The sequence below is a fragment of the Vibrio owensii CAIM 1854 = LMG 25443 genome, from assembly GCF_000817815.1.
GTDB lineage: Bacteria > Pseudomonadota > Gammaproteobacteria > Enterobacterales > Vibrionaceae > Vibrio > Vibrio owensii.
The window spans coordinates 1-57,671 of record NZ_JPRD01000020.1 but is presented as its reverse complement, the minus strand read 5'-3'; the positions used below and the strand labels follow the sequence as shown (position 1 = coordinate 57,671).

Below are 57,671 nucleotides of genomic sequence, written 5' to 3'. Positions count from 1 at the left end.
TTTCCTTGATCAATTTCAAGTTGCTTCCTTGGGATTCGATCGGGTTTGCAATGAATCAGGAAGATATTGCTCAAAAATTTGCTGCAAACGCTCCTTGGTAACCGGTTTGGCAACAAACTCATTCATGCCAACATCAAAACAACGCTGTTGATCTTCTTTAATCACATTGGCGCTTAAAGCAATGATCGGCACTTGCTGGCCCCACTCGCCCATCTTGCGAATGTTTTCAGTAGCAATAAACCCATCCATCACAGGCATTTGACAGTCCATCAATATCAAATCGAATTGATGTTCTTGGCACTGTTGGATCGCCTCTTCACCGTGTTCTGCCACATTCACCTGCATGCCGAGTTTTTCCAACATAATGCGCACGACTTTTTGGTTTACCGCGGTGTCTTCTACCACCAGAATCCAAGGTTTGCCCTCGTCTTTGGTTGGTTTAAGGCTTTTTGGCGCGCTGTCTTCACCGTTACGAAAATCAAGCACGTTCGGTGTACTTGGCGCAATTGGTGTATCACTGACGATATTGAGTGGAATAGTAAATTCAAAACAACTGCCAAGCCCAGGCTCACTGGTCAGACGGATCTCGCCGCCCATCACTTCGACCAAGCTGCTGCAAATCGCTAAGCCTAAACCAGTACCGCCGTATTTTCTCGTGGTGCTGCCGTCGGCTTGCTGAAACTTCTCAAACACCGCTTGCTGGTTTTCTTTCGCAATACCAATACCCGAATCGACCACACGGAAATGCACGCTGGCGACATCATCTTCTCGGTTCACTTGTGACACCATCAACTTAACATGGCCACGCTCGGTGAACTTGACGGCATTACTGAGTAAGTTACTCAGCACTTGTTTGAGCCTCCCCACATCACCTTCCACTTCTGAAGGGAGTTGAGCGTCGATATCGCAAACCAACTGTAAGCCTTTTTGCTGAGCTTTAACGGTGTGCAATCTGCCAACTTCATGCAGCAGATCGAGCAGATTATAAGTGGCCGTCTCAAGCTCAATTTTACCCGCTTCAATTTTAGAAAAGTCGAGAATGTCGTCGATGATGACCATCAGTGAGTTGGAAGAGCTGTTGATAATGGAAACAAAGTCTTTTTGCTGTTCATCTAGCTTGGTATCCCCAAGTAAGGAAGCAATGCCGATAATCCCATTCATCGGCGTACGAATTTCATGGCTCATGGTGGCAAGAAATTCACTCTTCTTACGATTTGCCACTTCGGCTTTGTCACGTGCTTCTTCGATTTCCAGCTGGTGCTCACTGACACGCTCAACGCTTCGGTTGTATTTGCGTTCTAATAAACTCACTTCATCGAAAAACCAACGCTTGGGGAGCTGCACTTTGCTCGGTACATGGCCGCCGCTAAAATCACTCACTGCACCTGAGAGCAATTGAAGTGGCTTGACCATCAAACGAAACGTCACCCAGAGAACACCGATGATGAGCAAGAAGATCTTGATCGCTTCCGCGATCACAAGAAAAAAGAAGGTTTGCCATAATCCTTGATAGATCGGGCTGAGATCCGATTGCACCGTAACTTCGGCAAGATCGTAGGTTTTAACTCCCATGTCGTATTGCAAGGGCCATTGACGCTCGATCCGATCTTCCGTCAAGGCCGAGCCTAATTCGAAGATCACTTCATCCGGAGTCGCGATTCTTAGGTAATCCACTGAGGGTAAGCGCATCGCTCCTTCTGCTTGGGTGTGCAGCAATTCTCTGTCTTCTACCCACAGACTGGCAGAAAAGCTAGAAAGGTAGCTGGTTTTCACCTGTTCAAGTTCTTTATCCAAGCGAGCAAGATCATCGTTGAAGTCACGATACAAACTGATGGAAGAAATGATCACAGTAAAGATTAAACTCAACGCAAAAATCGCCAGCATCAGCTGATTGCCGATACTAAATCGACGTTGAGTTCGCTCTTTTGTCTCCATATGAAATCGCTCCCTTAAACATGCGCTACTATAAATATAGTCACGTCACGACAATAATCGAGGTTAGGATGAAAGGACTCTTACGTACATTAGGCTTTAGTTTTATGGCCTTAAGCGCACACACCATGGCGAGCGAAGTAAACTACTACGTTATCTCTGAGCAAGCTCGACCATTCCAAATAGAACAACAAGGTGAACAACATTCCGGAATTGTGACTGACATCGTCAGTGCTATCTTTGCCGAATCCGATTATGAGGTGAAATACCACACTTACCCATTTAAGCGCATGATTTCAGTACTTGAAGCGGGCGGCGAGGAGAATTGGGTCACTTATGGCAGCCCGAATTGGGGTAAGGTGCAATCAGAAAACCTCTCTGAACAACCTATTTACACTGTAAAACACGTGCTGGTTTCGAGCAGTAAAGCGCCATTCAAATTTAGCGATATGCAGCACATGCAAGGTCGCTCTATCGTACTGTTGCTTGGCTTTGATTATCCGAACTTAAGTCCGTTCTTTGAAAACGGCACGGTCAATGAAATGCGCGTGAAAGACTACGACGCCGCTTACCGCGTTCTGCAACGCACTCCTGGTGATACCGCCTTTGTCGAGATGGAATCGCGTGTGGTGTACAACATCAAACGTTTAGAGCTGCCAATGGGAGACTTCCAGATCCAATCTTTCAGCTCTGTCATTCCAGATTACTCCATCTATCTGGCTTTCTCTCCTCAGATGAATCCGAAAGTGCAGAGCTTCATCAATAAACGCCTAGCGGAGCTCAAAAGTTCGGGGCAAATCGACAACATCATCAAAAAATACATCTAACCACTCATACCTAACCAATCATGAAAAAACCGCCAGCTTCAACAAGCTGGCGGTTTCATTTTTATTTCTTCTCTGTGATTAATCTGGTTCGAGCACTTAATCTTGTTCAACAAACTTAGGGTCGAACATGTGGCCGAGCTTATTGGCTTTGGTTTTTAGGTAGTGTTGGTTATTTGGGTTATTACCTTCTTGTAGTGGCACCCGCTCAACTACGTTAATGTTCACCTTCTTCAGCGCTGCAAGCTTGCGTGGGTTGTTGGTCATCAAACGCACTTGATCAATATTCAGGTGGTCGAGCATCCCCTTACAAAACGCGTAATCACGCATATCAGCAGCAAAACCCAGGCGCTCATTGGCTTCGACCGTGTCTGCACCTTCATCTTGTAAGTGATACGCACGAATCTTATTGATTAACCCAATTCCCCTGCCCTCTTGACGCAAGTAGAGCAGCACGCCACAGCCTTCTTCGACAATATTTTGCAATGCACGGTTAAGCTGGAAACCACAATCACAACGAGTACTGAACAGCGCATCACCGGTTAAACATTCTGAATGCAGACGAATCAGCGGCGCTTTACTGTTTGCAGGGTCACCATACACCAAAGCTAGGTGCTCTTTTCCCGTCGCGTTCTCGATAAAACCATGCATGATAAACGTGCCCCATTGGGTTGGTAGCTTGGCTTTATCGACAAAGCGCACCAAGTTATAAGGCTCGACGTGTTTTAGCTCAGCACGTACATTCATCAAAATCTCCCCTAAATGGTTTTCACCCGAGCCGTCACCACCATCGCCCCAAAAGGCATCTTTATGCGAATGTTCGGTCAAGCAGGCATTCCCCGTTTCCATCAGCTGTTGGGCTAGTAGCGGGTTTTGTAGAAACTTCTCACGGACGATAAACGCCATTACGGAGAGTTTGTCGTCGTCCCAATCTTCACGGACAAGATGTTGATATTTGCGGCTTAAAGCAAAGGCTTCGTCGGGGCTTTTTGCGGTGAGGATTTTATTTTGTAGTGCGCGGTCGCTGAATTTTTGAGCTTGGTAATAGTGTTCGCTGGTGGGCCAAGATTGGGTGGAAACTTTTATTTGCGCTTGGCAAAAGTTGGAGAGGAAACCGTGGGATTCATCGGGTTCATAGAAAAGGATCTGATCAACCATAATCGTACTCCTGACATTGCTGTTCAATAGTCAACAAAAAGCATATTGCTATTGATATAAGCTTTAGTAACGCAGGGAGAGAAAGTCAAATAACTGGTTGTAAATCATAAAAATGAAAAGGGCAGTCTTATGACCACCCCATGGTTTAATTCCGCAGTGCGAGAATTAGTGAATTAAGCCAAGTTCCCTTGCTTCTTCGATGCTCAAGCCGCTTTCACGGATTTCACGAAGAGCTTCAATACGACGTCTTGCTTCGGCAGATTTCACGGTTTTCTCAGGTCTCACAACGGTTTCTTCTTCAGGGAGTTCCCATTTGTGAGCGATGTTGCTCATCTCTTCATGGTCGATAGAATTAATGGACATATTTCCTCCGAACACACCATGTTTTCGATGGGTAATCTATAGCAAACCCCCAATGCAGAGGTAAGAAAAACTGTGAGGAAATGTGACCCCTTTCGACCTTTCACTAACTCGTTAATAGATTCATCATTTAGTTTTTGCAAAGCGCATTTTTAGCGATTAAATTTGAAGAATTCCCCCTACGAAAAGTGAGCTGATCCAGCTCTCATTTTTCCCTCGTAAATTCACACTTCCATAACGGAAAAAATTCTTTTTATTACACTCAACTTTCGAGTCACTTCACTGATTAGACGGTTTTGCCTTTCGCAAACCTTACACACCTGATAATGATAATAATTATCTTTTGTATTGGTAAGGTGTAATGATGAGTGAACTAAACCTGAATCAGGCATATCACTCTGATCCTGTCATTCAGATCAGAGAGTTATGTGTGGATTACATCACCGATAACGGCGACTTCAATGCTGTGAAATCGGTGAGCTTTGATATTGGTAAAGGCGAAATATTTGGCCTGGCGGGTGAATCAGGCTGTGGTAAAAGTACCATTGCTTTCTCTATCAACCGTCTGCACAAGCCGCCCGCGTTTATCTCTGGTGGGCAAATTCTATTTGAAGGCAAAGACATCCTTCGTCTGCCTGACAATGAACTAAATACGCTACGCTGGAGCGAGATTGCAATGGTGTTCCAAAGTGCCATGAACTCACTGAATCCTGTTCTCACCGTTCAGGAACAATTTGCTGACGTATTACGCCACCACAAAGGATTAACTAACGAACAAGCTAAAGACCGTGCGGAGAAGCTTCTCGATTTGGTCAACATACCGAGAAATCGTCTGGGAGAATACCCACATCAGTTCTCCGGCGGCATGCGTCAACGTTTAGTGATTGCGATTGCCCTATCCCTCAATCCCAAATTGATCATCATGGACGAGCCAACCACAGCACTCGATGTGGTGGTTCAACGTGAAATCTTGCAGCAAATCTATCAGTTACGTGACGAGTTTGGCTTCTCAGTACTCTTTATTACCCACGATTTAGCGCTCATGAGCCAATTGTGCGACCGCATTGCCATCATGCGCCACGGCAAGATTGTTGAAGTGAATAGCTCATACGAAATCCGCAATCATCCTCAACACGAATATACCCAAAAGCTTTGGGCTTCGTTCCCGAATATTCACGATGTACATAAACAGCCACAAACGGAAGGAGCACCAGCATGAGTGAACCGATCATCCAAATGAAAAACGTGATCAAGGAATTCAAAGTCGGTGGTGGCTTCGCCAAAGAAGAAACCTTCCTTGCGCTTCAGGGCGTTAGCTTTGATCTTTATGCAGGCAAAACCCTCGCGCTGGTGGGCGAATCAGGTTGCGGCAAGAGCACCTGCGCGCGATTAATTACCAAGGTCTATCCAGCCAGCGATGGTGAGATCCTTTTCAATGGCAAAAACATCAACGACATTACTGGTCGTGGTGAGATTCAGGATTACCGCAGTAAAGTCCAAATGGTGTTCCAAGACCCGTTTGGCTCTTTAAACCCAACCCATACTATTCGCCATCACTTAACTCGCCCACTGAAGATTCATAAGCAAGTGAAAAGTGACAAAGAAATCCCAGCCAAACTGCTAGAGCTGTTGGATTTGGTAGAGTTGCCAGAGGAAACGCTGAACAAGTTCCCTCACGAACTCAGTGGTGGCCAGCGTCAACGCGTTAATCTGGCGCGCGCTCTAGCGGTAGGCTCACAACTTATTCTTGCCGATGAACCGACGTCGATGCTGGATGTATCGATTCGCTTGGGCGTACTCAATCTGATGCAACGTATGAAGCAAGAACTGGGGATCGGGTTCCTATACATCACTCACGACCTTGCAACCGCGCATTACATCGCTGAAGAAACGGCTGTGATGTACAAAGGGCAGATCGTCGAATGGGGAGATACCCAAGCGATCTTAAAGAATCCACAGCACCCATACACTAAGTTATTGATCTCTGCGGTACCGGATCCTGATCTGCCATTTGGCAACCTAGTGGAAAGTGAACCAAACTATTCAGTAGATGCCGATGAGATCCGCAGTCGCAGCAGCGTTGTGGTCGAAGATTATGATCAAATCGGACCAAATCACTTTGTAAAACAATGGACTGAGGCAGCCTAATGGATTTGATGACCTGGCAAGATCAACTATCAGATTGGTACGACAATCGGAAGCATGATCAAGTAGAAAGCTTAGAAGCGATCTTATACCAAGCGCCTGTCGCTGTGTTTGGTCCAGAACTGACGGACGAACAGAGTAAAGCGATCGCTTGTTGGCTAGATGGCTGTTTAAGAGTCTTTCAACACGCTAGGCATCAAGACCATCAAAAAGCCTTCCAAATCCTGCAATACACTGGTGCGAAGCTCGAACAATCGGCTTGCCAACCGATGACCGATATTCTTATCAAGGATTGGTGTCTCAAACGCTTACAACATTTGACCGTTCTGGCGTTGGAGTTTTGTAATCAGCAACACGATCAAACTGAATGGCAGCAACAAGCGAGTAGCTTGATCGAGTCACACGTTGCGTTGATGCGATCGTTGAATTGGAATGAAACTAGGAAGCATGATCAAGGGTTACGTCATTAATCCGGAAAGATGATCAAGGTAACAGACTAGGATTTGTCAGTTTAAGCAGGTGCACAGGGCAGGAATTTTAGATAAAAAAAAGCGAGTTTCTTGAGGAGAAACTCGCGAAGTCTATTCAGAATGAATGTAACAATATGAGCCAATCTATTAATCATCAGAAAGGACAAAAGGTTGTCTATTCGGGATAAATCTTAGTCTGCCCTCGGAACCGCAATGTCAGTGATTTGTAAGAGTTAGGTCTGATTTCCATCAGTGCAATTCATTGTTACATTCTGAATCAATTCGTCACGCTTATCACTCGAAAAGCATCCACGTGATTCATATTAAATCGCCATTTCATCAAGTGCTCTGAATACCATCTCATCCATGTGACCTTCAAAAATCTGACGACACACTTTTCGACGAACAGCCAACCCAGCGATCAAGCGCTCGATGGTCAGATGTTTCACGTCATTTTGGCCGTTAAACAGTTCCACAGTCTTGCTCAATGTCTCGTATGGCAGTGGGGCGTCCCCTACTCGCAGGTAGTCAAGCTTGTCAATGAACTCAGAACACTCTTCTTTGATTGAGGCATAGGAATGCCCTGTCATCGCCGATAAAGCCGTTATACTACGTTCTAGGGCCTCTGGAGAGGTATATTTGGATAGAGTAATGGTTATCTCGTCTGCGTTGATCTCGACCAGGTGCTTTTTCTGTTTCACTCGACGGCCCAAATTGCCACGTGGAGACGGTGCTTTGCGCTGAATAGGCTCAAATTCGCCGTCTATGATGCCTGAGAGCTCGTCTAGCTGCTGCCTCGTAACCATCTCATTACGAAGTGGGTTTGGCAGCGTAGGCGCCATGTTGCGCTTTCCTGCGTTGGTCGTACGAGCGCGAGAGTAGCGCAATACCTCTTCGACATCGCATTTGATGTCGACTTGGTAGTCCATCACTTTACCATTTTCGATCATGGTCTCGATCGTTAAGTGATAACCCCATAAGTTCACAACAAAAAGATCTTCCGTCCCTTTGCCGTCAGACAAGCGCTTCAACTCACGGATCAGATCCATTGAGAAACGGCGCCATTCGATGTTTCGTGCCAGTTTTTGGTTCAATTCACTCAGCAACATGCAATCGGTGTGTTTGCGCACCATGCGGCTACGGAAGAACGAATACAGCTGGAACACCAAGGTGTGTTGTTTCAGAATCTCTGGCGGGAACAAGAAGAAATAATCACGCGTCAGCAGTTCTTCGTAGAACGAAGGTTCCCAGACTAGGATGTATAAGTTCGGCTTAATGCGAATCTCACCGTCAGCACCTTCTGTTGGCGCTTCTTCCGATGCGGTAATGGTTCTCGCAATGAAACGGAAACGATCACTCTTGAAGCCTTCTGGCATGTTTTCACTTAGCCAACGACCAGTTAGCTCGTGCAATTGGAAATCGGTAAATTCGATTCGATCAATACTGTCACGGATTGAATCACGTGCCGGGCCGCTGTCCTTCTTGCCACGCAATGACAGGATATCCGTGATGTACAACGGGGTTTTATTCGGCACATGCGCCGCATCCATGTGGTACTGATCTTTGTGATGATCATGGTATTGCACGGTCAGTGTAAACAGAGCAAACAGCGTCATCAGATCGTCCACTGTCATGATGTTTTTCGACGATCGTGTTTCAATCACAGCTTTGGTGCCAGAGATCGACACCATGGATTTTTGGTAGCTCTTACGAGTGCGTGGTGGCGCTAAAGCTTGGTCGATGATCCCTGCCCAGTTAGTTGGTGAAACGACAAATTGATCCGCTTCATCCTTCATCATCGGTGGGGTATTCAGACCATGTTCATTCAACAGGCGCTTGTTCACTTGGGTTTGTGCCAAGGCCTTAGAACGTTTTTGCTTTTCGCTCTGACGAACTTTTTCTGTGACTAAGCTGGTGGCCCCTAAGGCTGAGATTAACTGGTTAGGGTTAACGAACTTGTGCAACATGGTTTTACCAGCAAGGCCTTCTTCAAAGCGTACTGGTGTTTGAGTAAACAAACCAATGTTAACGGCAGCACGTAAGCGTTGTTGTAATGCGGCTCTGGTTAGTTGACCGTCGGTTGCTGCCACAATTTCTGTTGTGGAGACCAAACCGTCTTTGCTGCTGAATCCTCGTAAGGAGATCAGATTAAGCAACTCTAAGATGCTCTTGGTAACCCCTTTGAAGTGTTGGTATTGTTCTACCCAATCTGCAGAAGATTCGTGTACCTCAAAAAGGTGCCCATCCTTATGGCTTCTTGGCGCTTTAATCAGAATTTTTTCATCAGCCGTCATTTTAGATCCAGATCACACTAGCCGTAGTTTTGCTATGGTTCCGAAGAATAAAGAAAAACAGATCATAAATAAAGAAAAAATCTTTGTTTTTAAATAACTGATCTTTTTGATTAATCTGATCTTAATTGATTATATGATCTAATGATCTGGAGATTTTTGACGGCGTAAGTTTATGTTTTAAATGGATATTTTAAAACGGCAATTCGGAACTATGATCATGAATATTCCGAAACGATGATCAACAAAAGTCAGAAAGCATGATCACAAAGCGCCGTAAGCATGATCATTAAGTTTCTGAAAAGATGATCAAAAAGGTCGTGAAACGATGATCATGATGTTTGTACAACTTATCCACAGAAATAAAGGTACGCCTTGGAAAACTTTGTCTTCGTTTGCGGTAAAGCAGTGGGGTTTTACCTTTGGAACAATGATCAAGAGCGTCGTTTTTCATCGTTCTGTCGCTGCTTGTGAATACTATTTGCGCAAATGCTGAAACCTTGTCCAATTTTACATCGCACGCCTTGTTTCTCTGCATTCTCCCGAAACAAACGGAAGCATGATCATGATATCGCGTTCTACATTTTGTTTTCGGTTTATTTTCATCGTTCCACGTTTTTATCTTTGATTTGGCCTCTATCCCCCAGTCTATCTGCATTCATCCGTAAATTGGCCGTGAAAAAGCATGCTTCCGAGGCTGAAATTCACTTGATCATTTTTCCGATAAATTGATCGCATTGAAAAATCGATGTGCAATGTACTGGGACACATAATTTCCTTGATCATGCTTTCGTATTTGCTGCTCTCGACGGAAGAATGATCATGATGCTTCCTTGATCACTCTTCCGTTCAATATCGCTGTTTTACATGAATAAACATACTGGATGCATGATCAAGGTAGTCGCTTCTCGTGTTTTTAATTAAAAACGCTCATTCATCGTCAAACACTAGATTCATCTCACACTATCCGTAATTTAGCGTCTTTCTATAATCGTTCCGGAAAAACTGTAGATTTACATTGTAAATACGTGACAGTGTGACATTTTTATTCTTTCAAAGTTTGAATCACTTTATTGGCATAGATTTGATTAAATTTTGTGATGTTTTTAAGGTGAAATCATAAAACAGGCGTTTGTGAGTGTTTTTTATGTGATGGTTATTCAAAATGCTTGTTCACCTTTTTGTTGTTTTTGGATTGCAGTGCTGTACAATTAAATGCAGATATCCTTCCAACGGAATTTGGCATGAAAAGAGAAACAACGATTGAAAATCTCCAGGAATTAGCAGAACTGACGCAACAAGTTCAAGCTGACCGTATTGAGATTGTTTTGGAAGAGCGTAGTGACAACTACTTCCCACCAATGTCTAAGGCAATGATGGAAACCCGCTCAGGTTTGACTCGCCGTAAGCTGGACGATGCTATCGGTAAGATGGAAGCGGAAGGTCATCAATTTACAAAGAATAATGCCAACCATTATTCAATCACGCTTGAAGAAGCGCACATGCTAATGGATGCGGCAGAAGTGCCTAAATTCCATGAACGCAAAAAGAATTCTGAAAACAAACCGTGGATCATCAACGTACAAAACCAAAAGGGTGGTACGGGTAAATCGATGACTGCGGTTCACTTAGCGGCATGTCTGGCGCTAAACCTAGATAAACGCTACCGCATTTGTTTGATTGACCTTGACCCTCAAGGCTCTCTGCGTCTGTTCTTGAACCCACAAATCAGTGTGGCTGAGCACGACAACATCTATTCAGCGGTTGATATCATGCTTGGTAACGTGCCAGATGGCGTTGAAATCGATCGTGAGTTTCTACACAAGAACGTGCTGTTGCCAACGCAATACCCGAACTTGAAATCGATTTCTGCTTTCCCTGAAGACGCAATGTTCAACGCAGAAGCGTGGCAAACACTCTCTGAAGACCCATCACTAGACATCGTTCGTCTATTGAAAGAGCAGTTGATTGACAAGATCGCGAATGACTTCGACGTGATTATGATTGATACCGGTCCACACGTTGACCCGCTAGTATGGAACGCAATGTATGCATCAAACGCGCTATTGATTCCTTGTGCAGCGAAGCGTCTTGACTGGGCTTCAACAGTAAACTTCTTCCAACACCTTCCAACGGTGTACGAGATGTTCCCAGAAGATTGGAATGGTCTTGAGTTTGTTCGTTTGATGCCAACCATGTTTGAAGACGACAACAAGAAGCAAGTTTCTGTTCTAACTGAAATGAACTATCTTCTAGGTGACCAAGTTATGATGGCCACTATTCCTCGTAGTCGTGCATTCGAAACGTGTGCTGACACCTACAGCACGGTGTTTGACTTGACCGTAGGCGACTTCGAAGGGGGTAAGAAAACACTCGCTACTGCACAAGATGCGGTACATAAGAGTGCACTAGAACTAGAGCGCGTACTGCACTCTAACTGGCCGTCATTGAATCAGGGGTAATGAATAAATGGCATTGAAAACGTCTGAATTAAACGCGAAATTATTTGGTAAAACCAATAAGCGTCGTGTTGCGACACCTCAAGAAGCGCAAACGGCGGCAAAAGACAAAGCGCAAACTATCGAACTTGCTGTAGCAGGCGAGAACACCGTTCAGTTTGAATTGGTGCGCATTCCTGCGGATAAAGTGGCGACAGACACTAGCGTATTTGCAGAGAACGCTCGTGAGCAATCTTTCCTAAACGAACACGCTCTATCGGATGTGTTGGTGACGTTGAAAGAACGTGGTCAACAATATCCGGCGGTTGGTCGTCGCACTGAAGATGGCAAGATTGAAGTATTAGACGGTAGTCGCCGTCGTATGTCTTGTATCTTAGCGGGGCAGGATTTCTTGGTTTACGTTGGTGACGGCATCAACACAGACCACGCGAAATTCCTTTCTGATGTAGCAAACGCGCACAAGCCACTGTCTCTATACGAAAAAGGTAAAGAGATGCAGGCGAAGCTTGAAAGTGGCGAAGCTGAAGACCAAAAAGCACTAGCAAAAATGTTCCAGTGTAGTGAAGCATTGGTGAGTGGTGCATTAAAAGCTGCGGCACTTCCGCTTGAACTTCTGCAAGCTTATCCGAATGTTGGTGATTTAGGTCGTCCAACAATTGTTAAGCTGCATAAGCAGTTCTCGACATTAAACGGCGAACAACAACAAAACTTGTTGGATAAGTGTCGTACGTCGGAAGGTTATTTGTGGCAGCGCAGTACAGCTCAAGGTGTGGCTCGTCTTACTAAAGAAGTGACAGAAAGCATCGAAAGCTGGATTGCAGAATTAGCGCCTGCTAAGCCGGCTAAGAAAGCAGAAAAAGTCGATTTAGTTAAAGGTCGCGCAAGCTACAGCCGTAAAGGTAACAACCTTGCTCTTAACTTGAAGAAAGTAGACGACAGCTTGATGGAAGAAATTCTGGCTTTCGTTGAGAGCAAAATGAAGTAAACCTCTTCTTGTTTGAAACCGCCTCCGGGCGGTTTTTTTATGTCTGTAATTTGGCGAAGTATCCATGAATCCAGATGTGATAACATGGCGTTAGTTCAATGCTTGGATACACGTAATGCTCGCACAATCTGAATTCCTTTCTCAGCTTCAGCTCCAATCTTACAAAGCCTTTCAACGTAATGGCGTGGTGATTTATGGTGATGCCGATTGGCAAAATGCCTTGATTGCCGAATTTCATCAGAAGCGACAAAATCAAACTTGGTTCTGCGTAGGTGAGTGGCAACTAGAAAACACCCACTGCGTAAATGCAAAACAAGGCAATATGTTGCTCGGCCGTGAGTGTGACGTTCTGCTGTTTGACGCGAGAAAAGAACTTGATGCCAACAGTTTTACTTCGGCTCTTGGTGCGCTCGTCGGCGGTGGACTATTAATTGTAGTTGCCAATAAAGACCAAGACGCGGATGAAGCGGGACTGTGGCTGCAATCGCAATGGCAACAACTCACCGTGATTGAGGAGAATTTGTCATTGCCTTCATTGCCAGCGTTCATACAAGCGGAAAAAGCACATCAGTATAGTGAGCAAACTGAAGCGGTTTCTTTTATCGAAAAAGTGGTGACAGGGCATCGCAAACGTCCTTTAGTATTAACCGCCGATCGTGGTCGAGGGAAAACCAGTGCGTTAGGCATTGCGTGCGCGCATCTTCTAGAGCAAAAGCCACTGCGAATTCTCGTCACAGCGCCAAACATCAAAGCGGTTGAACCTGTTTATCAGCACGCGCAGAGAATGCTATCAACCGCACAGCGCGTTAAGAAAGACCGATTAGAAGCGGGGCAGGGCTGCATTCAGTTTATCGCACCAGATGAATTACTCTCTACTTTACCTGAGTGTGATTTGTTATTGGTTGATGAAGCTGCCGCGATTCCGGTTCCTATGCTTAAGCAGATTACCGAGCAATATCATCGTCTCGTTTTTTCAACCACCATTCATGGTTATGAAGGTTGTGGCCGTGGCTTCACGCTTAAGTTTGTCGATTGGCTACAAAAGCAAAGACCTGGAATGAAACTTTGTCATCTTCAACAACCTATTCGATGGGCGACAAACGATAATTTAGAAGCATGGCTCTACCAAGCATTTTTACTGGATGCAGAACTCGCTCCGAGTCAGCCTGCTGAGCTTGACGATATTTCATTAATCAACCTCCGTAAGTCAGCGTTGATTTCTAATCCTTCCGTATTGAAAACGTGTTTTGCGTTACTTGTGAATGCGCATTATCAAACCTCGCCAAATGATTTGCTGCATCTTTTGCAAGATGAACATTGCCAGATCTACGTAGCTCAGAATAACAATGAAGTCGTCGGGGTGATGTTAACTGTGGAGGAGGGCAGCCTTGATTCGAATCTCGTTAAAGATATTCAGCTTGGGAAACGTCGTCCGAAAGGGCATCTGACGCCAGTGACTATCATCAATCAGCTTGGTTATGCTGATGTGGGTGCGCTTTCTACTTTACGAGTCATGCGAATTGCGGTGCATCCAGATTTGCAAGGCAAGGGCATTGGCCAACAAATGTTGAAGCAGTTGGAACAAACTACGCCGCCTCATATCTCTTATTTGTCCACCAGCTTTGGTGCGACAGAAGAACTGATAGCGTTTTGGAAGCAATCTGGTTTTGAATCCATTCGTCTTGGAAGTATGCGAGATGCAGCAAGTGGGTGTTACTCGTTGTTGATGGTTCGTCAATGTGGCTCACAACAAGGTTGGATAAACGAAGCGAAATCGCTGTTCGAAGAACTGTTGCCATTGAGTGCGGCGTCTACGTATCCTAAGTTGGAGCCAAGCTTGCTTCGTGCGCTATTGCCAACCTCGGTATCTACGTGCCAGTCCCATTTAACGAAGCGCACTCTTATAGAGAGTTATGCTCAAGGTGGGAACAACTTCGAATCGGTCTCTGTTTGGATTCAGCAATGGTTATTGCAATGTGGTTTGGCCGATGTGTCTGACTTGATGATCAGTAAATTATTCTTAAACAAAGACTGGAGTGCGTGCGCTAAGCAATACGGCTTGCCGGGACGTAAGCAAGTTGAAGCGCAGATAAGAAAAGAACTACAAGTTTTGATAGCTAAATTTACAGTGTAAACAGAGCAAGCAATTTACACTGTAAATCCTCTCCTTTTTTTATTTGGTCTCTGCCAAGGCTGGCGGTTGAGATGTAGGGCCAATCTCAATTTACACTGTAAACGGAAGTCTTGTTTTATTAGTCATATATAAAATGAGCTAAATAATAAACTTCCCTTAAAGTCAGATTACCCATTAGGGATGCTTCACCATCTATTCAAACACAGGTCGTGATGCTTTGGTGAAGTAGGGAGAGCGCAACGCAAAAAATGAATCTAAATCGGATTTAGAAATTCTGAGTGAGCTTATCTCTAGCTCATAACTCGCGGGGCTTCCTTTAGTGATGTGAGCCTGATTCTGAGAATTGAGAGGTTTGTTCAGAAAATGATTTTGGTTAGACTGAATTGGGTGATGGGTAGCAGATGGATTGGTTATGTGGAAGATATGCCTTGAATGGTCGGAAGACAAAACGAGGATTTTTGCCCGCCTACCGGGAGATATTGAACTCGGAGGTGAGCTAAATCAAAAGGAGTTGCCTGAACAGCTTCAAGCAATGAATGCCAGTCAGGCGTTTGTTGATGACGCTGAAGTGGTTCGATTCATTAACTGTGCTCGTGAGCGTAAAGCTGAAGCATACGAAGGCATCGTCGTCGCACAGATTAAGAATGCTCAGGTAGAAGTTGAACTGTCGAACAACGACATGCTCGCTAGCATGAACATAGTAGGTGCTTATGGGGGCCGAGGTTTGCGTGGCCCTGAAATCGTTCAAGCACTGGCTCATGCGAGAGTGTCGAAAGGCATCAATAAGTTGGCGCTTAAAAAAGTTATGGTCGTCAGCAATCAACTCAAACCCGGAGAAACCTTCACTCAACCTGTCGCCGTTGGTAAACAACCTGTCAAAGGTAAAGACGCCATCTTTACGCCCCTCGTCAAAGACATCACCAAACGTATCCTCAAACCGAAAGAAGGCCAATCGACCAGCGACAAGATTGATTTACGCAACTTGGGTGAAACCATTGCCGTTGATATTGGCGACGAGGTCATGCGTCGAACGCCTGCTACTAAGGGGATTCCAGGTTTTACTGTGCAAGGCCGCGTGATTCCTCCTCAAGCAGGCAAAGACAGCCCGATTAAACCGGGTAAAGGAACGGAAATTAGCAAAGCCGATCCTAATCTTCTGATTGCTTCTGTATCTGGTACGCCTCTCATCAAAGACAAAACCATCGAGGTCGATAATGCGCTGTGTCTCAACAGTGTGGGCGTAAATACCGGGCACGTTAAGTTTAAAGGCAATGTCATCATTGGTGGAAACATTGAATCTGGCATGATCGTCAAAGCGACAGGCTCTATTACCGTTGGTGGCTTTATTGAATCTGCGGATGTACAAGCTGAGGGTGATATCCAAGTGGCGAAAGGCATTATTGGCCACACAGTGAGTGATGGTCAGCCAAAGAGTTGCCACGTTCGAACCAAAACATCGATTCGTGCCAGTTACGCCCAGTATTGCGAATTGCAGTCTGGCGAGGATATAGAGCTCGCTGTGCACAGCATGAATAACGACATTGAGTGTGGACGCAACCTGACCGTACTTGATGCCAGCGGTAAAAACGGCACTTTAAGCGGTGGTGATGCCAAAGTAGGAGGTAAGGTGCTTTGTTCGCAACTTGGTGTAGAAGGCGATACTGCAACTAAGGTCGAAGCTTTTGCTAATTACGCCTTGTACAAAGAGCGCATTGCCAGCTTAAAAGAAGAATACAAATCTGCTCAGGAAGGCACGATGGATGTGATTCGTAAGGAACTTGAATTTAAGAAGCGTCCTAAAGCAGAGCGTACTGATGAAGAACAAGCTCAAATCGAAGTAATGAAAGCGCAAAACAATACTCGCCTTGAAGAAGTTAAACAGAAGCTAGAACACACTGAGCAAGAGTTTGAAGTCTCACTAGAAGAGAATATCGTCGAAGCCAAAGATCGCGTGTTTACCCGTGTTACAGTGCAATTTGGAGACGAGCAGGTGACAACCAAACGCACCCATGGCGGTTGTGTGTTTAGCTTTAACCAATACGAAATCAAAGTGGCGGCAAATTTAGAGGAAGAAGACGTCGTTGCGATTTAACTCTTTAACTGAAATAATCAAAAAGCCCGTGTATTGAGAGGTACACGGGCTTTTGTTTTTAAACGTTAGGCAATGTGTTCTTGGTAGTAAGCACCAAGTGCACGTACATCACTGCTGCACATGATCTTCATTGCTTGTTTAATATGGTTAATGGGCCAATCCCACCATTTGATTTCTAACAACATGGCGACACATTCGTCGTCAAAGCGCTGGCGAACAATATGATTGTGACCAACAACAATCGAGTAGGGCGGAACATCTTTTGTGATGACTGAGCGCGCACCAATCACGGCACCATCTCCAATTTTCACGCCCGGCATGATCATCGCTTCGCTGCCAATCCACACATCATTACCCACAACAGTATCACCTGCACGTTCAAATCCGCTTTGTACATCTTCTCCAAACTCTTCAGGAGAAAATGGAAAGGTAGAAATCCAATCTACCCGATGGCCTTGATTGCCTGCCATCATAAAGGTCGCGCCAGAAGCGATTGAACAGAACTTGCCAATGATCAGTTTGTCCACTTCGCCATAAGCACCCTCTTGCCACTCTTGTTGGGTAACGCTGTCGCCCATCAAATAACGAACCGATTGATCTTCAAATTTTTTACCGTGATAAAACCCTGAGTAATAACTGTAATCTCCCACCTCGATATTCGGGTTAGTGACATGGTCTTTGATCACTTGCCCTTTTAACCAAGTATCGAATGCGTTCATTCGTGATTCTCCGTTCAAATTTTAAGTTGTAAGCAGTGTAGAGCCTTTCTATTATTTCCAGTAGATTGTTTTTAGAGATTCATAATTACCATATGGAAATAAAGTGGCTAAGCTACGTGCCGATGTACATCGCTCTATGTGAAGAGAAGAGTATTGCTGGCGCGGCGAAAAAACTGCGTTGCTCAAACGCGCACGCGAGCCGTCAATTGAGGCAGTTAGAAGAGATTCTGTCAGTACAGTTGATTCAACGTACAACAAGGCAATTTAATCTAACTTACGATGGACTGCGCTTTTATCAGCAAGTAAAGGGTTTGATGGAAGGAGCGGAGCAGATTAATGAACAAGTGATGGAAAGTGACCGAGTCGCTGGGCATTTGCGCATCGCGGCGTCGGCATCATTTGGTGCGGCGTTATTGAACCAAGCATTGATCGAGTTTCGCCAACTATATCCGGAAGTGACGTTCGAAGTGATCTTTTCAGAAACGCCTTTGGATCTTATTGAGTCTGGCTTTGATGTGGCGTTTTTCTTCACAAACAATCCACCCGAGGGCTATATTGGCCACCATCTGCGCTCTTTACACTGTAAACCGTTCGCACACAAAGCGTACTTGTCTAACAAACCAAGCATAGCTACGCCGGAAGATCTTTATCAGCTTGACCACATTGTGTATCGCAATGAAGAGTTAAACCTCGATACGTGGCACTTTCATCATATTGAAACCAAGCAAAAAGTGTCAGTGGCTTTGCAAAGTGTACTCAGCTTTAATTTGGTTCAATCCATGCTTGAAGCCACTCTTGCGGGATGCGGCGTTGCAATGTTGGATGAATTTGCATTGGAGAAACTCAACGGTGAAGAGCGATCGCAACTCGTGCCGTTACTCCCTGAATGGCAAACGGATGCGATCCTGCCGCTCTATATTCTTTATCCTAAACGTGAGCATTTACCAAAGCGAACGCAGGCGTTTATTGAGCATTTCAAACAGCAATCATTTTAAGCTGTAATCATTTTAAACTGACAGGTTGTCTTGAGCGTGCAGGTCTTTAATCTCTGCAGTGCCTTGAAAGTGTTGATTACAAGTGCGGCAGTAGAATTGAGGTGTTAACTCGTGATAGTGGTTACCGGTAAAACAGCGTGATACCAACACCATTAAACGGGCTGTTTTGCCGTTGATGTTTTCAGGTTGAGTGTTGATGCGTTTCATCACGCGTTTGTGTTCAGTCGGTTTGTTGCAGTGTGAGCAAAATTTTACAGGCATAAGGCTCTCATATTGATTCAGTGATGATTAATTGATGAGAGAGTACTTTGCTTAATGATGAAAAAGTAAACATGCATGTAATGATAATTGACAGCAATGCCTATTAGGAAACTCATAGAGTGGCTAGTAACTGAAAAGAAGGAAGATTTCACTCCTCGATATTTTAAAGGCAGGAAAAATATCGAGGAGGAAATCTTAGCTAACTAAAACGAGCGTATGGACATTTACAGCTCGTAACGTAGCCCGAAGTGGTAGTAGCTTTCATCTGCATGTGCACCACCAAACGAGACTTCTTGTGCGTTGTCGTAACCGCGTGAGCCATTACGGTCAACGTAACTGGTGTAGATAGAAGAGCGAGGGGTCAGTTTGTATTGCACTTCAACTGTCGTATCTTTCAGCTCAAGCTCGTCGCCGTCGCTGTTTTCTAGAGAGCGGTAACCAGCACGTAGCGCCCATTTGTCATTTACACTGTAAACCGCGGTCAGCTCCATGACTTTATCGGTACTGGTTTCAGAGAAGTAACCTTCTAGCTCATCTTCTGAGTAAAGCGCACCTAACATCAAATCACCCAAGTAGTAACGCGTACCTGCTCCCCAGAAGGTGTAATCGGTATCGTTGTTTTCACGCGCATCGCCTTTGCTTTTTTGCATTGCAACTACAGGGGCTAGTGTACCTAAATCGCCCATTTCTAGGGTGTAACGAAGTGCTGCGTTGTAGCCGTAGTCGAGTTCAGAGGTGCTGTTACCAATAATGTAAGCCACCGATGCGTCGAAGTTACCAATGCGGTTTTGGTATTGCAGCGTACCGTCTTGACGGAAAACTTGTGTCGCGGTTTTATCCACTTTATTTGCTTGGCGTGCCATAGATACGTCTGATGACGCGAACACATCACCAATGTCGGTGAACATGATTAATCCTGACGCAACACGACCACCTGTGATTCGACCGTAATCTTGTGCATCAATACCAGCCCAAACGTAACGTGCTGTGAGAGAAGGCTTGTCGTTCACTTGGTTGGCGTATTCGGCTGCACCTACTTGGTATTGGGCCAATGACAGAGGCGTGTTCGTTGATGGTTTGTGAGCCATTTAAACCAATACGGCCATCAAATTCGCCGTTAGCATCACCGTGTTCATCATTTTTATTAGTGACGTTAAAGCCAAGACGAGAGTAAATGTTCAAAACCGACCCGTCTTCTGCTTGGTAAAGTTGAGCGGCCATCGCTGCGTTCGATGCCATCAGAGTAGGGAGAAGTAGAGTCAAAATGTGCTTTTTCATGTGAACGACCTTTTCGTTTCTATTGTTTTTAAGCACGACAAAGCCCCTTCCGAATAACGGAATAAAATCAATGTCGTGAGAAGTAGAGAGAGGGTGCGCCCTTGAAAGCTCAAGGACGCGAGCTAGTCCATTCCTATAGGGGTTAGAATGATTTAGCTTAAATCAACGTCTTTGCAGCCAAAGAAGTAGGTAGCTAGGAAGCCAACGATGTAAGAGATAAGTAGGCCACCGATGAACACCATCATGCCGGCAAAGATGCCGCTAGCCGAGGTCATCAGAGGGATTGCAACGATACCAGATGGGCCGAATACGGTGTTTAGACCGACAGGCAGGCCAAGGTAAGAGACTAAGCCGATAAAGAAGCCACCCGCTGCGCCACCAATACAAGCGGTTACGAACGGTTTAACGCGCGGTAGCGTCACGCCGTAAATCAGTGGCTCACCGATGCCAAGTAGACCTGGAATGATGGCGCCTTTTACTTGTGTGCGTAGTAGGGCGTCTTTCTTAGCTTTGAAGTACAGCGCCATAGAAGCACCTACTTGACCGCCACCAGCCATCGCTAGGATAGGAAACAGCGAGTTGAAACCTTGTGCTTCCATGAGAGCGAAGTAAACCGGCACAAACCCTTGGTGGATGCCAAATACCACGGAAATTAAGAACAAACCTGCCAAAATCGCTGCGCCTAATGGGTTGTCATTCAAGTTTAGGAACAACCAAGACATGCCTTTGAATAGCTCACCACCGATTGGCATGATGATCAAAAACGTTACTGCACCCATGATCAAAAGCGTGACAACTGAGGTTAAGATCATGTCCAGATCGTCAGGCATATACTGACGCACTTTTTTCTCGACCTGAGCACCAATGATCGCTGCCATCAACACGCCAATAATGTTGCCACGAGGATCAATCGCAAAACCGAAGAACTCATTCATTCCGGAATAAATGCCCGACGTTGCATCGGGGTTATAACCCAACACAAATAGCGAAGCGAGTATGGCGCCATTGACGCCTGAGCCACCAAAAGCTTGCTGAGCGTTGTAGCCAATTAGAATGCTTAAGAAAGCGAACAGACCTTTGCCAAAGACCTTCATGTAGGCAATCAAATCCAACATAAACTGGCTTGGCGTTTGGTCGAGCACGAAAATTTGTTCCAATAACGTTGCAAAGCCGAGCAGCAAACCCGCAGCAATAAAGCCGGGAATCAGCGGTGTAAAGATGGTGGCAAACTTACTCAGAAAACGCTGAACCGCACTGGTTTGCTTACTCTTCATCTGTTTTTTCTGTTCTGCGGCGACAGCAGAAAGATCCTGTTGTGGTGCGTCAGGCTCTTCACTGTCACCAGAGATTAAGCTGTCGATCAACTTATTCATCATATCGGCCGCTTGCTGAGCTTTACCGGGACCAAGAATGATCTGGAATTGCTCGTCGCTTTCTACCACACCCATTACGCCGGGAATTTGTTTAATGACGGATTGATCCGCCAAGCTGTTATTTGCGAGAGATAAACGCAAACGCGTCATACAGTTACCGCATTTACTTACGTTGTTACTGCCACCCACTGCGGCGAGCAATTGCGATACTGTGTTAGAGGTAATTTTGGCCATAGGGACTATCCTTCAGGACTAGGGCTGTTTAGTTATTATTTAGTGCTGCACGAATAAAACCGTTGTGCTCGGCGAGGCGAGACTTGGCTTGCTCTGCATCCAAATCAGCCAGAATCATTAAAATGGCGGTCTTACAGTGACGTTCACACGCTTCAAGCGCTTTTTCTGCTTGTTCTTTTGTTGCGCCTGTTGCTTCAATCACAATGTTGGTTTGACGCTGAATCAGTTTGGCGTTGGTGGCTTCTACATCCACCATTAAATTGCCAAACACTTTACCGCTGCGAATCATTGCGCCGGAAGTCAGCATGTTCAGCACCAATTTTTGCGCTGTGCCTGCTTTCATGCGTGAAGAGCCGGTGACGACTTCTGCGCCCACTACCGGAAGAATGGCGATGTCGGCCGCTTCTGCCATTGCGCATCCTGGGTTACAAGCGATTGATGCCGTTGTTGCTCCGACAGATTTTGCGTACTCCAAACCACCTAAAACATAAGGAGTACGGCCACTAGCAGCGATGCCAACAACAACATCATGCTGAGTCAGATTCAGCGCTTTTAAATCGTCTTGGCCCATTTGAGCGTTGTCTTCTGCGTTTTCTACCGCTTTCAAAATCGCTTGATGACCACCAGCAATTACACCAATAACCATATCTGGGTGTGTGCCATAAGTTGGAGGGCATTCACTCGCATCAAGAATACCAAGGCGGCCAGATGTACCTGCGCCCATGTAAATCAAACGGCCACCATTGGCGAACGCTGCAGTAATGGCATCGACGGTTTGCGCGATTTGTGGCAATACGGCTTGCACCGCTAAAGCGACTTTCTGATCCTCTTGGTTAATGACTTGCAGCATCTCGATGGTAGAAAGCGTATCGATCTCTGCGCTCGCTGGATTGCGGCTTTCTGTCACCAATCGGCTTAAATCAATTTTCATGTTTTGTACTCTTCGTAAATGTTCAATCTGAGGGCGATTCTATGGAATAAAATATTCAGGTTGGGTGATAAAAATCACACTTGAGGTTATTCTTTGTTCAGTAAAAATTTGGAATAATGACCGAGAATACTGATGAGATAACCTACGTAGAAACAAGGGTTGTTAAGTTAATCAGGCAGTTAAACAAAAGTGTGATTATTTCTGTTTTGGAATAATTTATTTAAAGTTTTTGGAATTTTGTCGTGTCCGTTATCAATAAAATCGTCGCAAGACGTACTCAACTCTCTCAAAGTGGTCGTTTGGTTGGCGATTGGATTGTCGAAAATGCAGAAAAAGCCGCCCAATTGACCAGTCAAGAACTTGCTGCGCAAGTGCAAGTGAGCCAATCGAGCATCGTCAAATTCACTCAGAGAATTGGCTATAAAGGCTATAGCGAGTTCAAGTTGGCGTTGAACGAAGAGATTGGCCGTAAGCAAGCGATGCAATCCACCCCGCTACACAGTGACATTCTGGCGGATGACCCGATTGCGGTGATTTCGCAAAAACTGGTTAAAGCGAAAACCGACGCTATGTTCCAAACGACCAATGCGCTCTCTTATGAGGCGTGTCATCAAGCGGTGAAGTGGTTGAGTGAAGCGCGCCGTGTGCAAGTGGTGGGCATTGGCGGCTCTGCACTTACGGCAAAAGATTTGAGCTTTAAACTGCTTAAGCTTGGGATTACCGCGCTATCAGAGCAAGACAGTCACGTACAAATTGCGGTTGCGCGTACGCTCTCTTCACAAGATGTGCAGATCGCTATTTCTTTTTCAGGAGAACGAAAAGAGATTCTGGTGGCTGCGGAAGCGGCGAAAGAGCAGGGAGCAAAGGTGATTGCTTTGTCTGCGCCGGGGAGAAGCCGCTTGAGAGACATTGCGGACATCACGTTTGATACCATCGCCAATGAAACAGAGCATCGCAGCTCTTCCATTGCTTCGCGTACGGCACAAAACGTGATTACGGATCTGCTGTTTATTATTTTGGTGCAGCAAAGAGACGAAAGCGCGCGTCAGTTGATCAGTGATATCAGTACCGATATCAAGCAGATCCTTACTTGATCGCTTCGTATAGCTAGAAATTAAAGATCTGGATCGTGCTGCAACAAAGCAATAAACGCATCGAGATGCTTTTCGATCGTGAGATCCGCCGAGATCGGTGGCAATTCTACCGTAATACAAGGTAGTTGGCGTTCATTGCACCAAGTTCCGAAAGACCCCGGCGTTTCGTAATCAACATCGTCAACGATAGGTAGATTGAATTGCTTGCCGAGCCATTTGGCCAAATCAGAATGAGCAGGGTCGTCGACAAACGCTAATGGCTCATGAAACGAGACCACAAATTTTGGTCTGCGCAGTTCAATCAAACTAATTAGTGCGTCAACTTCTGGCTCTAGCTGTTCTTTGCTACCCGTTTTTACTTTCACATCTCGAACAGGTGTATGTGAGCTCCAGCGATAGACTGTGCCGTGCTCTGTCCAATTCTGTGTGGGAAACGCACGGTTTAGATCGACTTGATTGGCGTTGGCTCGCGTACCCAGTTGGTTTGCGTCTGGGTTCATCGATATAACCACATCGTGTTTCAGACACTCCGCTGGCAAGCTTCTTAACGCGCACGACAATCCGGCGATTGAGGCTGTCTCGTCGCCGTGTGTCCCCGCGAGAATAAGGCCTCGCGAGTTACTTTCTACTTGTGCTGGGAAGTACAACAACGGCGCGCCCAGTACCGATTTTCCATATGATGTTGGCGTAATTAAAAATGCCGCTCTTTCCGTTCTTGGAATTAGACTCACCGTAATCTCCTGATTGTTCGAGTAGTATCTATTCATCACTCAAGCTATATATAACTCATGTTACAGCCGTTGAACTTAGCATCTTGAGATTACTCGGATATAAACTGAACACTTAAAGTTCGTCAATGCTTGTATGATGAATAATGGTACTTGCTTCAAAAGACGTGTTAGGAGAACGAAAAACGATATGGATTTTAAAAAGCATTCAACAGCGTTACTGGTTTCCTCTTTATTGCCCCCATTTTTATCCGCTTCAGCTTTAGCTGATTCTTTACCTGATGGTGTGCAACTCGCACCGGAACAACATTTAGTACGAGCAAACGATGCAGAAGCGGCGACGCTAGACTCTGCAAAAGCCGAAGGCTTACCAGAGATGCACGTAATTCGTGATTTGTTTGAGGGATTAGTCATTCAAGACCGCGATGGCAATATCGTTCCTGGTGTTGCGGAATCTTGGCAAACCGAAGACAACCAAACCTTTGTGTTCCAGCTGCGTAGAGACGCAAAATGGTCGAATGGCGATCCTGTGACAGCGGATGATTTTGTCTATTCACTGCGTCGTGCAGTGGATCCGAAAACTGCTTCTCCCAATGTTTGGTATCTCAAACTTACTAAGATCAAAAACATCGCTGACGTAGCAGAAGGTAAAAAGCCACTGGATGCTCTTGGTATCACCGCCGTCGATAAACATACTCTGCGCTTCGAACTTGATAGCAAAGTGCCGTACTTTGTCGCAATGACAGGCCACACTTCGATGATGCCTGTACACAAAGCAACGGTTGAGAACAGCGAAAAGCCGTGGAGTGACCCGCAGCAGTTTGTTGGCAACGGTGCATTTGTTCTGGATAAATGGGTGGTGAATGAACGCATTGAACTGAAAAAGAACCCAAACTACTGGGATAGAGCGGATACTCATCTCACAGAAGTGACATACATTCCGTTTGAGAACCAAAACGCATCGATCAATCGCTATGCGGTGGGGGAAGTGGACATTACCTCAGATGTACCAACCCATATGGCGCAAAAGCTGAAGAAGGATTACGAGCAAGCGTATACCGCGGTTCCGCTACTTTGTACTTACTACTACGCGTTTAACACAACACGTCCTCCGTTCGATGATGAGCGAGTTCGTAAAGCTGTGTCTTATTCGATGATGCGTGATGTGATCACGAATGGTGTCACGCAAGTGGGTAACCTGCCTGCTTATACGTTCGCACACCAATACACCGCCGGCTTTGATGCGACTCAGCCAGAATACAGCACATGGACGCAAAAACAGCGTGATGAAAAGGCGCGCGAACTGCTGAAAGAAGCGGGATACGGTGATGGTAAGTCTCTGGATTTCAAATTGCTGTACAACACCAGTGAATCGAACAAAGCCATTGCAGTGGCGATTGCTTCTATGTTGAAGAACAACTTGGGCGCGAAAGTCGAATTAGAAAACCAAGAGTGGAAATCTTATCTCGTCGCTCGCAAACAAGGGGACTTCGATGTTATGCGCGCCTCGTGGTGCGGAGATTACAACGAAGCTTCGACCTTCTTGAGTCTACTGCGCTCTGGTTCGTCAGGTAACTTTGCGCGTTACAGCAGTGAAGCCTACGACAACGCGATGAACAGTGCATTGGCCGCAACCGATGAGAAAGCGCGCCAAGGTTTCTATGATCAAGCCGAGCAATTGTTGGCGGCAGATATGCCAATCGCACCGATTTACTACTACATGCAAGCGCGTTTGGTTCGTCCTACGGTTGGCGGTTTTGCCAAGAACAACGTAGAGGGCCGTATCTACTCGAAAGACCTCTATATTAAGAAGTAGCGCTCAAAACAAGCGATAAATAAGAAGCCCCGAAGATGTATCTTACGGGGCTTCTTTTATTGCTAGCGAGTGGAGAGCTTGTCTACGAGTATTGCGACTCGTTTGCCAAGATACTCCGCCGTTGCAACATCTGAGGCATGCAACTGACCATCTTCACCGCCTTGAGCAACAATGCCACCTTGTACGCCATATCGGTTCAGATTTTGCTCGCCAGAATTGCTGATCTTATCCAATCCGACCCACATCATGCCATGCTGACTAGCGAGCGTTTGTAGATACTGCAACGTCATTGACTGATCGCCATTCATTGCCCCACCACTGGTAAAGCCAGCCGCGATTTTACCCGCCCATTTTTGGTAATACCAAGATTCACTGCTTGCATCTGCAAATGCTTTAAACTGCGCTGCTACGCCACCCATATAGGTCGGTGAGCCAAAGATAATCGCATCGCACTCAGCAAGTTCATCCATTAGGCTAGGGTTCACAAAACGCCCCTCAATAATCTCACTGCCTTCAATACGGTGAGAGAAAATTTCAAATCCACCTTGTTGTTCAATGCCTTGTTGTTCAACGCCTGCGGCAATCGCGCGAGCAAGCTGACCAGTAACGTCGGTTTTTGAGAAATAAATAATCGCAATTTTGGACACAATGGTTCCTTTTCATCGTTGATTTTGAATCGTGCGAATAAGGCTAAAACCTCAAGCTTGGTTGAGGTCAAGAGATGGTTTGAAATGAGTGAACTAAATATTTGCTGATTGATTTAAGAGCAATGTAGTTGTTTTTGGAGAGGGCTATCGACTGAGGAATAAGTCGGTGGTAGATACGTCCAAAAAAACGACAGTATATTAGGTATTTAATTCCAGAAAGCGCTTTGTTCCTATGAGAGAATATTCAAGTGATTGTGGGCAGTTTGTGTGTTTAGGGGAGGATTGGTTGATTTACTTATTTTATACATTGGTCTGTGCTTTAGTACTTACCTTCTTTAGCTTAATCTGGGGCGGTGTTAAGTTTTGGAATCTGTACCATGAGTCCAGGCCGAGCCTCATGGAAAAAAAGAAGCTATATCTTATTGTTAGCTTAGTTTCAATTATCGTTGGGTATTTGTTGTTGGAAGCTTTGCCATGGTTGCTCGATTATTCCTGCAGTCATAAGTTAGAGGATTTTGTGTCTATCTGTACTAAGCGTTAACTCGGTATGTTGGTTGGACTGTGTTAAGAGGAATCAAAATTAAACAGTCTCCTAAAGACAGATGAGTTTGAGGCGCAAACAAAAAGCCGATGTAGAAAACGCTCTTGGAAACGATGATAAAGGTACCGATGTTAATGATGACTAATAGGCGGAAAAATAGATTTAAGTATATAAACTCAGACCTTATCCAAGGCGGTAAAAGTACGTTCCATCGTTTCTTAAGGCGGGGGATTATTATCATTATGGTAGGAGGCGTTTCTACAGCCTCTTCTATGGTATTTGCACACTTTATAGGTGGGATATTTGATGTGAATATGGATGTTCATCCAGAGAGCTTAAAAGATAAAGCGCATGCACTGCTTTTGGTTTCAATCAGTCTTATCTTTTATTTCTTTTCTGCCCTTATCTCGCTAAATATTAGTGGGTGGCTCATGATGAAGCTAAAGATATAAGCCTAACTAAAACTATGTCCTTGTATTTGAAGGAAGACGGAACTAGTGACGATTTTTTTCTTTGCTTGCAGCATTTCTATTTTTTGTATGTATTTAAGGTTCTCCAAGAAGAAGCTTCCTCTGGTTAAAGTGGCGCTATTGGTTTCGGCGATGTGTCATGTTTTTATCATGAAAGAATACGGTGGTGACCTTCAGTTTATACGTTTTGTTTCTTCACTGTTTTTTGCGATTAACTTTGGGTTATTTGTGACCACCAAGTGATATGAAAAAGCCGATGTATCTACATCGGCTTTTTAGTGGGTTATTTCTTTCTGCGGGTATAAATGCGTGAGGTGGTTTTTGGCTCCTCAGGCTTGGCTTTTTCTTTTGCCAGTTTTAAGACCGCTTTTTGTAGCATCAAGTTGTTTGGGTAAGTGATTAGGTTGCCGTTGTCGTGCTTGATCAGCACATGGAACATGCGGATTTCCTGAATCTCACCACTGATGTCTTCGTCTTTATCCACGACTTTAATTCGATCACCGACGCGGTACGGAAAGACAAAGAAGATCAAAAAGCTTGCTGTGATGTTACTCAGAATCGACCACTGCGCGATGAAAGCCACCCCCAATACCGCAAAGATAGACGATAGGAAGAGTGACACATCGCCATAACCAATGCCGGTTACGATGGCGAAAAGCGAAGCAAACAAAAACAAGAACGCGACGTTGAAGCAGCGCTGAATAAAGCTCAAGCGCGCTTTGTTTACGCCTTTAGCTTCTGCCAAATTCTGGATCGCACGGTTGGCGATTTTCTTGAGCAAGCGATAAGCGATCAGAATGATGACGCCCATCAACACTTTATAACCGATAGAGCCAGCCGTGAAATACTGACTGATTTGCTCTAAATGCATCCAATGATTCATTTCTTCAACTCGAGAATATTAAGAAGGCGCGTGTTATAGCCGATTTTGGCTCGCAAGTAATTAACTATTTTAGATGCAGAGGAATATTAGTGTTGAACAAATTTTGACCGACATCTCAGTTCCGAATTGAGAAGAGATGAACTCTGATATCTGGTGCGTTGGCTGCTGCTAATCTAGAAACGTAACTTAAGAGCGTTATGGAAAATGGTAGGGATGCGATGGAAGAAGATGAAAGGGCAATCATGGGATTGGTGGTTATTGTCGGCTTTGTGTTGCTTTGGATATTCCTCGAAGAGTTTGGCTACTTTGGATTACTGACCATCAATAAATAAGCCCCGCGAAACGCAGTGTTCAACGGGGCTTTGATTTTCTTTTTGTGCGGTTTTAGCTCACGGCGCGAACTTTACCTTGCTTCAAGTCATTCAGCACTTGCGATTTCGGACCATCAGCAATCACGCTGCCTTTTTCCATCACAATCACACGATCAACGATGTCGAGCATTGAGGTTTTGTGCGTAATCAAAATCAGCGTTTCACTTGGCTTTAACTGCGCTAATTGATGCTTGATGTGCATCTCTGAACGGTTATCCATTGCGCTGGTTGGCTCATCCATTAAGAGCACTGGAGGGCGACCCAAGAACGCTCGTGCAATCGTCACAGCTTGACGTTGACCACCAGACAACATGCCGCCACCTTCGCCCACTTGGCGCTCTAGACCCGCAGGATCCGATTGAGTAAAGGCGGTGACACCAGCGCGGTTGGCGGCGTCTAATACGTCGCGATCATCTGTGAGCGGACGGCCTAGGGTAATGTTGTCGCGAATAGAACCGAAGAACAGATTCGAATCTTGCGGTACACAACCGATATTGCGTCGTACGTCCACATGGTGAAGTTGTTCGATGTCCGTGTCATCAATACGCACGTGCCCCTCTGTCGGCTTGTATAGGCCCATTATCAGGCGTTCTAGCGTGGTTTTACCCGAACCAATACGACCGATGATTGCGACTTTTTCACCTGGATTAATCGTTAGGCTTAAATCACGAATCGATGCCACTGGCGCATCTGGGTAATGGAAGGTCACACGGTCAATCTCAATCTTACCTTGTACGATAGGACGGTGAATGTAGCGTTTACCTTCTTCTTGCTCGTCTGGCATTTCCATCACTTGGTTAATGATGGTCATTGAAGACTTAGCTTGGTTGTAGCGTGTAGACAACAATGAAAGCTGAACCATAGGGCCAATCGCACGGCCACTCAACATGGTTGCTGCAATCAAGCCACCCATCGTCAAATCACCATTTGAGATGAGATACACACCCAGAATGATCATGCCGACGTTACTACTTTGCTGAACAAAGCCCGCTGCGTTTTGAATGCTGTCGGTGATGCGACGGCTCTTGATGTTCCAGTTTGCCATGTGCGCCACTGCCTCTTCCCAACGGTATTGGAATTGGCTTTGTGCACTTAGCATTTTCACCGTTTCTAAGCCAGATAAGCTCTCAATCAAGTTGGCGTACTTTTGTGAAGCAAGGCGAGAACCTTCTTCAATCGAGCGGCGCAGTGGACCTTGAATCAGCGCCGAGTGAATCATCAGAATCACCACACCAATCATTGGCACGTAAACCAGATCGCCCGCCATTAGCCAGATAATGACTAGGAACAAAATCGCGAAAGGTAAGTCGATTAGCGCACTCACGGTTGCGGAGGTGAAGAACTCACGAATCGATTCGAACTCTTGCAAGTGGCGAGCAAACGCACCCACTGAAGGTGGTTTGGACTCCATTCGGATGCCCATGACTTTGCTGAACAGCTTTGAGGAAATCAAGATGTCGGATTTCTTACCCGCAACATCGATAAAATAGTTACGCAGTGATTTGAGCAAGAAATCAAATAAGAACACCACGAAGATACCGCTTGCTAGCACCCATAGGGTTTCAAACGCGAGGTTGGGTACTACTTTGTCGTACACCAAGCGAGTGAACATTGGCGCAGCAATAGCGAAGATATTGATGAGGATAGAAGCGATAAGCACATCACGATAGATGCGTTTCGATTGCCACAAGGTTGACCAAAACCAGTGACCTTCTTTGGTTTTGAGCACTTCGGGAGAGCGCTCGTCATAACGGAATTGCTTTTTAACTAAAAAATAGCGACCAGTGTACTGCTCAAGTAGGTCTTCTAGAGGAATGGAGATAGGCACCATTCCGCTTTCTAGGGTGGTGATTTCAGCTTCTTTCTTCTCAACGTTAATGCTGTTGAGAACGCAAGAATCGCCACCTTTTAGAAGTAAGATAGCCGGCAGAATCAGACTCGAGATCTGGTCTAACTCTGCACGGTTTTCCTTGGCAACCAATCCGGCCCTTTCCGCCGCTCTTGGTAGCAGAAACGGGGTAAGCTTGCCATCAGAGAGCGGAAGGCCGTTGATCAGCGCTTCCGGTGAGTTGGCTAGCCCGTAGTATCGGCTAACGTAAATGAGCGAGTTCAGTAAAGGGTCTTTCATCCTTGGTATACCTTTTCTTATTCCTTGTCGACGATGAAGCCTTGGAAGACTTCAACAAAGTGCTCGGTGAGGAAATCCAACTGAATCTGTGTTTCAACACGCGATGCAATCGTCGTAATACCCAAGTTGTGAGCGGTACGAGAGATTGAGGTCAGAGTGAATTTCTGTTTCTCATCGTGCAAGTTGTGCGTAAATAGGTAATCCAACTTCACGTAATTCGGGCGGAATTCCTGAATGTACTCAAGTGACTGGAAGTTACGACCGTAGTTATCAACACCGAATTCTGCACCTGCTTGACGAATCGCGTTACACAACAGCGCTGTGTGGTGCGGATGGTCAATGAAACACGCTTCAGGAAGCTCGAAATGCAGCATTGGGGCAACTTTTGAGTGCTTCTCTAGCATGCTGGTGGTCCAACGAATGAACGATGGTTGAGACAAGCTGCTTTGCGCAATGTTGATTGCCACTGGCTCTTTTAGCTCGCCGCTTTCTAGCATCTTGATCATTGATTCAATAACGTATTGGTCGAAGATGTTGGTTGCGTCTAGCTGCTCAAGAGCAAATAGGTATTGGGTCGCACGGTAGGTCTCACCATCTTTTTCGATGCTTGAGAACACTTCGTTGTGGAACACTTTACCCCAGGTGTTTTTCGCAGACTGGAAGCGGAATTTAATCCAATCACTGTGAATCGCTTCTTCAACCAGCGCTTTCCATTGCTGTTTACCCATAAGGTTAGAAGTGTTTTCACCACCCACGAAGCCGTACGCTTTGTCTGGTTGCGCTTTCGCTTTCGATAGCGCGTTATCCACCATTGATAGGACTTCAGTACGCGTTTTCTGATCTTTACTGTGTGCCACACCCAGTGATGCTTTTGGCTTAGCAAGGCCGGTTGGGTCGGTGTTAAGGCCATTCACACAGTTGACGATGCTGTCAGCCAGAATGCGCAGTTCGCTCTCATCCATGTGCGGGAATAGAAGACCAAATTCGTCGCTTGATAGACGAGCAATGGTTGCTCCCGGAACGTCGATGGTGTTTTTCAAACGTTGAGACAACTCTTTCACGTGGGCATCAGCGCGTTGGTAGTCTTTTGTCTCGTAGATATCACCAATGTATTCAGCATGGAGTAGCGCGATACCCCCTTGCGTTTGTTCTGCTAGCCATTGGTCAACTTGGTTGATGTAGAACGAGCGGTTACCTAGTTTGGAGATTGGATCTAGGTAAGCTTGAGCACGCAGACGCTGCGCCTCTTTTGCCTGTTCTTTAAATGACAGTTCGATTTGTGCCGACATCGAGTTAATGCCGTCAACAACTGCAATCAAATCTTTAGTTTTAGGACGAGCCAGTGGGTCACCAAACTGGTTGTTGGCAATCTCGTGCATTTTCTTCACGATGGCTGCTAAAGGTTTGAGTGAGCGACGTAGGATGTAAGAAATCGCCATTAGACCGGCTAGGAAGATAACGCCAAATGCCGATAACAGGCGAATAAAGCCTTGCCACAATTGCTCGTAGGCTGCGCCTGGGTGGCTGATGATTTCCACCTCTGCAAGCTGCATCCAACCACTGGTTACCACGCGTTTGTCGTGAATTGCCTTGAATAGATTCAAGTCGATAAACCACTGCGGAACGTTACTTGGCTTGATTGGGTACGAGCGTACGATTTGGTTATCCGAATCTAACGCGGTGAGACGTACGACAGAATAAGTACTGCCATCGAACAATGCATTAATCACAGATTCGACCGCGACCTTATCTTTGTCTTTCAGATAAGGTGCTAGCGCCAAACCAACGGTATTAATGGTGTTGTTGACCTCTGAACGTTGCTGCTGCTCTAAGCTGTCTCGAGTAGTGTTGAACTGGATTACGAATACTGATGCCATCAAGAGTATAAAGACCGTAACCATTCCCACTACAAGCTTCTTATATAGGGTCATGTTTTTCACTCGTCATAGTTAATTTTAGGTTTTTTTAACTGCAACTTACGTTCGCGCGAGCGTAAGTCATTCCAAAGACTCAAACGTGAGGCTTTTCCTGCTAGCTCTCCAACGCCAGCAGAAGACTTCATAAGCCATAGGTTTGAACCGTTAAAACTGTATATCGGTAGCAAATCGCTACGTCTGGAGGCTCGAACAATCTCTGGGTTGAGGTTGTCGAGGATGAGAGGCTCCGAACTTGGGGTTGGGTAGTAGGCTAATACCATGTGAAACTGATTCAGTTCGATGGCTTTAACGTAGATCAAACGCATCTTTGAATCCGGTATACCGAGCTCAAGTAGGGAAAAGTATTTGGCGATGGTAAAGTCTTCACAGTCGCCGGCATTACTGCCCAAGAACTCGAGTGGTGTCGCCCAATAGTCTTTTTTACCCCACAGATCTATATCGTCAACGAAGTAAAGTTGGTTGAAAAAGTCGTTAACGCCTGCAAGCTTCTCATGAGTCTCCAATGTTTTGAAAAAGTCGATGTTGTCTCGCCAAGTTTTGACGCGCATCCCAGCGCGCTCACCATAGACTGAAGTGACCGTATCGACCCATCGTTGTTCCTTGCTGTTTAACGCGCCAATTTGGAACGAAAGACAACCGATGCTGATTAATAATGTAACTTTACGCTTCAATCTGGGTGGCATATTCGACTCACATCACAAGTGTATTCTTCCAACGGGCTCGTCAGTGAGAAATAAGTGCTTTCTATTTAACCACTTATCGACGCTAAACGACACATCGGGCATACCTTGCTGACACTTACTCCTTCAGTGCGTTGGTTTTGGCACTCAAAATTGGCTTGAGTAAGTATTCCAAAACGGTTCGCTTCCCTGTGATGATATCGACTGATGCCGTCATACCCGGGATGATTGGCAAGTCTGCATCTTGTCCAAAATTGGTTTTATCGGTGCGCACGCGAACAATGTAGAAGCTGTTGCCTTCTTCATCTTGCGTAGTATCGGCACTGATGTGTTCCAATTCCCCTTCAAGTCCGCCGTACTTAGTAAAGTCGTACGCGGTAAATTTCACGATAGCGTGAAGATCTGGGCGCAAGAAGGCTATGTCCTTCGGTGCGATCTTCGCTTCAACTAATAAGGTGTCTTCGGTCGGAACGATTTCGACAATGTCCATACCGGGTTGGATAACGCCACCTACCGTGTTGACGTTCAATGTTTTGATGGTGCCTGTTACCGGAGATACGACAACAGTACGATTTACACGGTCTTCTAGGCCAACCGCCGACTCGACTAACGAAGACAGTTGGTCTTGAGTACTATTCAGTTTTTCTTGTTGTTCAGAGCGGAATTTCAACGCAACATCAATACGATTAAGCATGGATTCGCGAATAGCGGATTTGAGCACAGGAATCTTCAGTTCGCTAGAAGTCATTTCACGGCGAGTATCGTTAACTTGACGTTGAAGTTTCAACAGTTCGATACGAGGTACCACGCCTTCATCTGCGAGCGGTTTGGTGATATCCAGCTCTTTCTTCGCGTAACGGTAGCTCTGGCGCAGGTTGCTTACACGCGCTTGGATTTCCACCAAATCTTGTTGTTTCTGTTTTACCTGTTGGTCGATAACCGAAATTTGGCTACGCAAATTGTCCAAGTCTTCACGGTATTCCGCTTTTTGACGTTGGGTTAGGCGAGGTTGGTTTTCTTCTAGAGTTGGTGGGAAAGTCAGTTTGCCGTAATCCAGCACCACGTTTTGTTCCCAGTTGCTGTTATCAAACTCGCGATTGACTTCCACGCTGCTGATTGAGGCGGAAAGTTGCAATACCGAAGCGGTTAAGTTCGCTACTTGTTGTTCACGTTCACGGAAGTCAGAACGAAAGCGTGTGTCATCAATCAGCAATAGTTGCTGACCTTTTTCAACTTGTTGACCTTCTTTAACTAAGATCTCTTTGACCAAGCCACCTTCAAGGTTTTGTACCACTTGGATTTGAGAAGATGGAATGACTTTGCCTTGGCCGACGGTGACTTTGTCGATTTGCGCCCAAGACGCCCAACCAATGGCTGCAACAAAAAACAGCACCATGACCCACAGCATTAAGCGGGCGCTACTTGGCGTGTTTAGGAGCAATGCGGCGGTCTTGTCATCGACAAAGTCCAACTCATCGTTGCTAAGTTTGTTGTAGTTGTCTCGGCTCATCACATTCCTTGTTTATAAAGACGGTTTATCTTTTTGATCTTATTATTATTAGCCAACCATGTCAGCATGCTCGGCGAATAAAAATGTGTGAAAGGGGTAAGTGCCCCTTATTTACTGTGCCTTGAACTTTGTTTTGTCCAACTGATGTTTTTTTAGTTTGTCGTACAAGGTTTTGCGCGACACTTGTAATTCTAGTTGAACCTCTTTGAGTCTGCCTCTATGTCGTTGCAAGGCGTCAAACAACAAGCAATATTCAAAGTGTTCTGTGCGTTGAGTCATACTTTGGATTTCAATACTTTTCTCATTGTTCCAATCTTCCATACGAAACGCATCAGGTTTTAATGCTCTCAATTCCGCAAACTGTCGTAGCTGTTTTATATTCTCTGGCCAATCGAGTTCTGTGACCATTCTCACCTCATCAAGGCTTATCTGTGGTGGTTGCAGTTGGTAACGGCTGGCGGAGTGGCGCACAAAGTGTTTGTATAAAGGACCGATATCTTCTCTGCGTTCATTCAAACTTGGCATGCGAATCAGCATCACCCGTTCTTCTATCCCTTTATCGACGCGATTGGCCGCGCCAAACACACGTTGTAATTTGGCATGCTGAAACAAGCATTGCCATTGCTTCGTCGAGATGTGCTCTGCGCTGTGTAAGTACAAACTACATTGGCTTTTGCCGTCTGTAAGATGATGTATGGCTTTGTCCAAGGCATCGAGTGAGAGTTCATATAAGTCCTCACCGGATGCGACAATCAGCTCACTTTCTGGTGTTGCATGAATGTCGTGAGCGAACTGAGCAGCTAGCCTTCGCCCTGTGCCATCTTCACCAACAAAAATCAGCGGCTGGTGGAGCGGGGCGCTGATTAAAGCTCGGCGAATATCGACCATGGCTTGGCTGTGACCAATCATTTTCGGTCCAACATGGGTTTGCATGTCGAGTTCTTTCTTCAGCCAGACGTTTTCTTGCAACAAGGTCAGCTTGTCACCTGCGTTATTGAGGGATTTCAGTAGTTGCTCTGTCGAAAACGGCTTTTCAAGAAAGTCATACGCACCACTCTTCATCGCCTCAACTGCCGTCTTCACATCGCCATGGCCGGTTAAGACGATAAATTGAAAGTGACTATTTTTGCCAAGCAGGGTCCTCATGAACTCCAAACCGTTCATCACTGGCATGTGAATATCAGTGATGATCAGTGCTGGGGAGTTTGGGTCAATCACACGCAAGGCTTCGACTGCATTGGGAAAGCAAGTCACGTCGATGCCCTCAATCAACAAGGCTTGAGTCACGGCATCACGGATGTGAGGTTCGTCATCGACAAAGAAAACAGGACTATGCATGTGAGTTTTCCTCTGCGTTATGAGATGACACTAAAGGCACGCTGACGACAAAAGTCATGCCGCCAGATGGTTGAGAGTGCGTATCCATGGAATGGCTAGCGCTATGATTGTAAGCACTGAGAGAGCCTTGGTAGCTTTCCAAAATCCGTTTTGAAATGGTCAAACCTAATCCGAGTCCTTCCGGTTTTGTGGTGAAAAATGGGTCAAATATTCTTGCTAACGCTTGTTCTGACATACCTGGTCCATTGTCGGAAACTAAAATATCGCAGTTGGTTTCGTCGCATTGCACGGCAATTGAAATTTGTGGATCGATACAATGCCCTTCCATTGCTTGAGCAGCGTTGTGGAAGAGGTTGATCAGCACTTGTTCAAGCTCCACGCTGTGAATCGCTAACCTCACGTTGTATTCGATGGTTGGCACTTTCAGTGTCACGCCTTGCTTGATGAGTTTGCTGCTTAGAATTCTCGTCGCGTTGTGTACGGCATCGTGTAAGACCGCCACTTCGTTGTGTGGGTTGTCGTCCGTTTTGCGTGTGAACACCTTTAAGCGTGCAATCACTTCAGCCATGGTGTCGTTGAGGGAGAGCATTTTATCTAAGTTGTCTGTCACCATCGGGTAGCGCTCCATCACCATCAAGCGTTGAGAGTTTTCGGTGTAAGTGCGTAGCGCTGCAAGCGGTTGGTTGATTTCGTGATTGATGCTAGCGGATAGCTCGCCAAGCAGCGCGAGTTTGGCCGCTTGAGTCAGTTCTTGTTGAGTCTGTTTGAGCTCTTGTTGGCTCTGCTCATATTGATGCACGGTTTGCTGTAATTTGTGGTTGGCTTGGCTGAGGACTAAGGTTCTCTCTGTCACCTTTTCTTCCAAATTGGCATTCACATTCGCGAGGCGTGCCTTGTTGACCAGCATTTGAAACCACGCCAAGGCAATTAAACCCACGAGCGCGTAGAGCAATAGGTAAACCACGTCCGCCTGCAATACAGCGGTAAGTACTTCTTGTTGGCTAATCAGTGCGACAACGCGAAAGCCTTTGTCGAATAAGTTGGTCGCGTAAGCAAGGTAGTTAGGGGAAACCAGTAGCTGATTGTTCTCAAACTGTGTTGCGCCACTTTGTCCGGTCAATTCGCCTCGGTATTGTGGCAGGGTATCGCCATATTGTTGAGTTTGATTGAGTTCTTCTTTCGCAGCTTCGGATAACGGGAAAAGCGCACGATAACGCCAATCGGGTAAGTTACTCATGAAGACGACATCGTGCACACCTGTAACCAGCAAGCCGCCATCGTCTTGTGCCAATCTTTGTTCTAACTGCTCTAGGTTCACTTTAACGGTAATCACGCCTGCGACTTTGCCCTCAACCCAAAGAGGGGACGAGAAGAAATAGCCGCGCTTATTTGAGCGTACGCCCAGTGCAACATACTGAGCTTTCTCTCCATTTAGGGCGTGCTGAAAGTAAGGACGAAAGGCAAAGTTAGAACCCACAAAGCTGTCGTCTTGCTGGTAGTTGCTCGATGCGATAACTAAGCCGGTGTTGTCGTGTACATAAATGGTGTCAGCAAGGCTTTGCGTTAGCCAATCGGCAAGCAATTTATTGAGGGACTCAGAACGCTTACCCACTTTAACGGCTTCAAGCAATCTTGGGTCATGACTGAGTAGATTAGGAATTTGCTCAAACTTAGCTAACTCATAATCGATCTCTTGTGCCACCTGAGAGGCTTGCTGTTTGAGATCCGATTGCCATTGCTGATGCTGGTACTTTGTCGCGTAGTGATGAGTTAAAACAAGCCCGACCATACCGATGGCAAACAGTATCAAGAGAAAATGGCGCAGGGCTTTAGGGTTCAGTAAGTTCACGATTGGCTCACCAGTTTTTAACGCCATGTTATCAAAAGGCATTTAACGATGTTGTGAGCCGCCGCGACAACGAGAAATCGATCTGCTTTTTAGAAGTAGTATTCTGCGCCGATAGAGAAGTAACTGTCGTTTTCTAGGTAAGCAATGGGTTCGTTACTGGACATGGAGGAAAGATAGTAACCTTCTGCTATCCATTTCCAGTGTTCATTGATGCGCCCAGAAGCGGTCAGTTTGTAGATGGGTGAAGTTTGCTCTAAGTCGAACAATCCAGACAGCAAAAACTCGGTATCTTGGATATCATTCGCTTGCCAACGCAAACCAAGAAAAGCATCGTTGCTGTAGATAGTAGGTGGCGCGTAAGTGCCTCTATTATCCCATGCGTATTCGGCGATTAAACCGAGAGTGCCTGGGCTAAAGGAAAAACCGTACACCGAATATTCAAACCCTGTGACTAGGGTAAAGTAGTTACTGCCTTCCCCTGATTTAAACGTCCCTTCCCATTTAAGTAAAAGGTCGTCTTGCGTCCATTGTAACTCGGTGCCGAGCTGGAATATTCGTGCGTATGAGGCTTGCCAGTCATTGGGACGTTCGACGAGCAAAGGTTCTCGGCTATTGCCGTAAAAAGCGCTAATGCCAACGTCTAATGCATCCTGCCAAAAACCAATCCGTATCGCGCTATCGAGGGTGTTCTCTCCATCAGAATAGATCGCATTATCGCCGACAGGCTTAATCAAGGTTCGACGTTGATCTGGTTCTCTAAACTTACGAGGTTGGTGGAATGGCAACAACAGCATTTGCACATCTCCCCAGTCAGGCAACCAACGCGCTTGAAGCATGGGTTGTCCCATTTTCTCTTCATACCCCAAGGCGATACGCCCATCATATTGATTTACTACGTTGACGGGTTGGTAGACTTCCGTGACACCCCAATAAACCACACCATAGCCAAGCAGCCATTCGATCGTTTCTCCCGCATAAGTAATATTGGCTTCGCGCAGATTGATGAACCCTTGTTCGGACTGAAATTCATATTCTGCATAAGGACTGAAGGTTGCTGCCCAGCCAGAATCGTTCCACCAGAGTAGACGAGGGGCAATAAGAGCTCGATTGGCGAGTGTGTCACAGCATTGCCCCGTTTGTGCCTCGTCTTTGTAGAGGTCTGCGGTTAACCCAACAAAACCTTCCGTCTGCCAATCGGTAAATCCTGTCGATGAGAAGGAAAGAGACAAACTGGTGAGTAGTAAGGTGCGCACTTTCCTCATCAGTTGTGCCTGTATGCGTTACGAAGCTGTTTGGGTTCAAACTGGCCTTGTGGAACGTCCACACCTAATGTCATGTTTTTCCATGACAATGAAGAGGAACGCTTGTTTTTTAAGTTGTCCATTTGAGCAAACTTCGGACGCCAGTAGCGTTGGTTATGTTGCTCATAATCGGAGAGGGTTAGCTGCTTAAACAACGTGCCTTTTCGGTCGTAGTATTCGATTTTTCGTGGTTGATAAATGTCTTGATCAATCCAAGCTACAAGTTTCGAGTAGCCCGAATTTTCGTAGCGAGGGAAGCAAGCCAACAGCCAGTAGCTTTGCCCATCTTGTGTTTTTTCTTCGACGAGCTCATAGCGATATTTGTCCAACTCCCACGAACTCATGTCTTCATAAGCAAACTCACTGCCCATAAATGGCCCTGAACGGTTGTTAGAAGAAATGCGTTTAACCCTTTTGATAGAAGGTAAAAACAGCCATTGATCATCCGCTTCGATGGCGTGGCTAAACGTAAGTAGGGCGGTACCAGCAATGTCTCGTGGCGCTTGGAAGTAAGTGATGATCTTATCGCCATCGTTCTCTTGCTCGATACCTTTGATCGTCAATTGTCTGCGTACTGTGTCGCCATTAGCTGCGACGATCGACATTTCCACGTCTGATGTATAGGAAATATATCCGGTATCTCGACTGATCATTTCCTTTGCTACATCGAACCCAGAGACACCCTCAGCGGCGGCCGTTGCTGAGAGTGTCATGAGCAATCCGAAAAACATCCTCATAGTTAACTCCTTGTTGAAGGACGAGTTTTGTTGTGCAAGTTACAAGAAATCAGACAGGGTTGAACCTGTACGAGTGGACAGTTTCAGCGGGTATTCGGACAGGATAAAAATAGAAATACAGGAGGTAGCATAAAAAACTCCGCAACCAATGTGATTCGCACAAGGAGTATTTGTTTTTATGGAGCTTAATCTTTCAGGTAAGGAAATTAACGAGGTGGTCACCAGTATTGATGACATTTTGGGTCCCTCGGAACAGCGCTACTTCGGTGAAGGCTACAAGCGCACTCAATATGAATGCAACATCAATTACGACACGGATTCCGCACAAGGATTAGTAAGTGTTGCGTATCGAACAGATTGGTCACAAAAGAAGACGCAATCTCGTCGTCCTCATCTCAGTACGATTGATGCGTTTCTTATTGCTGGTCGTGTCTCCTACGCGATCATCAAACGCCATTATCAGTTGTCAGCCCACCAGTCGTCTCAAGCGTGGATCCGACATGTATCTATTAAAGCTGGCGCAGAAGCGTTAGAGGATCTTGATGCGGTGCGCCTTTCTGCCCAGTTACTTGATACCAGCAGTTCACAAGACAGTTTGTTTGGCACCTTAACTCGTGTCAAAACCAAGCTCGACAGTATGGAAATTGAAGTGATCATCGATCATGAGGCGGAAGCGGATCACTCGCAATCTGTCGTGTCATTTTCGGATGAGGATGAGTACTTCAACAGCGATTTCCGTTTGCGTCATTGCCACCTTGCGAACAACACCTTTTGTGACGCCATTTGTGCAGTCTCCAGTGACTTGCTGTTTCAATGCCCAGGCAAACCATCAACGGGCGCGATGGGGCATTACCCCAATGCACTGATGATGGTGGATTGGCTGACGTGTTTTGCTCAGCTGTCGCAGCTGGTGATGTATCGCCTCGATAAGTTGGATCGTAATGAGACTCACAACTTGTGGATGCGCTCTGTCACGGTCACAACGCCGTATCCCATCATCCCTCGTCGTAAACACACACTCACGCTTCGTAGCATGAAGAATTCTTTAGTGAAAAAGAAGGACTCTTCATGGCGACTTGCCACCGTAAACGGCTCGGTTTCCGGCCATCCAGAATTCAATCTAACTGCAAAACTATGCCATCAATTACCACAAGGAGAACCAGCGTGAAAATTGCCATTTCAGGAACGTACTCAACCGGAAAAACGACATTAACGGAAGCGCTGGCGATCGCGACTCAAGTTCCACGGACTCAGGCGCGCACCATGCGTGAGATTCTGCCAGATGCGGTGCCGGGTAAAACCTTAGAGCAGTGTAATCCTGCGGAGCTACTGAACTTGGGGCTTAGTCGTTTGAGTGAGCGTGTTGTGAATGAAGAGCGATGTGGTGATCGCTTTTTTTCTGATGGTTCTTGTTTGCATGAATGGGTGTATGGGGCTGCGCGCTTGGAAACTGGGATCAACCCAAATGACAGCGACTTGGTTTTGGCTATGAAAAGACTGATCGGCAAACCGTATGCATCTATTCACCGTGGTTACATTGATGCTTTTGGCAACGTTGCAAAGCGTCATGCGAAAAAGACCTACAGCAAGTTTGTGCACCTGCCGATTGAATTTGATTTGGTGGAAGATGGCCACCGTCCTGTGTCTGAAAGTTTTAGAACGCTCTCCAATGATCTTCTGCTCTCTACTGTGAAAGAACTCAACATCCCTTACATCACGGTTGGCGGTGATTTGCGTCACCGATTGATTACCATCGCGGAACACTTCGAGTTGCCTTTATATGTTGACCCAGACGAGGCGATCGAAAAAGCGGTGAATAAGGTGAAAGCAGAGGCGATAGAAATAGAAAACCACCGCCTGTCTGTGCTGGCGACTCAGCAGGCTTAATTCAAAGGAAGTCTCGAATAATGAAAAAATGGACAAAACCCAGAGCTTTGCTCGCCCTTGTGGTGTGGCTCTGCATCATGGCCCTAGCGTTTGTTGGCTTAGGGAAACTTGGCTTAAACAATGACTATAAAGTGTTCTTTAGCGACGACAATCCAGATTTGATCGCGTTTGAGAGCATCGAAGAGAAATACAACAGCAATGACAGCGTATTGATTGTCTTGCACCCGAAATCGGGCGATGTCTTTCAGGAAAATGTGTTGAAAGCGGTCATGGAACTGACGGAATATGCGTGGCAAACACCTCACTCATACCGTGTGGATTCATTGACCAACTATCAATATACCCATGCTCAAAATGATGACCTGATCGTCGAAGATTTTGTGAACACAAACCAGCTCAGCAATACCCAGCTGCTTGCAGAGAAGAAAGCCTATGCACTTAAACAGCCTGAGTTGGTCAATCGTTACTTAGCTCAAGATGCGAACTCGACGGCGATCAATGTGTTGGTGCGTTTGACGACGGAGGGTCAGTCCGAAGAAGTGCGTGAAATCGCGCAGTTCTGGCAAGACAAGATCGCTGAAACTCAGACACGTTACCCTGACGTGCAGTTTTATCTCACTGGTCAGGTGATGCAAAACGACGCGTTTGGTGAGGCGACACAGCGAGATATGGGCAGTTTGGTGCCGGGCGCATTGCTGCTGATTGTCATCGGCACGGGCATTTATCTGCGTAGCTTGTGGAGTTCGGTGGTAGTGACATTAACCATCATCTCTTCAATCTTCATTGCGCTTGGTGCTGCAGGTTGGCTCGGCATGGCAATTACTTCTCCGTCTGCATCTGCACCGCTTATCATTCTGACCATGGCGGTTGCCGACTGCATTCACTATTTGCAAGGCTATAAACACGCGCTGAACAAAGGCGAAACCAAGCTGGTGGCTTTGCAGCAATCGATGGAGAAACATCGTCTACCCATCATTCTGACCAGTTTGACCACGGCGGTTGGTTTCTTGTCGATGAACTTCAGTGACTCTCCTCCGTTTAACGATTTGGGCAATATCACCGCGATGGGCGTGATTGCTGCCATGTTCCTGACGTTGTTCTTCGTACCTGCGCTTTTGGCCGTGTTACCAGCAAGAAAGAGTAAAGTAGTGAAGCGCTCAGGGCTTGCCAAGCCACTTGAAGCCATCGCTCGCTGGGCAATGGTGAAGCCTGGATTAAAGATCGCTGTAGTTGTACTTGGGGGTGGCGTAATTGCTGCAAACTTGGTTCGAAACGATATAGATGACACCTTGTTTGAATATTTCGATGAATCTTATGCGGTGCGTCAAGCTAACGATTTCACTTACGCTAACTTAACGGGTGTGGCGAGTATTCAATATGCGATTCGACCAGAGCAAGGTGAACTGATTACCTCTCCTGATTTCCTGCATAAGTTGGATCAGTTTGTTCAACAGGCTCGCCAAACCGAAGGCGTGTATCACATTCAATCGCTGACTGACATCATGAAGCGTTTGAACAGCAGCTTGCATAACGATGAAGCAGGTGAATATCGTCTCACCAGTGATCCTGAGTTGTCTGCTCAAACACTTTTGCTTTATGACATGTCGCTTCCTTACGGATTGAACCTCAGCAACCAAGTCGCGTTGGATAAAAAAGAACTGCGCGTTATCGTAACGGCGAAAAAGATGTCGTCCAATGATTTGATTGCTCTGGAATCGACGTTACGCAGCCAGTTGTTAGGCTTATTCCCTGAAAGCAGCGTTAGTCCTGGAGTGAGCGCTGACATCATGTTTGCGCACATTGGCTATCGTAACAACGTGAGCATGTTGACGGCGTCTGCCGCGGCGCTATTGGTGATTTCCTTCCTTATTGGTTTGATTCTGCGTTCCGTTCGCCTTGGTGTGATTAGCATCTTGCCAAACATCTTGCCGGCTTCCATTGCCTTTGGTTTGTGGGGACTGAGCATTGGTGAAGTTGGCTTGAGTCTTTCCGTCATTGCGAGTATGACGCTAGGTATCGTCGTGGATGACACCATTCACTTGCTCTATCGTTATCACACGTCTCGTAAGGAAGGGAAGTCGGAAGAAGAATCGATTGTTACCGCCGTTCGAGAAACTGGCGTGGCAATCATAGGTACCACCATAGTGCTCAGTGCAGGCTTCTTTGTGTTGGCGAGCAGTTCCTTCAAGATGAATGCGGACATGGGCCTGATGACCGCAATCACCATCATTATCGCGCTTGTGCTTGATTTGTTGTTGATTCCTGCCTTGCTTAAAGTGACTGGGAAATCTGCCAAAGCAGCACAACACAAACCACAAACAGCCTAATTTACTGACACTCTTGGCTTGTACCATTTGGCTTAGGATATTCGTCCTAAGCCTTTTTTAATCCTCGTACCAGCCTAACTCGATCGCTTTTGACACGGCATGTGTTCGGTTATGTACATCCAACTTACGATAAATATTTTGTAGGTGGTATTTGACAGTACGTTCACTGATGTTGAGTAAGCGACTGATTTCCCAATTACTCTTACCCAGTTTTAACCAAGGAAGCAATTCACATTCTCGAGTCGTTAGTTGGCTCTCTGGAGCAGGGAGCGTTTCCACTCGGATGTTACGATCACAGACATAACTTGAAGCCATATAGAGGTGGGGAGTTAAAAGATATAACGCGTCTATCTCTTCGCTGGAAGGTTGGCGGTCACCAAAGGAGGTGAGATAAATGGCTTTCTTGTCGCCATGATATCCGGCCAGCAGTAAGCGCTTGCCGTAATCTGGATGGGTATGTGAGTCCATCAGAGCCATGATGCCGTGATTGGATTGCTGTAATGCCGCGATTAACGGGTCACTTTCGGCGGTTTTTTTACTAAAGCAGTTGGCAAATTGATCGGGAGAGAAACCATAACAGACAGGGTCTGGAGCGTAATCATCACCAAATAAACCGAGGATACTGAATTCAAAATCAATTTCGTTTTGTAGTTCTCCAAACCAAGCATGAATAGCGTCGGAGCTTTCGGCGCACCTGAGCTGATTGGAGAGTTCGAACAGTCTTAGCTTGTCCATAAGCAAATGCCTTTCCTAGCAACGTTGTTTAATGTGTTGTGGTTATCCACTTTTATTATGCATGTCTTTTAGTATACCCAAGCGGCCTCAAAAAAGGGATTGAGAGTCCGGCTTTCAGAGCGAATTGAGGTAGGTGAATAAGCTAATAAACTTACGATTCACCTGCATTAGTACCTGAAATTCTGAGGTTTTTGAGGCCACTGGGTAGCAATTATTGTCTTTAGTGGAGCAAAAACGAGCAATATTATTTTGGAATGACTTCACATTGTTGGTTTTCACCCTACTTTCATCAACCTAACGACATAAATCACAGTGAAGTCTGGGCTTGTTTGTTACGCTTCGGCATCCCGTGCGATGGATCTTTGTAGTACTCCAACCGTAAGAGTCGTACTAGGTCTTTAAACATCCATGTGTGCTGTCCTTGTATTTCGAAATTATCGGGCGCACAATCGACAAAAACGAGTGAAGGAGTGAAGATGGAACTTGCTGATATTCGTCGTGAGTACACAAAAGGTGGCCTGCGTCGTAAAGATTTAAAAGCAGATCCGATTGATCAATTTAACCTGTGGTTAGAACAAGCGGTACAAGCTGGTCTGACTGACCCGACGGCGATGACAGTCGCGACAGTCGACGAAAATGGCATGCCGTTTCAACGCATTGTGCTGCTAAAAAGCGTCGATAAAGATGGTTTTGTGTTCTACACCAACTTGGGCAGCCGCAAAGCGCAGCAGCTTGAGCACAACAGCAACATCAGCCTGCATTTTCCATGGCACCCGCTTGAGCGTCAGGTTCACATTACTGGTGTCGCAGAAAAGCTTACCGCCATGGAAAACATGAAATATTTCACTTCTCGTCCGAAAGACAGCCAACTGGCTGCGATTGCGAGCAAACAAAGTAGCCGTATTTCAGCGCGTGGTGTACTAGAAGGTAAATTCCTCGAACTGAAGCAGAAGTTTGCCAAAGGTGAAATCCCGATGCCGACTTTCTGGGGTGGTTTCCGCGTTAAGCCACAAAGCATTGAATTTTGGCAAGGTGGTGAACATCGTCTGCATGATCGTTTCTTGTTCTCAAATCAAGAAGGTGAGTGGGACATCGACCGTCTTGCGCCGTAGTCACTTCGATGAATAGATAAAAAAACACCGCCGAAATTGGCGGTGTTTTTGTTTGAACAGAATCAAGAATCAGCGTTCGCCGTTAAGCACAACAGAAAGCTGATGTTTCAGCAGAGTCTTTGGCACAATTGAGCCGTAACCAGCTTCCATGGCTTTATCGATGAGCTCGTTTTTACTGTTGGCTTCAAACTTAGTGCGAAGACGAGCCACATGCCCTTCTACGGTTTTGGTTGAAATCCCCATCACCTGAGAGATGAATTGCGGCTTTTTTCCATACAGCAACAAGAACAAAGTCTCTTGCTCACGGCAAGTTAGCTTCTCCGGCTCGGGCTTAAGGTTAGCGAATCTGAAGATCGACTGCTGATTAGGTGAGCCGCCAATGGCTCGGCAAACCCAATAGCCTACTTCGATGACGGCAGTATCAGTCAGTTCACGACCGTAAAATATGGTGCCAATGATGTTGCCATCGTCATCTCGCCAAGGCGTCTTGGTAAAGATGTGCGCGCGCCAATGACCATCTGGATAAGGGTGTATATCGAGGATCTTTAGAGACTCGCCAGTTTCAATCACGTGTTTATCTTGTTCTCGAAACTCTTGTGCACACTCAGTGGTAGGGCTAGCCATTTCAAAGTCTGTTTTACCGATACAGGCTTCAGGTGAATCGTACCCAATTAACTCGGCGTATTCCTGATTCACATAGCGGAATACCGAATCTTTATCTTTGCATCCCCAACAACCCGGTAGCTGTCGAAGGAGCGACTGTTCTATGGTATTGACTGGAATATTCACAATGGACTCACTACTGCTACTCATCGCCTGCATGATTGCAGGTCGGTATTCTCACTTCGTTTATCCTGCGTTTTTGAATCACAACCATCACCTTGATCATGCTTTCGAGAATCGCGCCAGATAGACCTGGAAGAGAGAAGGTCGAGCAAGATAACTCAGCGTGATGATTAACGTCAGGATACGGTGAGATGACCGATATATTATCAGCTTATGCCATTGTTTTCATTGGCGATAGGCAAAAAAAAGCCAGCCTGAAGACGGGCTGGCAACACAAGATATAATCTTGTCGACGTGTAGAAGAGGTTCTAAATTACATAGCGAGGGTCTGCTAAGTAAGTTAGAGGTATCAAGTAGATACCGTTGAGATCAGGGTCGTATGCATCCTAGAGCTCGAGGTCTAATGTATTGAATTGTGAGCATATTGGTAAGGGGGGAAATCCCTCTATCTCCCTGTTTTTCGGGCATTTCACACGCTTTCGATCGTAATTCTGACCCCGCGGCTTACATTGGTTTGCATTTCAACTGCAAGGATCTTTGTGAACGGCTTGTCTCATCTTTGGTAATTTTGGCTATCTGTCCGTTTTGTTAAAAAAATTGGTTGCACATTGACCGTAAGTTACTCTTACATGATCATCGTTCCGGAACTATGATCATGTAGAACACCTTGATCGTGTTGGTTTGATCTTGTGCGATTGGAAAGGGGAAGATTTGCAACCTAACCGAGAAGGTATATGATGCCAAGGTGTAAGCCGACTGTATAAAGACGACTGTTCGAAGTGAGTGATTCAGATAACCCGAAAGCCCCGCCATATAAAGAGATCATGCTGCCTAAACCAGCAGAGTTGATCACGCTTCCGTCTTATATGGATTGCCATGATCATGCTTACACGCAGATCGTGATCGGTTTGAAAGGACAGGCCGAATTTGAGGTTCGTGGTCAGGGAAACTTGGTTGGGCCAGGGCAAGGTTGCATCGTAACGGCGTCTTCTGATCATACTTTCGGTGGCGTGATTCATCAATCAGACATTTTGGTGCTCAACATGCCAAAGCCTGCCAACGATGATCCCGAGATGCTGCAGAAAATCAACAATCTAGAGCGCTCTCATCTTTACTTCCAATTAGATGGTCAAATCCAAAAGCTGATTCAAATGTTAGTGCAAGAGATGCGTAATCACCCAGACGATTTACTGCTTAGCCGCGCATGTAACGATACCGTGATTGCTCTTATGCAGCGTCATATTTCTGCATTTGAAACGTCGAAGAAAGAATCGCGCTTTGATTTGGAAGCCATTGACCGCTACATCGAACAGCATTTGAGTCATAAAATCAGTGTGGCGCAGTTGGCAGGCAGTGTGTTTTTGGGTGAAAGCCAATTCCATAGCTTGTTCAAAGATCAGATGGGCATTACGCCGCATCAGTACGTGCTAGGCAAACGCATCGACATGGCGCGCGATTTGATTGAACAAGGCCACTTAACCTTGGGGCAAATTGCCGAATTCACCGGCTTTTCGAGCCAAAGTACCTTCACGCATACTTTCACTCGTTTACAAGGATTATCACCTTCTCAGTATAAGAAACAGGTTGGTTAATCTTGAAGGTAAGGAAACTCAAAGTTTCCTTACCGTCGAAAGAGCAAGCTAATTCGAAGGTAATTCAATTGGTTGTGATTGTTTTGTGGTGGTGGTGTGTTTGAGTTGGATGGGGGATGTTTCGGGAATATTGCCATGAGCATGTATGTTCAAATTACAGATAGACTTATTCACAGGAAGGAATTAAGCTGACCTCAATTGTCGTTCCAAAACCGTCTGTCTTATCAATTCTTCGCGGCTTTCACCCGCCCTAAAACTGACGAACTCTCCCCCATCTTTGCAGAGCAAACATTCATAAGGATCGACGTTAGCAAGCTTCTTCAATATACTCGCATAGCAAGGCAGCGTTGGCGTGTCCTTGCCTTCCATCTTTAACGCATCGTAGACTTTTGGCTGCATTTCACCACGGCGACGATTCGACAGAAAACCGTAGTAACGGAGCATCTTAAAATGCTTATCAGGGATGTGTTCGATGAGCTGGCAGATCAAATCCTCAGCGGCTAAGGTCAGCATTTCCTTTTCTCCAGTCCGATGGGGGAAGTATTCAAACGTCAGCTGACCGCCTTTGTTGTAGTGATGCAAGCGAGAGCCTGAAATAGGAGGCCGCTTCAAATAACGACCTAGGTAATTGATCGTCTTATGCGGTTGGTTCGTTTTCTTACCAAAATGCAGTTTCCAACGACGGTGATATGGGTTACGCAGAAAGGCGAACCAATCTTTTTCATGACGTATAAACGGGCAATCGTCATGGCTTAAATCAAGCTCTAAGTAATGCGCCTTAAGAGCTGCGTGAGCGCAGCTCGCCAACATGCTTTGAAATAAATTGGCTTCCATAGTCCTGTTCGTTGGCAAATTCCTCCCCGTGTTGCTGAAGCGTGGACATGGCAATTCCAATTGAGCTTGCGGCCGTAGGTATGAAGCGCCCAGAAAACGCCTATTTCTAAGCCTTGCCGTTTTGCCCAAGTCGTTAAAATGTCGGTCGCGCATTTGAATAATCGATTAAGTAACCAGCGATTATGACGAAAGGTAGGCCAGAGAGTGCTCGGTATGGTGGAGGTGATGTGTTGTCATTCGCAGTCAGGCAACACATGCTGTTGTTGGCGTATCCACCTTTCGGTGGATTTGACGCCACAACTGCTGTAAGCACGAGACTTACAGCTTTGATTGAGATATTTGGTGTAGGTACAGCCGGAGTTCCTGCACTTATAGAGCTGTGATCCCATGTTCGCTGAACCACAAGCCATCATTCGGGTGAGGTTATCGACAACGACATCTCTGATTTCAGAGATGTGTTTACTGAGATAAATAGGCCAGGTGTCATTCCGAGAGAAAAATTGTCTGAGTGGTCGTAAGTGCATGACCAGTAGGGTAATACAGAATTGTCAGCACACTGTGAAGGTTAAGTCTCTTTGCTTTCGAGCGGAGCTCGCTCAGGCGGCTATGCCGCCGCTTGAAAGTGAGTTATCAATAAAAATACCAATAACGGTGTGGTTTAATAAATCAGGAAACGGCAGTAAATACTAAATAGTTAATCTAAAATACCTATTCTTCGTTTAGATTATGAGAATTAAAAGATGAAATTAGTATATACACCTCTAGCACGCATACTCTTTAGTTTAGGGGTTAATGCTTCTCCTAGTGTGAACTGAGATCTTGGTGAAAATTCACCAGAGGATTTGTATTCAGAACTCAGGTTTCCTATGTCATTCATTGATAATCCTAATGAAAGTGGCATGTATTTTGCTTTTCACTTTTCTATGGAGGGAGGGTCTCGACCTTATTTAGGTTATCAATCAAAATCATCAAGCATTGAAGGAAAGCACACTATTCAGCTTGTGTTTAGCTCATTTAATGAAACAGCAGAAACAGAACATCCAAACTGCAACTATGGTGCAGATGGGGGAGCAGGAGTTAGTTGCGCAACGCGAGTTGATATAGATCTGAACACAATGTACAGCATACATGCCAGTGCCAAAGAAAACATCAATGGACGAGATATTTACACAGGGGAACTTTATAATGATGAAACAAATCAATTCATAGTGGAGATTGGTTCATTTAGCTATCCAGCTGGACAAGGTCTATTTAGAAACTCATCGCAGGATTTTATTGAGGGATATATTTCTGGTACTGAAGAACAAACTGCAAAGGTTATATATGGGTCAGTTGAAGGTATAAATGAAGATGGAGATACATATACTTCTGACTCAGTCACAGTAATCGAAGATCCGAACGACATCTGTGTATTTTCAGCGAAAAGCTACCCAAACAACTCTTCTAGCCTGTTGATTAGAGTAAATGAGGACGAATACCCTAGTAATATGGAAACTGTTTACGTAAAAAACAAGCTCATCCAAGACTTAAATGGTTATGAGGCTGCTTAAGCTTAAGTTACAACATATATTCACTGGAGGCAACAAACCACCCTCAAACTCGAGCTTGTAATGAAGAGACAGATCAAGTTTGGAGATTACTCCCACAGGCTGCAACTGGAACATATTCTTTGGAAACCGCTTCTGGATTATGCTTATCTGCAGTATCAGAATCATCTGATCGTATGAAGCTAGTAAGCTGTGATGATATTAATAATTCTGAATTGTCATCTTGGATGCTAAACGATTCTGTGACTTACCCTGAATACAAAGAGATAGTTAATGTTGGCTTAAACTATCTTGGCGTCGATAATAGTTGTGTAGTTATGCCCCGTTCGGGAAGCCAAGTAGAAGCTTTCCTATCATCTTGCACTCCACCTGAGGGAGAGTATTCATCTCAAAGAAGCTGGTACCAATACTACCAGTAAATTAAGGTTCTGTCGCAAATATTGGTCGTAACGTGGCAAACCATTCCTTTCGATATAATAACTCTGCGAGCGCATAAAAGCGCTCGTAAGCAGTCACGGCATTTTCACAAACGGCGGCACAGCCGCCTGAGCGAGCTCCGCTCGAAAGCAAAGAGACTTAACCTTCACAGTGTGTTGACAATTCTGCATTATCCTACTGGTCATGCACTTACGCTCATTCAGACAACTTTTCTCTAGCAATGGCGAGCTATGCTGATTTCTGGTGTATGGAAGAGAAAGGAAGTTACGGTGTAATCTGTTGATGCAGTTCTCCCCAGAACGATTAACAGATAGGTATACCGTATGACTGATAATACTGTTGTTTCACTGAATACACCACAAGACTCACTTATAGAACTAATACGTCAAGGGGCTAGAGGTTTGATTGCACAAGCTGTTGAAGCTGAGCTTCAACAGCTACTTGCCCAACATCAGAATGTAATGGTTGACGGCAAACAAGTCATTGTCCGCAACGGTTTCTTACCTGAACTAACATTGCAAACTGGTGTCGGCGATGTCGAGGTGCAAATTCCCAAGGTTCGTGATCGCTCTAGTAATGGCGTCAAATTTAATAGCAGCTTGATACCACCGTACCTCAAGCGAACAAAGAGCGTTGCAACACTGCTCCCGTTACTCTATCTCAAGGGGATATCTACGGGTGATATGCTACCCGCCCTTGAGTCTTTGCTTGGTAAGGATGCGAAAGGCCTGTCAGCCAACAGCATCTGTCGCCTTAAAGAACGCTGGTATGCAGAGTACGAACAGTGGCGTAAGCGTGACCTCGGTAGGCGTCGCTATGTTTACGTTTGGGCTGACAGTGTTTACTGTCACGTTAGGATGGACGATAAGCTCTGCTTACTCGTCATCATTGGTGTCGATGACACTGGACGCAAAGAAGTCCTTGGCTTCTGGAAAGCTGTTGCTAAGTGTTGGTCTCAAACGGCTCAGCAACGTTGCTGGGTACATAAGACAGCAAATGTGCTTAACAAAGTCCCCAAAAGCGTACAACCACGAATGAAGGAAGCACTGCAAGATATCTGGATGGCAGAAACTAGAGATGATGCTTATCACGCCTTCTCTACCTTCCTGAAACGCTTTGAAGCCAAGTTTCCAAAGTTTGGTGAAAGATAAAACTGAAATGCTGGCGTTTTACGTTTACCCTGCAGAACACTGGGTTCATATCAGGACAGCGAACCCAATAGAATCGATGTTCGCCACTGTATGTTTACGCACGAACAAGACAAAGAGCTGTGGAAACAGAAAGACTACGTTGATTCGCCTACAAGTTAATGCGCAGTGCAGAGACGAAGTGGTGTCGTCTACGAGGTTTGCGCTCCTAGCAGATGTTGTGAAAGATGTTCGCTTCATCGATGGAGTGAAAGAAATGGAGGCTCATCAACAGGCTACAGCATGACCCTCCATACACCACATTTGACAATAGCTCTTTGAGAGAAACTGATAGTATCTAAATATTAGTATTGCAAAGAAAGATTCTTATTTTTAGGACGCCAATTGACAAGAAAGTAAATTAACATTATCTTGACATGTGTTTTTCGTTTGAGCTTCAAACTTTATCATTGGTATTTATATTAGTAATAAGGCGTGCTGTGAGTATTTTTTCATCTGCCCTCCTAACTTTTCGAAAGAAAAATAATAAAACCCAGCTTGAATTAGTTAATTTTTTGGCTTCAACAAACATTAATTGTGAAAGAATTGATGTTGGTACTATTTCAAGATGGGAAACAAGAAAGACTAAGCCTACAATGAAGAGGCAGCTTGGAGTTCTTTTTTCTCTTAAACTTTTCGACGATATGCATAATCTTATTAATGCCTATAAATATAAGAAAAAAGAATTGGAATATGCTATAAATAAGCGCTATAATCAAAGGGGAGGGAACAATTGGTTTTATGTTAATTTGGAACAACTCAACTATCTGACATATTCAAACTTAACTCAACTTCCAACGTATTTTTTAGATAGCTATAGAAAAAACGTTATTGAAAACCTGCGAGATAGTTTCTTAAATGAACAATATAATTCAAAGGTAACATTGTTTTTTAATGATTCTAACTATCCAGTTGGACATGTTGTTTATTCAAGCATGCATGTTTGCATGTTTAAAGAAACATATCTTTATAAAAACTCAATCTTTGTTAATTTTGATTTGTTAAATGAAGTTGTAGTTATTCCATCTTTATATTCTGTATCTCCCAAAGTGTTGGGTAATATAATTAAAATAATGTTAACAGAAATCCTCTATAGAGTCAATGATTTATCAAGTGTTGTATTGATAAATAGAGTTTGTGGTTCCGATGAATTATTAAGAATTTTTGGCGGGGATGTAATAGCATTTGGACCTAAAAGCTCGGAAAACCAAGGAGTCTTACATAATAAGACATGGTATCGCTGGATAATTTACTCATTTTGCCCTTATGAGTTAGTTTCATCTTTAATTTCGGCTAAAAATTTACTCTTGTTATAGCTAATAAAGCGTAAGTGATGCATAATAGTCGCTCGAAGGTAAGGTGACTCAAAGTTTCCTTACCGTCGAAAGAGCAAGCTAATTCGAAGGTAATTCAATTGATTGTGATTGTTTTGTAGTGGTGGTGTGTTTGAGTTGGGGGTGATGTTTCGGAAATGTTGCCATGAGCGTGTCTGTTCAAATTACAGATAAACTTATCCACAGGAAGGAATTAAGCTGACCTCAATTGTCCTTCTAAAACCGTCTGTCTTATCAATTCTTCGCGGCTTTCACCCGCTCTAAAACTGACGAACTCTACCCCATCTTTGCAGAGCAAACCTTCCTAAGGATCGACGTTAGCAAGCTTCTTCAACATACTCGCATAGCAAGGCAGTGCTGGCGCGCCCTTGCTTTCCATCTCTAACGCATCGTAGACTTTTGGTAGCATTTCACCACGGCGACGATTCGACAGAAAACCGTAGTAACGGAGCATCTTAAAATGCTTATCAGGGATGTGTTCGATGAGCCGGCAGATCAAATCCTCAGCGGCTAAGGTTAGCATTTCCTTTTCTCCAATCCGATGGGGGAGGTATTCAAACGTCAGCTGACCGCCTTTGCTGTAGTGATGCAAGCGAGAGCCTGAAATAGGAGGCCGCTTCAAATAACGACCTAGGAAATTGATCGTCTTATGCGGTTGGTCCGTTTTCTAACCAAAATGCAGTTTCCAACGACGGTGATATTGGCTACGCAGAAAGGCGAAGCAGTCTTTTTCATGACGTATGAACGAGCAATCGTCATGGCTTAAATTAAGCTCTGAGTAATGCGCCCTTAAGAGTTGCGTGAGCGCAGCTCGCCAACATGCTTCTGTTACTTTGGCTTTGAAATAAATTGGCTTCCATAACCCTGTTCGTTGGCAAATTCCTCCCTGTGTTGCTGAAGCGTGGACATGGCAATTCCAATTGAGCTTGCGGCCGTAGGTATGAAGCGCACAGAAAACGTCTATTTCTAAGCCTTGCCGTTTTGCCCAAGTCGTTAAAATATCGGCCGCGCATTTGAATAATCGATTAAGTAACCAGCGATTATGACGAAAGATAGGTCAGAGAGTGCTCGGTATGGTGAAGGTGATGTGTTGTCATTCGCAGTCAGGCAACACATGCTGTTGTTGGCGTATCCACCTTTCGGTGGATTTGACGCCACAACTGCTGCAAGCACGAGACTTACAGCTTTGATTGAGATATTTGGTGTAGGTACAGCCGGAGTTTTTGCACTTATAGAGGCGTGCTCTCATACTCGCGGAGCCACAAGCCATCATTCGGGTGACGTTATCGACAACGACATCCCTGATTTCAGAAATGTGCTTACTGAGATAAATGGCCCAGGTGCCATTTCGAGAGAAAAGTTGTCTGAGAAACCGCAAGTGCATTACCAGTAGGGTAATGCCGAATTGTCAGCACACTGTGAAGGTTAAGTCTCTTTGCTTTCGAGCGGAGCTCGCTCAGGCGGCTATGCCGCTAATTGATGTACACAAGGATACAATTGCCGTTGCTGCCGCGAGTTCAGAACGGCAGGGAGAAGTTTGATTCTTGTCTGCTATGAAGCTGGTCCAACAGGCTATAATCTAAGTCATAACATGCATCACATGTTATATATTCGCATTGTGTAGTGTTCTTTGTCTATATTGTTAATAAATGTCATGCATTAGAGATGGATTGAGCGACAAAATGAAAAGCGCTTTATATGGTGAGTCATCAATAGTAGAAATTTTTATATTTTAAAGCATGTCGAAAGGTACAGATTGCGTGAAAACTGAAGCCGACACTTCCCGTAAATTTTCCATTAAATTCACTGTTGGAAGCTTATTTTTATTTGCCACAGCTATAACTGCATTCCTTGGTGTTGGAATGCAGTATTATTTTGGGAAACAAATGGCGGAAGAGCATATCTTGACGCGCCTGACGACGGCAGCGACAGATGTGAGCAACTATATTCATCAAATCGATGCAAGTGCAACTAGTAGTGCGGGTATCTTACGCAGCATGACAGACTTCAGTGATACACAGTTTAGAGTGGATGATATTCAAAAAGGGTTCATCCAAGCGCTCATCGACAATCCGTTTTTTTACAGTATCTATTTTGCCAATAACAACGAGTATTTCTTCCAAGTCATCAATTTGGAATCGTCCCCAGAAGTTAGAGGAAAGATAGGGGCAACCGCCAATGAGCGCTGGGTCATCATCACCATCAAAGGTGACGGCGAGGCGCGAACGCGACAAACCATGTATTACTCGGAATCGCTTGAGGTTGTCCGCCAAACGGAACAGAAAAGTAACTTTTATCCATCTCGCCGACCTTGGTTTGCGGGTGCCTCAAGAGACAGCGTTTACAAAACCGATCCTTATCTGTTTCAACATCTGAAAATCACCGGGCAGTCTTATTCAGTGCGCAGTAAAGGCGCCGTTATTGGCGTAGATACGGTGCTTTCTTCACTGAGTGAAAAGATCAGCGCTACCGAACTTGGGATGAAGAAGGATGATGGCGTCGAAGCGTTTATATTCAACAATCGTGGTGAAGTGGTTGCATCTAACATCAATGTTTTTCATGAAGTGGATATTCCTGATTCATCACTTTTGGTGTTAAACGAGCAGCAAAAAGCCTTGCTAGAAGACCGAGAGTTTGTTGTTTCGAATCAAAACGACTGGGGACCTTACGACTACACCCAGAGTGGCGAACCAGGTGGTTATGCTGTTGATGTACTCAATCTGGTTTCGCAGAAAACGGGCATGACGTTAGAGTTCGTTAATGGTTTCAGCTCAAGAGAGTTGGAAAAGAAATATCGCAAGGTAGAGATTGATATCCTCCAACCTGTACTTGGCACACCGCCAGAGTTAGGTATTAAAAGTGATCCTCTGTTCATAGGGCAGCTTGCGATTGCGACGAAAACTACCAATCTAATGCCTAAGTCGTTGACAAAATTAGGTGATGACAGTATTGGTGTGGTGGCGGGTTTTGGCATGAAGGAATGGCTACTTGAACGCTATCCGTCACTGAACATTATCGAACAGCCGAATCTCGACTTAGCAAAACGAGCGCTGCACATGGGTGACATTCAGTACCTTGTAGACAGTTACTTAACCATGGTTGAGATGAAGCGGTTAGTGAAGCTGACCAATATTCATGTCGGATTGCTCGACGCGCCACCTTTGGAATTTTCTCTGTTTATGAAGGAGAAAGACAAAGACGTGGTTGAGCTTATCAACCAA

Annotated in this window: 42 protein-coding genes and 4 pseudogenes; 22 read left to right on the top strand and 24 right to left on the bottom strand. The window is 45.4% G+C overall.

The features are described from left to right. Positions 1-15: 15 nt before the first annotated feature. Entirely contained in the window at positions 16-1,935 is a 1,920-nt protein-coding gene (locus tag H735_RS12600; RefSeq protein WP_020197813.1) for an ATP-binding protein, read from the bottom strand. 68 nt (positions 1,936-2,003) lie between these two features. Between H735_RS12600 and H735_RS12595 the strand changes: the two genes are divergently transcribed. Further along, positions 2,004-2,759, top strand: a complete 756-nt coding sequence (locus H735_RS12595) for a substrate-binding periplasmic protein (RefSeq protein WP_027726833.1) — start codon at positions 2,004-2,006, stop codon at positions 2,757-2,759. A gap of 96 nt (positions 2,760-2,855) precedes the next feature. On the opposite strand, the gene ribA is transcribed toward H735_RS12595, so the two are convergent. Then, positions 2,856-3,914, bottom strand: coding sequence for a GTP cyclohydrolase II (gene ribA, locus H735_RS30075; RefSeq protein WP_020197815.1), 1,059 nt, complete (start codon positions 3,912-3,914; stop codon positions 2,856-2,858). Positions 3,915-4,079: 165 nt separating this feature from the next. Beyond that, positions 4,080-4,277: a PA3496 family putative envelope integrity protein gene (locus H735_RS12580; protein WP_009706697.1), complete on the bottom strand. Its 198-nt coding sequence runs from the start codon at positions 4,275-4,277 to the stop codon at positions 4,080-4,082. A gap of 361 nt (positions 4,278-4,638) precedes the next feature. On the opposite strand from H735_RS12580, the gene H735_RS12575 reads away from it, so the two are divergent. From H735_RS12575 to H735_RS12565, 3 genes are read left to right on the top strand one after another with little or no spacing between them, the layout of a single operon-like run. After that, positions 4,639-5,493, top strand: a complete 855-nt coding sequence (locus H735_RS12575) for an ABC transporter ATP-binding protein (RefSeq protein WP_009706696.1) — start codon at positions 4,639-4,641, stop codon at positions 5,491-5,493. Then, positions 5,490-6,422 carry an ATP-binding cassette domain-containing protein gene (locus tag H735_RS12570; RefSeq protein ID WP_020197816.1) on the top strand — a complete coding sequence of 311 codons (933 nt, stop codon included), beginning with the start codon at positions 5,490-5,492 and terminating at the stop codon, positions 6,420-6,422. Before H735_RS12575 ends, H735_RS12570 begins: the two co-directional genes overlap by 4 nt. Further along, positions 6,422-6,889: a hypothetical protein gene (locus tag H735_RS12565; protein ID WP_009706694.1), complete on the top strand. Its 468-nt coding sequence runs from the start codon at positions 6,422-6,424 to the stop codon at positions 6,887-6,889. Before H735_RS12570 ends, H735_RS12565 begins: the two co-directional genes overlap by 1 nt. 323 nt (positions 6,890-7,212) lie before the next feature. Here the strand turns inward: H735_RS12565 and H735_RS12560 are convergent, their stop codons facing one another. Next, the gene (locus H735_RS12560; RefSeq protein WP_005435856.1) at positions 7,213-9,183 is read right to left on the bottom strand and encodes a replication initiator protein RctB domain-containing protein; all 1,971 of its coding nucleotides are present in this window, start codon (positions 9,181-9,183) and stop codon (positions 7,213-7,215) included. Positions 9,184-10,424: 1,241 nt separating this feature from the next. On the opposite strand from H735_RS12560, the gene H735_RS12550 reads away from it, so the two are divergent. The 4 genes from H735_RS12550 (at position 10,425) to H735_RS12535 (ending at position 16,850) form a co-directional block, all read left to right on the top strand. Next, positions 10,425-11,642, top strand: coding sequence for an AAA family ATPase (locus H735_RS12550; RefSeq protein ID WP_005428912.1), 1,218 nt, complete (start codon positions 10,425-10,427; stop codon positions 11,640-11,642). 7 nt (positions 11,643-11,649) lie between these two features. Beyond that, on the top strand, positions 11,650-12,624 hold the full coding sequence (locus H735_RS12545; protein WP_012130357.1) for a ParB/RepB/Spo0J family partition protein: 975 nt from the start codon (positions 11,650-11,652) through the stop codon (positions 12,622-12,624). Between the two features lie 115 nt (positions 12,625-12,739). Further along, complete coding sequence (locus tag H735_RS12540; protein WP_020197818.1) at positions 12,740-14,758, top strand: tRNA(Met) cytidine acetyltransferase TmcA; 2,019 nt, start codon at positions 12,740-12,742, stop codon at positions 14,756-14,758. 412 nt (positions 14,759-15,170) lie between these two features. Beyond that, complete coding sequence (locus H735_RS12535) at positions 15,171-16,850, top strand: DUF342 domain-containing protein (protein ID WP_020197819.1); 1,680 nt, start codon at positions 15,171-15,173, stop codon at positions 16,848-16,850. Between the two features lie 65 nt (positions 16,851-16,915). Here the strand turns inward: H735_RS12535 and H735_RS12530 are convergent, their stop codons facing one another. Next, positions 16,916-17,569 carry a CatB-related O-acetyltransferase gene (locus H735_RS12530; protein ID WP_020197820.1) on the bottom strand — a complete coding sequence of 218 codons (654 nt, stop codon included), beginning with the start codon at positions 17,567-17,569 and terminating at the stop codon, positions 16,916-16,918. A 92-nt stretch (positions 17,570-17,661) separates the two neighbouring features. Between H735_RS12530 and H735_RS12525 the strand changes: the two genes are divergently transcribed. After that, positions 17,662-18,564 (top strand): LysR family transcriptional regulator, encoded by a 903-nt coding sequence (locus tag H735_RS12525; protein ID WP_027726835.1) that lies wholly within the window; start codon positions 17,662-17,664, stop codon positions 18,562-18,564. A 12-nt stretch (positions 18,565-18,576) separates the two neighbouring features. Here the strand turns inward: H735_RS12525 and H735_RS12520 are convergent, their stop codons facing one another. The 4 genes and pseudogenes from H735_RS12520 to murQ form a co-directional block, all read right to left on the bottom strand. Then, the gene (locus tag H735_RS12520; protein ID WP_020197822.1) at positions 18,577-18,825 is read right to left on the bottom strand and encodes a hypothetical protein; all 249 of its coding nucleotides are present in this window, start codon (positions 18,823-18,825) and stop codon (positions 18,577-18,579) included. A 224-nt stretch (positions 18,826-19,049) separates the two neighbouring features. After that, positions 19,050-20,103: pseudogene (locus tag H735_RS12515) on the bottom strand (porin). A gap of 152 nt (positions 20,104-20,255) precedes the next feature. Continuing rightward, entirely contained in the window at positions 20,256-21,710 is a 1,455-nt protein-coding gene (gene murP / locus H735_RS12510; protein WP_020197824.1) for a PTS N-acetylmuramic acid transporter subunit IIBC, read from the bottom strand. 28 nt (positions 21,711-21,738) lie between these two features. Continuing rightward, entirely contained in the window at positions 21,739-22,641 is a 903-nt protein-coding gene (gene murQ, locus H735_RS12505; protein WP_020197825.1) for an N-acetylmuramic acid 6-phosphate etherase, read from the bottom strand. A 242-nt stretch (positions 22,642-22,883) separates the two neighbouring features. On the opposite strand from murQ, the gene H735_RS12500 reads away from it, so the two are divergent. Continuing rightward, complete coding sequence (locus H735_RS12500; RefSeq protein ID WP_005428937.1) at positions 22,884-23,735, top strand: SIS domain-containing protein; 852 nt, start codon at positions 22,884-22,886, stop codon at positions 23,733-23,735. A gap of 20 nt (positions 23,736-23,755) precedes the next feature. Here H735_RS12500 and mpaA read toward each other — a convergent pair whose 3' ends face one another. Further along, complete coding sequence (mpaA, locus tag H735_RS12495; protein ID WP_027726836.1) at positions 23,756-24,466, bottom strand: murein tripeptide amidase MpaA; 711 nt, start codon at positions 24,464-24,466, stop codon at positions 23,756-23,758. A gap of 187 nt (positions 24,467-24,653) precedes the next feature. On the opposite strand from mpaA, the gene H735_RS12490 reads away from it, so the two are divergent. Continuing rightward, a complete protein-coding gene (locus H735_RS12490) occupies positions 24,654-26,279 on the top strand; it encodes an ABC transporter substrate-binding protein (RefSeq protein ID WP_020197827.1) in 1,626 nt (541 codons plus the stop codon). A 62-nt stretch (positions 26,280-26,341) separates the two neighbouring features. Here H735_RS12490 and H735_RS12485 read toward each other — a convergent pair whose 3' ends face one another. Continuing rightward, positions 26,342-26,926, bottom strand: coding sequence for a flavodoxin family protein (locus H735_RS12485; RefSeq protein ID WP_020197828.1), 585 nt, complete (start codon positions 26,924-26,926; stop codon positions 26,342-26,344). Positions 26,927-27,601: 675 nt separating this feature from the next. Here H735_RS12485 and H735_RS12480 point away from each other — a divergent pair. Next, a complete protein-coding gene (locus tag H735_RS12480) occupies positions 27,602-27,919 on the top strand; it encodes a hypothetical protein (RefSeq protein ID WP_238320684.1) in 318 nt (105 codons plus the stop codon). A 301-nt stretch (positions 27,920-28,220) separates the two neighbouring features. On the opposite strand, the gene H735_RS12470 is transcribed toward H735_RS12480, so the two are convergent. Next, positions 28,221-28,808: a mechanosensitive ion channel family protein gene (locus H735_RS12470; RefSeq protein WP_020197831.1), complete on the bottom strand. Its 588-nt coding sequence runs from the start codon at positions 28,806-28,808 to the stop codon at positions 28,221-28,223. 209 nt (positions 28,809-29,017) lie between these two features. Here H735_RS12470 and H735_RS31895 point away from each other — a divergent pair, with 209 nt between their 5' ends. After that, positions 29,018-29,152: a hypothetical protein gene (locus H735_RS31895; RefSeq protein ID WP_009706678.1), complete on the top strand. Its 135-nt coding sequence runs from the start codon at positions 29,018-29,020 to the stop codon at positions 29,150-29,152. A 52-nt stretch (positions 29,153-29,204) separates the two neighbouring features. Here H735_RS31895 and H735_RS12460 read toward each other — a convergent pair whose 3' ends face one another. From H735_RS12460 to H735_RS12425, 8 genes are all read right to left on the bottom strand, one after another. After that, positions 29,205-31,319: a type I secretion system permease/ATPase gene (locus tag H735_RS12460; protein ID WP_005435817.1), complete on the bottom strand. Its 2,115-nt coding sequence runs from the start codon at positions 31,317-31,319 to the stop codon at positions 29,205-29,207. A 17-nt stretch (positions 31,320-31,336) separates the two neighbouring features. Further along, positions 31,337-33,250 (bottom strand): bifunctional diguanylate cyclase/phosphodiesterase, encoded by a 1,914-nt coding sequence (locus tag H735_RS12455; RefSeq protein ID WP_027726837.1) that lies wholly within the window; start codon positions 33,248-33,250, stop codon positions 31,337-31,339. Between the two features lie 5 nt (positions 33,251-33,255). Further along, positions 33,256-33,939: a transglutaminase-like cysteine peptidase gene (locus H735_RS12450; protein ID WP_020197833.1), complete on the bottom strand. Its 684-nt coding sequence runs from the start codon at positions 33,937-33,939 to the stop codon at positions 33,256-33,258. A gap of 115 nt (positions 33,940-34,054) precedes the next feature. Beyond that, complete coding sequence (locus tag H735_RS12445; protein WP_009706675.1) at positions 34,055-35,446, bottom strand: HlyD family type I secretion periplasmic adaptor subunit; 1,392 nt, start codon at positions 35,444-35,446, stop codon at positions 34,055-34,057. A gap of 111 nt (positions 35,447-35,557) precedes the next feature. Further along, positions 35,558-36,784 carry a sigma-54-dependent transcriptional regulator gene (locus H735_RS12440; protein WP_020197834.1) on the bottom strand — a complete coding sequence of 409 codons (1,227 nt, stop codon included), beginning with the start codon at positions 36,782-36,784 and terminating at the stop codon, positions 35,558-35,560. Next, positions 36,777-38,675: a sensor histidine kinase gene (locus H735_RS12435; RefSeq protein ID WP_020197835.1), complete on the bottom strand. Its 1,899-nt coding sequence runs from the start codon at positions 38,673-38,675 to the stop codon at positions 36,777-36,779. The genes H735_RS12440 and H735_RS12435 overlap by 8 nt, the downstream gene beginning before the upstream one ends. A 47-nt stretch (positions 38,676-38,722) precedes the next feature. Next, positions 38,723-39,895 (bottom strand): hypothetical protein, encoded by a 1,173-nt coding sequence (locus H735_RS12430; protein ID WP_020197836.1) that lies wholly within the window; start codon positions 39,893-39,895, stop codon positions 38,723-38,725. After that, positions 39,895-40,665, bottom strand: coding sequence for an outer membrane lipoprotein-sorting protein (locus H735_RS12425; protein WP_027726838.1), 771 nt, complete (start codon positions 40,663-40,665; stop codon positions 39,895-39,897). Before H735_RS12425 ends, H735_RS12430 begins: the two co-directional genes overlap by 1 nt. 184 nt (positions 40,666-40,849) lie before the next feature. Here H735_RS12425 and H735_RS12420 point away from each other — a divergent pair, with 184 nt between their 5' ends. From H735_RS12420 to H735_RS12410, 3 genes are read left to right on the top strand one after another with little or no spacing between them, the layout of a single operon-like run. Beyond that, positions 40,850-41,839 carry an AvrD family protein gene (locus tag H735_RS12420; RefSeq protein WP_020197838.1) on the top strand — a complete coding sequence of 330 codons (990 nt, stop codon included), beginning with the start codon at positions 40,850-40,852 and terminating at the stop codon, positions 41,837-41,839. After that, the gene (locus H735_RS12415; protein ID WP_005435798.1) at positions 41,836-42,558 is read left to right on the top strand and encodes an ATP/GTP-binding protein; all 723 of its coding nucleotides are present in this window, start codon (positions 41,836-41,838) and stop codon (positions 42,556-42,558) included. Before H735_RS12420 ends, H735_RS12415 begins: the two co-directional genes overlap by 4 nt. A gap of 20 nt (positions 42,559-42,578) precedes the next feature. Then, a complete protein-coding gene (locus tag H735_RS12410; RefSeq protein WP_020197839.1) occupies positions 42,579-44,885 on the top strand; it encodes an efflux RND transporter permease subunit in 2,307 nt (768 codons plus the stop codon). A 57-nt stretch (positions 44,886-44,942) separates the two neighbouring features. On the opposite strand, the gene H735_RS12405 is transcribed toward H735_RS12410, so the two are convergent. Beyond that, positions 44,943-45,620 carry a response regulator transcription factor gene (locus tag H735_RS12405; protein ID WP_005435794.1) on the bottom strand — a complete coding sequence of 226 codons (678 nt, stop codon included), beginning with the start codon at positions 45,618-45,620 and terminating at the stop codon, positions 44,943-44,945. Positions 45,621-46,096: 476 nt separating this feature from the next. On the opposite strand from H735_RS12405, the gene pdxH reads away from it, so the two are divergent. After that, a complete protein-coding gene (gene pdxH, locus H735_RS12400; protein ID WP_009706666.1) occupies positions 46,097-46,732 on the top strand; it encodes a pyridoxamine 5'-phosphate oxidase in 636 nt (211 codons plus the stop codon). 69 nt (positions 46,733-46,801) lie between these two features. Here pdxH and H735_RS12395 read toward each other — a convergent pair whose 3' ends face one another. Further along, complete coding sequence (locus H735_RS12395; protein ID WP_027726839.1) at positions 46,802-47,521, bottom strand: helix-turn-helix transcriptional regulator; 720 nt, start codon at positions 47,519-47,521, stop codon at positions 46,802-46,804. Positions 47,522-48,297: 776 nt separating this feature from the next. Here H735_RS12395 and H735_RS12390 point away from each other — a divergent pair. After that, on the top strand, positions 48,298-49,110 hold the full coding sequence (locus tag H735_RS12390; protein WP_020197840.1) for an AraC family transcriptional regulator: 813 nt from the start codon (positions 48,298-48,300) through the stop codon (positions 49,108-49,110). A 183-nt stretch (positions 49,111-49,293) separates the two neighbouring features. On the opposite strand, the pseudogene H735_RS12385 reads toward H735_RS12390, so the two are convergent. After that, positions 49,294-50,468 (bottom strand): annotated as a pseudogene (locus H735_RS12385) (IS91 family transposase). A gap of 342 nt (positions 50,469-50,810) precedes the next feature. Here H735_RS12385 and H735_RS12380 point away from each other — a divergent pair. The 3 genes and pseudogenes from H735_RS12380 (at position 50,811) to H735_RS12370 (ending at position 54,432) form a co-directional block, all read left to right on the top strand. After that, a complete protein-coding gene (locus tag H735_RS12380) occupies positions 50,811-51,494 on the top strand; it encodes a DUF3472 domain-containing protein (RefSeq protein WP_152447695.1) in 684 nt (227 codons plus the stop codon). A gap of 758 nt (positions 51,495-52,252) precedes the next feature. Then, a pseudogene (locus tag H735_RS12375) lies at positions 52,253-53,363 on the top strand (transposase). A 193-nt stretch (positions 53,364-53,556) separates the two neighbouring features. Beyond that, complete coding sequence (locus H735_RS12370) at positions 53,557-54,432, top strand: hypothetical protein (protein ID WP_020197922.1); 876 nt, start codon at positions 53,557-53,559, stop codon at positions 54,430-54,432. A gap of 211 nt (positions 54,433-54,643) precedes the next feature. Here H735_RS12370 and H735_RS12365 read toward each other — a convergent pair. Continuing rightward, a pseudogene (locus H735_RS12365) lies at positions 54,644-55,834 on the bottom strand (IS91 family transposase). Positions 55,835-56,312: 478 nt separating this feature from the next. Here H735_RS12365 and H735_RS12360 point away from each other — a divergent pair. Further along, positions 56,313-57,671 (top strand): transporter substrate-binding domain-containing protein (locus tag H735_RS12360; protein ID WP_337588576.1); only part of this gene is annotated, 1,359 nt, incomplete at its 3' end.

Bases quoted from the DNA above. Each gene is read 5' to 3' on its own strand.
- H735_RS12425 (WP_027726838.1), bottom strand. From the start codon at position 40,665: ATGTTTTTCGGATTGCTCATGACACTCTCAGCAACGGCCGCCGCTGAG.
- pdxH (WP_009706666.1), top strand. From the start codon at position 46,097: ATGGAACTTGCTGATATTCGTCGTGAGTACACAAAAGGTGGCCTGCGT.
- H735_RS12380 (WP_152447695.1), top strand. From the start codon at position 50,811: ATGTCATTCATTGATAATCCTAATGAAAGTGGCATGTATTTTGCTTTT.
- H735_RS12450 (WP_020197833.1), bottom strand. From the start codon at position 33,939: ATGCCACCCAGATTGAAGCGTAAAGTTACATTATTAATCAGCATCGGT.
- ribA (WP_020197815.1), bottom strand. From the start codon at position 3,914: ATGGTTGATCAGATCCTTTTCTATGAACCCGATGAATCCCACGGTTTC.
- H735_RS12530 (WP_020197820.1), bottom strand. From the start codon at position 17,569: ATGAACGCATTCGATACTTGGTTAAAAGGGCAAGTGATCAAAGACCAT.
- H735_RS31895 (WP_009706678.1), top strand. From the start codon at position 29,018: ATGGAAAATGGTAGGGATGCGATGGAAGAAGATGAAAGGGCAATCATG.
- H735_RS12445 (WP_009706675.1), bottom strand. From the start codon at position 35,446: ATGAGCCGAGACAACTACAACAAACTTAGCAACGATGAGTTGGACTTT.
- H735_RS12595 (WP_027726833.1), top strand. From the start codon at position 2,004: ATGAAAGGACTCTTACGTACATTAGGCTTTAGTTTTATGGCCTTAAGC.
- H735_RS12570 (WP_020197816.1), top strand. From the start codon at position 5,490: ATGAGTGAACCGATCATCCAAATGAAAAACGTGATCAAGGAATTCAAA.
- H735_RS12550 (WP_005428912.1), top strand. From the start codon at position 10,425: ATGAAAAGAGAAACAACGATTGAAAATCTCCAGGAATTAGCAGAACTG.
- murQ (WP_020197825.1), bottom strand. From the start codon at position 22,641: ATGAAAATTGATTTAAGCCGATTGGTGACAGAAAGCCGCAATCCAGCG.
- H735_RS12410 (WP_020197839.1), top strand. From the start codon at position 42,579: ATGAAAAAATGGACAAAACCCAGAGCTTTGCTCGCCCTTGTGGTGTGG.
- H735_RS12545 (WP_012130357.1), top strand. From the start codon at position 11,650: ATGGCATTGAAAACGTCTGAATTAAACGCGAAATTATTTGGTAAAACC.
- H735_RS12490 (WP_020197827.1), top strand. From the start codon at position 24,654: ATGGATTTTAAAAAGCATTCAACAGCGTTACTGGTTTCCTCTTTATTG.
- H735_RS12540 (WP_020197818.1), top strand. From the start codon at position 12,740: ATGCTCGCACAATCTGAATTCCTTTCTCAGCTTCAGCTCCAATCTTAC.
- H735_RS12420 (WP_020197838.1), top strand. From the start codon at position 40,850: ATGGAGCTTAATCTTTCAGGTAAGGAAATTAACGAGGTGGTCACCAGT.
- H735_RS12580 (WP_009706697.1), bottom strand. From the start codon at position 4,277: ATGTCCATTAATTCTATCGACCATGAAGAGATGAGCAACATCGCTCAC.
- H735_RS12440 (WP_020197834.1), bottom strand. From the start codon at position 36,784: ATGCATAGTCCTGTTTTCTTTGTCGATGACGAACCTCACATCCGTGAT.
- H735_RS12600 (WP_020197813.1), bottom strand. From the start codon at position 1,935: ATGGAGACAAAAGAGCGAACTCAACGTCGATTTAGTATCGGCAATCAG.
- H735_RS12560 (WP_005435856.1), bottom strand. From the start codon at position 9,183: ATGACGGCTGATGAAAAAATTCTGATTAAAGCGCCAAGAAGCCATAAG.
- H735_RS12575 (WP_009706696.1), top strand. From the start codon at position 4,639: ATGAGTGAACTAAACCTGAATCAGGCATATCACTCTGATCCTGTCATT.
- H735_RS12405 (WP_005435794.1), bottom strand. From the start codon at position 45,620: ATGGACAAGCTAAGACTGTTCGAACTCTCCAATCAGCTCAGGTGCGCC.
- H735_RS12480 (WP_238320684.1), top strand. From the start codon at position 27,602: ATGATGACTAATAGGCGGAAAAATAGATTTAAGTATATAAACTCAGAC.
- murP (WP_020197824.1), bottom strand. From the start codon at position 21,710: ATGGCCAAAATTACCTCTAACACAGTATCGCAATTGCTCGCCGCAGTG.
- H735_RS12520 (WP_020197822.1), bottom strand. From the start codon at position 18,825: ATGCCTGTAAAATTTTGCTCACACTGCAACAAACCGACTGAACACAAA.
- H735_RS12470 (WP_020197831.1), bottom strand. From the start codon at position 28,808: ATGCATTTAGAGCAAATCAGTCAGTATTTCACGGCTGGCTCTATCGGT.
- H735_RS12455 (WP_027726837.1), bottom strand. From the start codon at position 33,250: ATGACCCTATATAAGAAGCTTGTAGTGGGAATGGTTACGGTCTTTATA.
- H735_RS12460 (WP_005435817.1), bottom strand. From the start codon at position 31,319: ATGAAAGACCCTTTACTGAACTCGCTCATTTACGTTAGCCGATACTAC.
- H735_RS12430 (WP_020197836.1), bottom strand. From the start codon at position 39,895: ATGAGGAAAGTGCGCACCTTACTACTCACCAGTTTGTCTCTTTCCTTC.
- H735_RS12435 (WP_020197835.1), bottom strand. From the start codon at position 38,675: ATGCCTTTTGATAACATGGCGTTAAAAACTGGTGAGCCAATCGTGAAC.
- H735_RS12535 (WP_020197819.1), top strand. From the start codon at position 15,171: ATGTGGAAGATATGCCTTGAATGGTCGGAAGACAAAACGAGGATTTTT.
- H735_RS12565 (WP_009706694.1), top strand. From the start codon at position 6,422: ATGGATTTGATGACCTGGCAAGATCAACTATCAGATTGGTACGACAAT.
- H735_RS12525 (WP_027726835.1), top strand. From the start codon at position 17,662: ATGGAAATAAAGTGGCTAAGCTACGTGCCGATGTACATCGCTCTATGT.